We start from the raw sequence: 48,190 nt of genomic DNA, 5'->3' as shown, positions 1-48,190 counted from the left end.
CCGAGCGAACCGTTGCGGCCCTCTGGGACGCCATCGGACGGCTCGTCGATCTCATCACCCCCGGGGAGAGCGCCAACTTCTTCACCGCAGCAGCCTATGAACCACAATGATCGGGAAACGCTCTACTACGACGGCGCACCGCTGCCGCGCATCCTGTCGCTGGCCGGCGGGGGCGCCGCTGTCTATGGCGGGCCGGTGGTCTACATCGGCACGCTATCCAAGGAATTGGCTCCCGGGCTGCGCATCGGCTGGGTGATCGCCGCGCCCAGACTGATTGCGGCGCTGACCACGGCCAAGCAGGGCTCCGACATGTGCACCTCGGGCCTGTCGCAGCAGATCGCGCTGCTTGCGCTGCAATCGGGCCTGGCCGACGCGATTCTGCCCGAAATCCTCTCGCTGTACCGCGCCCGGCGCGATGCGCTGCTCGCGGCGATGGACCGCCGCCTGTCGCACCGCCTGACCTGGGAGGTGCCGTCGGGCGGCATGTTCGTCTGGGCCACGGCGCGGGACGATGCGCTGAACACCGACCGGCTGTTGCAAACTGCGCTGGATCACAGGGTCTGCATCACGCCCGGCTCGGTCTTCGACCCCGCAGGCCAGGACCGGCACTCGATCCGCATCAACTTCACCCGCAACCCGCCGGACCGGCTGGAAGAAGGAACAAGGAGCCCTGCGCGCGCCATCGAGGCCACGCTGCAATCGCCGGATGCTGGCTGAGGTGGTACCGCCTCCCCGGCTCGAACGGGGGACCCCCAGATCCACAATCTGGTGCTCTAACCAACTGAGCTAAGGCGGCACTGGCGGCGGTTTAGCGCCGCCCAATTCCGATTGCAAGCAGGTTTGGCGGCTAAAGTTCGCGTACCCAGATCTGCGACACGACCTGCTGCCCGAAGGATCGGCACGCCTGCGCCGAGTCAAGCCGAAAACCGTTGCGCGCATAAAGCCGCCCCGCCGCCCGGTGGCTTTCATGCGTCCAAAGCCGCATCCGCCGGTATCCGGCCGCGCTCGCGCTCGGCATCGTGCCCGGCCAGCCCCCCCCCACGATCTCGCGCACCAGCACCGGAAAGCTGTCGTCGCCCCCCTCGTCGCGCGCATAACGCACACCGTGCCGCTCGACCAGCCAGTCGGCATCTTCCGGGATGAACAGGCGGAACTCGGGCCACATGCCCGGCATCCAGCCATGCCGCCCGCCGCTTGTCCAGCCGCACTTGCACAGCACCCGCAGGAAGGCTAACCCGGACCCGGTTGCAGGAGGATCCCATGGGCATCGACACACCAAGCGACATCGCCGCCAATCTTCAGATCGGCCCGACCACCGAAGGCATGGTCCGCATCTATGTCGAGGCCGAAGGCATCGACCTGCCGCTCGATTTCGACCCCGAAGAGGCCGAGGAAATCGCCGAGGAACTGCGCGCCGCCGCCGAGGCCGCGCGCCGCATCGCCGACAGCGCACCCCCCCGCGGCAAGGGCGGCAAAGGCGGCAAGCGCGGCTGACCGCCCCTTTCACCTTGACCGAAATATCCTCGGGGGGTGAATGGCCCGGCACGGGCCAGAGGGGGGCAGACAGCCCCCCTGCCCCGCCAGCCGCTACCCTTCGATCAAGGCAAAGCGGTCCACATCCACCATGCCGCGATCGGTGATCTTCAGGTGCGGAATCACCGGCAGCGCCAGAAAGGCCAGCTGCAGGAACGGCTCCTCCAGCACCACCCCCAGCGACCGTGCGGCCGCGCGCAAGGCGACCAGGCTCTGGTGCACCCGCTCGAAGGGTTCCAGGCTCATCAACCCCGCCACCGGCAGCGCCAGTTCCGCAAGCACCGCCCCGTCCTTCACCACCACGAACCCGCCTTCGATCTGGCCCAGCCGGTTCGCCGCCAGCGCCATGTCGGCGTAATCCGCCCCCACCACCGCGATGTTGTGATGGTCGTGGCACACGGTCGAGGCAATCGCCCCGGCCTGCATCCCGAAGCCGCGCACGAAACCGTTGGCGATGTTGCCGTTGACCCCGTGCCGCTCGATCACCGCGATCCGCATCAGGTCGCGCGCGGGGTCCGGGCGGCGGTCGCCATCGACGGCCGGCACCCGCTCGCGCAGATGTTCGGTCAGGATCTTGCCGGGCCAGATGCCGATCACCGGCACCTCGTCGCGGTTGCCGGTGTGGCGGAAATCCTGCGCCGTCACCGCGCGCGCCTTCACCGACTGGCGCGCCACCGGGGCCACGCTGCCGCGCGCGGCAAAGGCCGCATCCGCCACCACCACGCCGCCGCACAGCACCAGATCGGCGCGGCAATCCTCCAGCCGGTCCATCGCCACGATGTCGGCCCGCTTGCCGGGGGCGATCTGGCCGCGGTCCTTCAACCCGAAGGCCTCGGCCGCCGACAGGCTGGCCGCGCGATACACCGCCAGCACCGGGCGCCCCAGCGCGATCAGCGACCGGATCATGTGGTCCAGATGCCCGTGTTCGGCAATGTCCAACGGGTTGCGGTCATCGGTGCACAGGCACATGTAGGGGCTGGTCGCCACATCCAGCACCGGCGCCAGCGCCACCATGTCCTTGCTGACCGAGCCTTCGCGGATCAGCACCCGCAGGCCCCGCTGCAACTTTTCCGTCGCCTCGGCAGCACCCGTCGCCTCGTGCTCGGTGCGGATGCCGGCGGAGACATAGGCGTTCAGATCGCGCCCCGACAGCAAGGGCGCGTGCCCGTCGATATGCCGGCCGCGGAACGCCTCCAGCTTGGCCATGCAGCCGGGGTCTTCGTGGATCACGCCGGGGTAATTCATGAACTCGGCCAGCCCGATCACCTTCGGGTGGTCCATCAGCGGCACAAGGTCCGCCGCCTCGATCCGCGCACCGGCGGTTTCCATCGGGCTGGACGGCACGCAGGACGACAGGTTGACCCGGATGTCCATCACCGTATGGCCTGCGGCATCGAGGAAATAGCGGATGCCCGGCACGCCGGCGACGTTGGCGATCTCGTGCGGGTCGCAGATGGCGGTGGTCACCCCGCGCGGCGCCACGCAGCGGTCGAACTCGAACGGGGTGACCAGCGAGGATTCGATGTGCAGATGCGTGTCGATGAAACCCGGCACCAGCACCTTGCCCGCCACGTCGATCTCGCGCAGGCCCTGATAGGTATGCCCTATACCCACGATGGTATCGCCGCAAATCGCCACATCGCCCGGGATCAGGGCACCGGTCACCACGCAGAACACCGTGCCGCCCTTCAGCACCAGATCGGCCGGTTCGGTGCCCCGCCCTTGCCGGATGCGGCGGTTCAGATCGCTCATGTCAACCTCCAGCCAGGGCCGCGCGCAACCGCGCGAGCCGTTCCGCGTTGACCCCCCAGTCGCCTTGCCCGAACCGGGCGCGCGAGAAGACGGCCACCGTTTCCTGCCCCGCGCCATCCGGCAGGATGCGCAACGAGACATAGTCGGGGTATCCCATCAGCCGCGAGCGTTGCACCCAGGTCACCCAGCCTTCGGCCGGCGCACCGGCCAGCACCCGCACCCGCGGCTCGGCGGCCAGAAAGGCCGCGACCTTCGGCGCAAGGCTGCCTGCCGGGGCCACGATCTCGCCCGGGGCGATGCGGGCCCAGTTGGGCGTAACAGGGTCGGGCGCCGTCACCGGGTCCACGTGCCAGACCGCCGGGTCCGATGGCGCCACCCGCACCCAGACCAGGATCCCCGCCAGCAATATCGCCAGCGCCACCAGCAGGTTCAGCACCTTCTTCACCCTTTTCTCCGCGTCCAGCCGTAAAGGCAGATCAGTTCGGTGGCGACATGCGCCGCGGCGACGGCGGTGATGTTGCCGTGGTCGAAGGGCGGCGAAACCTCGACCACGTCGGCACCCGCAAGGTCGATTCCCGCCAGATCGCGCAGGATCGCCGCCGCCTGCCAGCTGGCCAGCCCGCCCCAGACCGGCGTGCCCGTGCCCGGGGCAAAGGCCGGGTCCAGCGCGTCGATGTCGAAGCTGATGTAGCAGCGCGCGTCGCCCACCCGCGCCTTGATCTGCGCGGCCACCCAGGCGGCGCCCCGCTCATGCGCCGTCCGCGCATCGATGAAGGCCACACCGCAATAGTCGTCGCATTCGGTGCGGATTCCCACCTGAATGCTGCGGCCGGGGTCGATCAACCCTTCCTTCACCGCCTTGTAGGTCCAGGTGCCATGATCGATCCGCCCGGGGTCGTCGTCGCGCCACAGGTCGGAATGCGCGTCGAACTGCACCAGGGCCAGGGGCCCGAACCGTTCGGCATAGGCGCGCAGGATCGGCAGGCTTACGAAATGGTCCCCCCCCAGCGCGATGGTGCCCGCACCTTGCCCGAGGATCCCGCGGACATGCGCGGTCAGCGCCGCCGGAAACTCCGCCACCCTTGCATAGTCAAAGGCCAGGTCGCCGCAATCGGCGATCGCCAGCTCCTCGAGCGGCGAATAGCCCCAGCCATAAGGTGGATCGAAGGCTTGCAGCGCACTGGCCTCGCGGATCGCGCGCGGGCCGAAGCGCGGGCCGGTGCGGTGCGTCACCGCCTGGTCGAAGGGCACGCCGGTGATCGCCAGGTCCACACCGCGCAAGTCCTTGGTGTAGCGGCGGCGCAGAAAGCTCGGGGCACCGCCGAAGGCATTCTCGAAGGCCAGACCGCGCAGATCGTCGCGGGTGAACGCCAGATCGACCTGCGATTTCGCATCTTCCAGTGCCAAGGCGCCCTCCGGCTTCGTCCGCTCTGCCCGTGGTTATCGCCCGCGACCGGCGCCCTGTAAATGCCTTGCCGGCCGGCAAATGCGTGCCCGCAGCGTCGGCGCCGGGGGTTTTTCAAGGGGGCCTTGCCGCCCCCTTGAAGCGGGGGTGCGGGGGCGGCAGCCCCCGCGCGCCGCTCAGCGCTGCACGGTCACCTTGACCATGCGGTCGGGGTTGCGCACCGCCCCCGACTGGCCGGCACCGCGCTTGATGCGGTCCACCACATCCATGCCCGAAACGACCTGCCCCACCACGGTATAGTCGCCGTTCAGGAAATGCCCCGGCGCGAACATGATGAAGAACTGGCTGTTGGCGCTGTCGGGGTTTTGCGCCCGCGCCATGCCGACCACGCCCCGGTCGAAGGGCGCGGCGGAAAACTCGGCCTTGAGGTCGGGCAAGGCCGACCCTCCCATGCCGGCACGCGACAGGTCGCTGCCCTTGCCGAACTCCACATCGCCGGTCTGGGCCATGAAGCCTTCGATCACGCGGTGGAACACCACGCCGTCATAGGCACCCTGCTCGGCCAGGGTCACGATGCGCTCGACGTGACGGGGGGCCAGATCGTCGCGCAGCTCGATCACCACGGTGCCGTTGGCCTCGCCCGCCACCTCGATGGCGATCCTCGGGCCCGCCACCGCCGCCCCGGCACCGAGTGCCAGGATGGCCAGGGTTGCCAGCAGCTTACGCATCGGCCGCCACCCGCACCTTCAGCATCCGGTCCGGGTTCGCCGGCGGCTCGCCGCGCACGATCCGGTCCACATGCTCCATGCCGGAAATCACCCGCCCGTAAACGGTATACTGCCCGTTCAGGAAATGGTTGTCCTTGAAGTTGATGAAGAACTGGCTGTTCGCGCTGTTGGGGTTCGACGACCGCGCCGCCCCCAGCGTGCCGCGGTCGTGCGGCAGCTTGGAAAACTCGGCCGGCAGGTCGGGCAGGTCGCTGCCGCCGGTGCCCGCGCGGCGGATGTTGAAGGCCGGGCTGTTCGCGTTGCCGTTTTCCACATCGCCGGTCTGGGCCATGAAGCCTTCGATCACGCGGTGGAACACCACCCCGTCATAGGCCCCGGCGCGCGCCAGCGCCTTCATCCGCTCGGAATGCCTGGGCGCCACGTCGGGCAGCAGCGCAATCACCACGTCGCCATCCTTGAGCGTGACGATGATGGTGTTTTCGGGATCGGTGATTTCGGCCATGACTGCCTCCTTGTCTGACGTCGCGCGAACTTAGGGGCAAGCCGGCCGCAAGAAAAGGCCAAAGCGGTTGACGCCGCCGTGATCCCTTGGGAAACCGAAGGCGCAAGCGACGGAGGATTCCCGATGGCGTGGAAGACGCTCGACGACATGGACCTGAAAGGCAAGGTGGTGCTGATCCGGGTCGACATCAACGTTCCGGTGGAAAATGGCCGCGTCACCGATGCCACGCGGATCGAAAAGATCGTGCCGACCGTGGCCGATGTGGTCAGCCGCGGCGGCAAGCCGGTGTTGCTGGCGCATTTAGACCGGCCCAAGGGCAAGGTCGTGCCGGAAATGTCGCTGCGCCAGGTGCTGCCGGCGCTGAAATCGGCGCTGGCCGGCCGCCGTGTGCTGTTCGCCGACGACTGCATCGGTGCCCCGGCCAAGCAGGCGGTGGCGGCGATGGAACGGGGCGATGTGCTGCTGCTGGAGAACACCCGCTTTCACCCGGGCGAGGAAAAGAACGACCCGATGATGGCGGCCAGCCTTGCAGCCCTGGGCGACATCTATGTGAACGATGCCTTTTCGGCCGCGCACCGCGCGCATGCCAGCACCGAAGGCATCGCGCGGCTGCTGCCCGCCTGCGCCGGCCGCCTGATGCAGGCCGAGCTGAAGGCGCTGGAGGCCGCCCTGGGCAAGCCGGTGCGCCCGGTGGTGGCGGTGGTCGGCGGGGCCAAGGTCTCGACCAAGCTCGACCTGCTGGGCAATCTCGTGGGCAAGGTCGAACATCTGGTGATCGGTGGCGGCATGGCCAACACCTTCCTCGTGGCCCAGGGGCTGGAGGTCGGGCGCAGCCTGGCCGAACGCGACATGGCCGAAACCGCGCGCGGCATCCTGGCCAAGGCCCGGGCGGCGGGCTGCACCATCCACCTGCCGGCCGATGTGGTGATCGCGCGCGAATTCAAGGCCCAGGCCGCGAACGAGGTGGTGGCCGCCACGGCCTGCCCGCCCGATGCCATGATCCTCGACGCCGGGCCGCAGGCCGTGGCCAACATCGCCCGCGTGTTCGAAACCTGCCGCACGCTGATCTGGAACGGCCCCCTGGGCGCCTTCGAGCTGGAGCCCTTCGATGCCGCCACCAACGCCGCCGCGCGCAAGGCGGCGGAGCTGACGGCCGCGGGCAAGCTCGTGTCGGTGGCCGGCGGCGGCGACACGGTGGCGGCGCTGAACAAGGCCGGGGCGGCCTCCGGGTTCAGCTACATTTCCACCGCCGGGGGCGCCTTCCTGGAATGGATGGAAGGCAAGGCCCTGCCGGGGGTCGAGGCGCTGAACCAGTGAGCGCCAAGGAGCTGATCGCGCGGTTGGGGCTGGCCCCCCACCCCGAAGGCGGCTGGTACCGCGAAACCTGGGCCGGCCCCGGCGACGACCGGCCCAGCGGCACCGCCATCCTGTTCCTGTTGCAGGCCGGCGAGGTCAGCCACTGGCACAGGGTCGATGCCGCCGAAATCTGGCTGTTCCACGCCGGGGTGCCGCTGATCCTGTCCACCGCCGAAACCGCGGCGGGGCCGGCGCAGGATCGCACCCTGGGCCCCGACGTGCTGGCCGGCCAGCACCCGCAGCTGATCGTGCCGCCCGATCACTGGCAGGCGGCGCGCAGCACCGGCGAATGGACGCTGGTGTCCTGCACCGTCTCGCCGGGGTTCCGCTTTGCCGGGTTCACCCTGGCCCCGCCCGGCTTCGACATTCCCCGCGCCTGAAAGGCCCGACCATGCGAACGATCCTGCTGCTGAACGGCCCGAACCTGAACCTGCTGGGCCAGCGCCAGCCCGAAATCTACGGCCGCGAGACGCTGGCCGACGTCGAGGCCGCCTGCCGTGCGCTGGCGGCCTCGCTGGGGTTCGGGCTGGAGGCGCTGCAATCCAACCGGGAATACGAGTTGATCGAGGCGATCCACGCCGCGCGCGGCCGGGTGGCGGGCATCCTCATCAACCCCGGGGCCTTCACCCATACCTCGGTCGCCATCCTCGATGCGCTGAACGCCTTCGAAGGCCCGGTGATCGAGGTGCATATCTCGAACATCCACAAGCGGGAACCGTTCCGCCACCATTCCTATGTGTCGCTGCGCGCCGAAGGCGTGATCGCGGGATGCGGCGTGCAGGGGTACGAACTGGCGGTGCAGCGGCTGGCGCGGTTGCTGGCCTAGAACCTCCGGGCCGCACCCACCCTGTCCGCCACCCGCGCCACCCGCACCTCGCCCCCCCCGGGTTTGACCGCGGCCATCCCGCGGCACTGCGCAGGACACAATCCGGTTGCATGTCGATCCGCCGAATGACGGTGCCATTGGCCCCTGTTTCGCTGTGCGCAGTATGTTCCACGCCGCGGCTTGCGTCCCGCCGCCCTTGCCGCCTGCTCGCGCGCCCTGTATTCCGGCCGAGGGCATCCGCCCGCGACGTCAAGGAGCATCCCATGCACGACATCCGCTTCATCCGCGAGGCGCCCGACGCCTTCGACCGCGCCCTGTCCCGCCGCGGGCTGGCGCCGATGTCGTCGCAGATCCTCGCGCTCGATGCCGACCGCCGGGCGCGTATCCTCGCGGCAGAAACGGCCCAGGCCGACCAGAACAAGGCCAGCAAGGATGTGGGCGCCGCCAAGGCCCGCGGCGACGAGGCCGAGTTCGAGCGTCTGCGCGCCCTTGTGGCCGAAAAGAAGGCCGAGATCGCCCGCTTGCAGGCCGAGGCCGCGACGTTGGACGACCAGCTGCGCGATGCCCTCATGCGCATTCCCAACCTGCCGCTGGACGAGGTGCCCGACGGCGCCGACGAGGACGGCAACGTCGAAATCCGCCGCTGGGGCAGCCCGCGCGCTTTCGACTTTGCGCCGCGCGAACATTTCGACATTCCGGCCATGTCCGGCCTGCTGGACTTTGCCACCGCGGCGAAACTGTCGGGCAGCCGCTTTGTGGTGCTGAAGGGTGCCGCGATCCGCCTGCACCGGGCGCTGGCCCAGTTCATGCTGGACACCCACATTTCCGAGCATGGCTTGCAAGAGGTCTGGACGCCCGTCCTGGTCAAGCCCGAGGCGATGTATGGTACCAACCAGTTGCCCAAGTTCGCCGAAGACAGCTATCAGACCACCAATGGCTGGTGGCTGATTCCCACCTCGGAAGTCACGCTGACCAACATGGCGGCCGGCGAAATCCTGGACGAAGCCGCCTTGCCGGTGCGGATGACCGCGCATACCCAGTGCTTCCGCTCCGAAGCCGGGTCGGCCGGCAAGGACACCACCGGCATGTTGCGCCAGCACCAGTTCGAAAAGGTCGAGATGGTCACGCTGTGCGCCCCCGATCAGGCGCTGGCCGAACACGAACGCATGACCGCCTGCGCCGAGGCCATCCTGCAAAAGCTGGGCCTGCCTTACCGCACCATCGTGCTGTGCACCGGCGACATGGGCTTTGGCGCGCAAAAGACCCATGACCTGGAGGTCTGGTTGCCCGGCCAGAACCGTTATCGCGAAATCTCCAGCGTCTCGACCTGCGGCCAGTTCCAGGCGCGGCGCATGAACGCCCGCTATCGCCCGGCCGGGGGCAAGCCCGAGTTCATCGCCACGCTGAACGGATCGGGGCTGGCGGTCGGGCGCTGCCTGATTGCGGTGCTGGAAAACGGCCAGCAGGCGGATGGGTCGGTGGACCTGCCGGCGGTGCTGGCACCCTATATGGGCGGCGCCACGCGCATCGCCGCCGACGGCCGGCTGGAATGACGGCGGCGCGGGTCCGGGCCGGGCTGGTGGCGCTGGCCGGGGCGGGGTTCGTCGCCTCGGCCTTTCTGACGCCGCCGTTTCGCGGCTATGATCCTGCGCTGATGCCGGTGCCGGTGGCGAACCCGCTGGTCCAGCCGGCCGGCTTTGCCTTTGCGATCTGGGGGCCGATCTACCTGTGGTTCGTGGCCCACGCCGGCTACGGCCTGTGGAAGCGGGCCGAGGCCGAGGACTGGGACGCGACGCGGGGGCCGCTGATCGCCTCGCTGGTCATGGGGGCGGGCTGGCTGCCGCTGGCGCATGTGGCGCCCGTCGCGGCCACGGTGCTGATCTGGGCCATGCTGGGCACGGCGTTGCTGGCGCTGGCCCGGGCCCCGCAGCGCGATGCCTGGTTGGCGCGGGTGCCGCTGGGGCTTTATGCCGGGTGGCTGACGGCGGCCTCGGCGGTGTCGCTGGGCGTGGTGGCCGAAGGCTGGGGCCTGCTGCCCGGCCCGGCGGCGGCGCTGGCGATGCTGGCGCTTGCCTCGGCGGTGGCGGCGCTGGGGCTGGTGCGGCTGCGCACCGGGCCGGCCTATGCGGTGGCGGCCGGCTGGGGGTTCTTCGGCATCGCGGTCAAGGCGGCCGGGGCGGCGCCAACCGTGGCCATCGCCGCCGCCTGCGGCATGGCCTTGCTGGCCGTTCTGGTCTGGGTCACCCGGCGCTTGTAGCTGCCGCGCCGCCGTGCCACCCTGCCCGGCAGAGGGGAGCCACGCCATGACCGCATCCGTTCTGGACAGCCGCCGTTCCTGGGCGCGGCTGGCGCTGACGCTGGCCATCGCCACGACCGGCAATGCCGGCATGTGGACGGTGATCGTGGCCTTGCCTTCGATCCAGGCCGAATTCGGGCTGGACCGCGGCACCTCCAGCCTGACCTATGCCGCCACCATGCTGGGCTTTGCCGCCGGCAACGTGCTGGCCGGGCGGCTGGTGGACCGGCACGGCATCGCGCCCACGCTGGCGGTTTCGGTCGCGGCGGTGGGCCTTGGACATGTGCTGGTGGCGCTGGCGCCGTCGATCTGGCCGATCGCGCTGGCGCAACTGATGATCGGCCTTGGCACTGCGGCCAGCTTCGGGCCGCTGATGGCCGATGTCTCGCACTGGTTCCTCAAGCGGCGCGGCATCGCGGTGTCGATCGCGGCCAGCGGCAATTACCTGTCGGGCGTGGTCTGGCCGCTGGCGCTGACCGCGGGGATCGACGGCTGGGGCTGGCGCCCGGCCTATGCCGCCACCGGCATCGCGCTGGCGCTGATCGTTCTGCCGTTGACGCTGACGCTGCGCACCCCCGTTCCGGCCGAGGCGCGCGCCCGCGCCGATGCCGCCGCCCGCGCCCGCGCCCATGCCACCCGGCTTTCGCCGCGGGCGCTGCAAGGGCTGCTGGTGCTGGCCGGGGTTGCCTGCTGCGTTGCCATGTCGATGCCGCAGGTTCACATCGTGGCCTATTGCATCGACCTGGGCTTCGGGCCGGCGGTGGGGGCGGAAATGCTGTCGCTGATGCTGCTGGGGGGCGTGGCCTCGCGGCTGATCTCGGGGTTGCTGGCCGACCGTCTGGGGGGCATGGCCACGCTGCTGATCGGATCGACCCTGCAGATGCTGGCGCTGTTCCTGTATCTGCCGTTCGACGGGCTGGTTCCGCTTTACATCGTCAGCCTGATCTTCGGCCTGAGCCAAGGCGGCATCGTGCCGGCCTATGCGGTGATCGTGCGCGACTACATGCCCGCGGCCGAGGCCGGCGCCCGCGTCGGGCTGGTGATGATGGCCACCATCGTGGGCATGGCGCTGGGGGGCTGGCTTTCGGGGGTGATCTACGACATGACCGGCAGCTACACGCTGGCCTTCGTGCATGGCATCGGCTGGAACCTGCTGAACCTGGTCATCGCCTGGACCATCCTGCTGCGCGGGCGCCCGTTGCGCCCCGCGGGTTTTGGCCCTAAAGCCGCGGCAACCTGAAGGAGTGCGCGCATGATCCCGTCCAGCTTTCCCGCCCCCGAGGAAATCGCCCGCCTGACCGCCGGCATGCTGCTGGACATCGGCGCGGTGCATTTCAACGCCGATACGCCTTATGTCTATGCCTCGGGGCTGAAGGGGCCGACCTACATCGACTGCCGCAAGCTGATCTCCTATCCGCGGATCCGCTCGGTGCTGATGGATTTTCTGACCCTCACGGTGATGCGCAACGCCGGACCGGAGGCCTTCGACAACATCGCCGGCGGCGAAACCGCCGGTATCCCCTTTGCCGCGCTGGTGGCCGAGCGCATGGCGCTACCCATGACCTATGTGCGCAAGAAACCCAAGGGCTATGGCCGCAACGCCCGTATCGAAGGCGCCATGACCCCCGGCCAGCGCGTGCTGCTGGTCGAGGATCTGACGACCGACGGCGGCAGCAAGCTTTCCTTCGTGGATGCCATCCGCGAAACCGGGGCAAGCTGCGGGCATGCGGCGGTGATCTTCTACTACGGCATCTTTGCCGACACCGTGCCGCGCCTGCGCGCACACGGGGTCGAGCTGCACTGGCTGGCCACATGGTGGGATGTGCTGGCCGAAGCGCGCCGGCGCCAGGCCTTCGACGATCGCACCTTGGCCAATGTCGAGGCGTTCCTGACCGATCCGGCGGCCTGGCGCGCGGCCAACCCCTGAAAAACCCGGGGATAAACCTGTGGGCAAGGCGCGGGTCACCGCGCCCGCCCGGTGCCGGGAATCGGATATCTTGTGGATAGGCCAGGCACCGCCACAGAAGCTGGTGGCACCGAATCGCGGCCGGGGTTATCCTGCCGGTTATACACGACTTGTCCCCAGACCCGGCTTATGGACAGCCCCGGCCCAGGTGCGCTAGGGCACAGGCTTCATCAAGAACCGGCAGGCAGGCATGACCGAAATCACCCGCTTCGCGCCCGCAGTTCCCGCGGCGGCAGACCCCGAACCGCTGCCTCACAACATCGAGGCCGAGCAGCAGTTGCTGGGCGCGATCCTGACCAACAACGACATCTACGACCGCATCGCCGCACTGGTGAAGGCCGAGCATTTCTACGACCCGGTGCACCAGCGCATCTTCGAAATCGCCACCGCCCGCATCACCCGCAACCAGCTGGCCAGCCCGGTGACACTGAAGGCGTTTCTGGAAGACGACCCCGGCCTGAAGGAACTGGGCGGGCCGGCCTATCTGGTGCGGCTGGCGGGGGCGGCGATCTCGGCCTTTGCGGCGCGCGATTATGCGCAGATGGTCTACGACCTTGCCGTGCGGCGCGAGTTGATCGCGCTGGGGCGCGACATCGCCGACCGGGCCGCAAAGTTCGAGATCGGGGCCGAACCGCGCGAGCAGATCACCGAGGCCGAACAGCGGCTTTACAAGCTGGGCGAACAGGGTGTTGCCGAACGCGGCTTCCAGAGCTTTCTGCGCGCGGTCACCTCGGCGGTGGATGTGGCGAACGCCGCCTACCAGCGCGGGGGCGGGTTGTCGGGGATTCCGACCGGGCTGATCGACCTGGACAAGAAGCTGGGCGGCCTGCACCCTTCGGACCTGCTGATCCTGGCCGGGCGTCCTTCGATGGGCAAGACCTCGCTGGCCACCAACATCGCCTTCAACATCGCCAAGGCCTACAAGCGCGGCCGCAAGCCCGACGGCACCGAAGGCGCGGTCGAAGGCGGGGTGGTCGGGTTCTTCAGCCTGGAAATGAGCGCCGAGCAGCTGGCGGCCCGCATCCTTTCGGAAGCGGCCGAGGTGCCCAGCGAACAGATCCGCCGCGGCGACATGACGGAACAGGAGTTCCGCCGCTTTGTCGAGGCGGCCAAGGCGCTGGAATCCTGCCCGCTCTACATCGACGATACGCCGGCGCTGCCGATCAGCCAGGTGGCGGCCCGCGCGCGGCGGCTGAAGCGCACGCACGGGCTGGACGTGCTGATGGTGGACTACCTGCAACTGCTGAAAGGCTCGTCCAAGGACAACCGGGTGCAGGAAGTGTCCGAGATCACCCAGGGGCTCAAGGCCATCGCCAAGGAGCTGAACATCCCGGTGATCGCCCTGTCGCAGCTGAGCCGCGCGGTGGAATCGCGCGACGACAAGCGGCCGCAACTGTCCGACCTGCGGGAATCGGGCTCGATCGAGCAGGATGCCGACGTGGTGATGTTCGTGTTCCGCGAGGAATACTACCGCGAACGCGAAAAGCCCGGCGATCACGATCTGGAAGCGATGGCCAAGTGGCAGCAGATCATGGAACAGGTGCACGGCAAAGCCGAAGTCATCATCGGCAAGCAGCGTCACGGGCCGATCGGCACGGTGGAGCTGAGCTTCGAAGGCCGCTTTACCCGCTTTGGCAACCTGGCGCGCGACTGGCAAGGCGGCGGCGGGTTCTAGGCGCCTGGCGGCGCCGGCCGGGCCGGGGGCGCTGCCCCCGGACCCCCGCCCTCCGGGGGGGATATTTGGGCAAGGTGAAAGCGGGCAGCGTCGTGTGGCACCCGGTAGCCACCATGCCGGACGCCGGATGCAAGAAGGGCGCCCCTCGGGGCGCCCTTTGCGCACAAGTTGCGCCGCTGCGGCGGATCAGGCCTGAGCCTCGGTGATGAACTTCACCGCGTCGCCGAAGGTCTGGATGGTTTCGGCCGCATCGTCGGGGATCTCGATCCCGAATTCTTCTTCGAAGGCCATGACCAGCTCGACCGTGTCGAGGCTGTCGGCGCCGAGATCGTCGATGAACGAGGCGTTCTCGGTCACCTTGTCCTCCTCGACGCCCAGATGCTCGACGACGATCTTCTTCACGCGGTCCGCGATGTCGCTCATGGTAGTTCCTCTTGTCATGCGGGCCGCGCCCGCGGTCTGTCCCCGGTCTTCCACAGGGTGCCGGGCCGTCGCGGACCGGTGCACCTTGCGTCGGGCGGGGCTATAGCATGTTCCCCGGGCGTGGCAAATGCTTTTGCCCGCGGCCCCGTTCTCAGATCATGGCCATGCCGCCGTTGACGTGCAAGGTGGCGCCGGTGACATAGGCGGCTTCGTCGCTGGAAAGATACAGCACAGCTGCGGCGATTTCGGCCGGCGTTCCCATGCGGCCGGCGGGGATCTGGGCGTTGATCCGGGTCTTCTGATCGTCGGTCAGCTTGTCGGTCATCGGTGTGGCTATGAAGCCGGGGGCCACGCAGTTCACGGTGATGCCGCGGCTGGCGACCTCTTGTGCCAGCGACTTCGACATGCCCACCAGCCCGGCCTTGGACGCGGCATAGTTGCCTTGCCCGGGGTTGCCCGTGGCCCCCACGATCGAGGTGACCGAAACGATGCGGCCCCAGCGCGCCTTCATCATGCCGCGCAGGACGCCGCGCATCAGGCGGAAGCTGGCGGTCAGGTTCACGTCCAGCACCGACTGGAACTCCTCGTCGGACATGCGCATGAACAGGTTGTCGCGGGTGATGCCGGCGTTGTTGACGAGGATGTCCACCCGCCCCATCGCTTCGGCGGCCTGTTTGGGCAAGGCCTCGACCGCGGCGGCATCGGACAGGTTGCAGGGCAGCACATGGGCGCGGGCGCCGAGGCTGGCGGCCAGATCGTCGAGCGGGGCCTGACGGGTGCCCGACAGCGCCACGGTGGCGCCGGCGGCGTGCAGCGCGCGGGCCACGGCCGCACCGATGCCGCCCGAGGCGCCGGTAATCAGCGCGGTCCTGCCGGTCAGATCGAACATGGGGTCCTCCCTTGGGGTTTCCTGCCCTTTAGCCTGTCGGGCGCGCAGGCTCAACCGCCGGGCGCGGGAAAAGAAAACCCCCGCGCCGGGCTGCGGCGCGGGGGCAAGGCGGCGCGCCGGTGGCGCCGTCGCTCATTCTTCGGCAGCGGCGCCGCCCAGATCGTCGAACAGGTTGGCGATATCCATGTCGGCCGCAGCCTCGGCCTCGGCCGCAAGCTGCTGGATCGACTTGCCGGTGGCCTGCAGTTCGGCTTCCTCGACCGAACGCGCGACGTTCAGCGAGATCTTGGCGCTGACTTCGGGGTGCAGCACCACGGTCACGCCGTGCATGCCCAGATCCTTGATCGGCTTGTCCAGCACGATCTGGCCCCGGTTGACGGTGAAGCCGGCCGCGGCCGCAGCCTCGGCCGCATCGCGCGCCGTGACCGACCCGTAGAGCGCGCCCGAATCGGCGGCCGAACGGATCACCACAAAGACCTGACCGTCGAGCTTTTCGGCCACGGCCTGGGCTTCCTTGCGGGTTTCAAGGTTCTGCGCCTCGAGCTGCGCCTTGCGCTGCTCGAAGCTCTTGATGTTGGCGTCGTTCGCGCGCAGCGCCTTGCCTTGCGGCAGCAGGTAGTTGCGGGCGTAGCCGTCCTTCACCTTCACGACATCGCCCATCTGGCCAAGCTTGGCCACGCGCTGAAGCAGGATGACTTGCATCGGTCTTTCTCCTTACTTCACGGCATAGGGCAGCAGGGCGAGGAAGCGGGCGCGCTTGATGGCGCGGGCCAGCTCACGCTGCTTCTTGGCCGAGACGGCGGTGATGCGGGCAGGAACGATCTTGCCGCGCTCGGAAATGTAGCGCTGTAGCAGCTTCACGTCCTTGTAGTCGATGGCGGGGGCATTGTCGCCCGAGAAGGGGCAGACCTTGCGGCGGCGGAAAAACGGTTTGCTGGCCATGAGGCGTCTCCTTCAGCTCAGCGGCGTTCGCGGCGGTCGAACCCGCCACGGTCGGCACGGTCCGGGCGGTCGCCACGCGGTTCGCGGGGGGCGCCGTCGCGGGTGTCGCGCGGGCCGTCGCGGCCATCGCGTTCGTCGCGCTTCTGCATCTGCACCGAGGGGCCGTCTTCGTGCTTGTCGACCTTGACCGACAGCACGCGCATCACGTCGTCATGCAGGCGGGCCAGACGCTCCATCTCCAGCACGGCGGCCGAGGGCGCGTCGGTGCGGAAGAAGGCGTAATGCCCCTTGCGGTTCTTGTTGATCTTGTAGGCCATCGTCTTGACGCCCCAGTATTCCGTGCCGACGACCTTGCCGCCGTTGTCGGAAAGCACTGCGGAGAAATGTTCGATCAGGCCTTCGGCCTGCGCGCTGGACAGATCCTGGCGCGCAATCAGGACATGCTCGTAAAGCGGCATGTGCGAGTCCTTTTGCGTGGCGGCTTCATAGGACGGGCCGTTCCCCTTTCCGCACCCCGTCCACGAGAGGCAGCGCCGGTTCCTGAGACCAGCGGAAAGGATGGCGGTGCATACAAGCCGCGCCCTGCGCTGGCAAGAGGCAACAATGGCCGTCCGGCGCGATTGTTGATCTGCTCACAGGGCGTGTTCGACAATCCCGGATTGGCGCAAGAGCCGTGCCGGGGCACATCGCAGGCATCCAGCCCCTGACGAGATCCCGACGATCCGTCGTTCCGCCCTTGCCCTTGCAGTGCTGGCCGCTACCCCGGCGCTGGCCGCCCTCGAAGCCTATGTGCTGGATGCCGGCCACAGCCAGATCGTGTTCAGCTGCAATCACCGTTGCAACCTGCGCACCGCCGGGTTGGCCCCGGCGGCGTCTTGCTGTGCGGCCCGCGGTTGGACCTGCGCAACGACATGGGCCGCCGGCAGCGTCCGGCGGCCCATGTCTTGCCGTTGGACGCCTTGTCAGGGCTGGCGCCGCGCCGTCAGCGCGACTTCGACCGAAACGGCAAAGACTGCCTGCAGATGCGCGGCTGCGTTCAGGAAATCGGGCCGCTGCGCCCGGGCGGAAACCGACCCGAGCGACATGCTGGCCAGATCGACGGTCACGGTCACGCGGTTGCCGGCGTCCTGCGCAGGGTCGAAGGCGATATCGGCGGCCCAGCCGGCAAAGCGGCGGTCACGGTGCGGCCCATCTGCCGCACGCCGATGGCTAGCGTGGGCTGCTCGACTGTCCATGCGCCCGGCCGGGCGGCCACCACCGTCCCCGGCGCCTCTGCCATCGTCGGGGCAACGGCCGGCGCCTGCAACGCGACCGCAGCCACCGCGCCCCCCAGGCGACCAGTGCGGCCCCCCTGCCCCGGCGGCGCGCTGGCCGGTGACGCCGGCAGCCACGCCGCGCAGCATCCGCGCCTCATAAAGCACTCGTGCATCAGGCCGGCCATCCAGACTTCGGCCTTGCGATGCGCCACCGGCGCGGGGTGCGGCTGCGTTAGCGCCCACAGGATGCGCGCCCCCCGACGAAGAGCGCGGCGACGCCGAAGGTCTTGTGCAGCGAACACACCTGCGCCTACCACGCCAGTTCGGCCGAGGTGCCGTAGGGAAGCCCTTCGGCATAAAGTCCCAGCGGCAGCGACTGCAGGATCAACCCCGCGGTCAGCCAGTGCAGGCCACCGTCGATGCGCCCGAAACCTTTGGGGGTATTGGTCCGGTGCATCGACGTGTCTCCTGCGATTTCGCTGGAAAATAGCGCAGGCCCCACGCCGGGCGAACGCGGCGGGCCGCATAGCCGATGTGCGAAAGTTATGGTCTCCGCCTTGGCTGATCGGAAGGGTTCGGCCGCTCAGGCCGGTTGCGCCACGGCTGCCGCAGCGCAGGTCAGTTCCACGCCGTCGGCATAGATCACTTCGGGCGCATCAAACACCAGCCGGAACAGCCGCAGTTCCGCCCGGCTTTCGGCCCGCAGGAATTCGCCATCGACCAGCCGGGCCGCAGGCACCGCGGCCGCGCGGCAACCATAAAGCGCCTGTGCCCGCCAGTCGCGCAGCATCACCGGCTGACCGGCCGGCAGGCACAAGGGCGCCTCGGGCCGGTCGTGCCCCAGTGCGCCCGCAGCCACCGTGACCACGGCGGCATCGTGCAGCACGACAGCCTCCACCGCGCGCAAGGCCCGCGCGCCCGAGCGGGTGATGACCCGGTCGCCGGGTTCCAGATACTCGACCGCCAGTGCGCCTTGCAGCGTCAGCACCCGGGTGCCCATTGCCACGCCGGTGGCGACGTCCGTGTGCGGTGCGGCAGCAAGCATCGGGTCGGTCATCGGGTTCTCCGGTGGCGAGGCGTTTCGTCCTTGTCCAGATTGCGCCCGATTGTGGCAAGATTGGGTTCACGCCGGGGTATTTCCGCGAACCGGACAAGGCGCTTTTTCCTCTCGCATCCGCGCAGGGCCTTTGCTAGAACGGCGCGGAACGCGGGGCGGCCTTTCCGGCGACGGGGGCTGCCCCGCCTTTATGCAATAACGCGGGCGTGGCGGAACTGGCAGACGCACCGGATTTAGGTTCCGGCGCCGCAAGGCGTGGGGGTTCAAGTCCCTTCGCCCGCACCATGTAAGGAAGAAGGAACCACCATGCAGGTCACCCAGACCCTGAACGAAGGCCTGAAGCGCGGCTACACCATCACGGTCACCGCCGCCGAACTGGACGCCAAGGTCGAGGCGAAGCTCGTCGAGGCGCAGCCGGAAATCGAGATCAAGGGCTTCCGCAAGGGCAAGGTGCCGATGGCGATCCTGCGCAAGCAGTATGGCCAGCGCCTGCTGGGCGACGCCATGCAGGATGCGATCGACAGCGCGATGGACGATCACTTCAGGTCCAGCGGCGACCGCCCGGCCCTGCAGCCGAAAATCGCCATGAAGAACGGCGAAGGCTGGAAGGAAGGCGACGATCTGGTCGTGGAAATGACCTACGAGGCGCTGCCCGAGATCCCCGAGGTCGACCTGTCGGGCATCGTGCTGGAACGCCTGGTCGTCAAGGCCGACGAAGCGGCCGTGGCCGAGGCGCTGGAAAACCTGGCCAAGGCCGGCCAGACCTTCGAAGATCGCAAGAAAGGCTCCAAGGCCAAGGAAGGCGACCAGGTCGTGATCGACTTCAAGGGGTCGGTCGACGGCGTGGAGTTCGAAGGCGGCGCCGGCGAGGATTATCCGCTGGTGCTGGGTTCGGGCAGCTTCATCCCCGGGTTCGAGGAACAGCTGGTCGGCGCCAAGGCCGGCGACGAAGTGTCGGTCAACGTGACCTTCCCGGAAAATTACGGCGCCGCGCATCTGGCCGGCAAGGCCGCGGTCTTCGCCTGCACCGTCAAGGAAGTGAAGGCCCCGAAGGCGGCCGAGCTGGATGACGAGCTGGCCAAGAAGTTCGGCGCCGAATCGCTCGACGCGCTGAAGGGCCAGATCAGCGAGCGGCTGGAGGCCGAATACAAGGGCGCCGCCCGCGCGGTGCTCAAGCGCGCGCTGCTGGATCAGCTGGACGCGCTGGTCAAGTTCGACCTGCCGCCGAGCCTGGTCGAGGCCGAGGCCGCCCAGATCGCCCACCAGCTGTGGCACGAGGAAAACCCCCACGTCCACGACCACAACCACGGCGCCGTGGAACCGACCGAAGAACACAAGACCCTGGCCGAGCGCCGCGTGCGTCTGGGCCTGCTGCTGGCCGAAATCGGCCGCAAGGCCGAAGTGCAGGTCACCGATGCCGAGCTGACCCAGGCCGTGCTGGCCCAGGCGCGGCAGTATCCGGGCCAGGAACGCCAGTTCTTCGAATACATCCAGAAGAACGCCCAGGCGCAGCAGCAGCTGCGCGCGCCGATCTTCGAGGACAAGGTCGTGGATCACATCGTGGCCGGTGCCACCGTGACCGAAAAGGAAGTCGGCAAGGACGAGCTGACCAAGGCCGTCGAGGCGCTGGACAACCTCTGACCTGCGGCCCCAGGGCTTGCACAGGGGCCGCCCCGCAAGGGGGCGGCCCTTTCGCTTTCAGACGATGACGATGTCTTCGGCCACCAGTCCAGGCGCGCCGAGCAGCACCGCAAACAGCACCGCCTTGCCGCTGCCCGCCCCGTCGGCATCCCAGAACAGCCGCGCCGGGCCATCGGGGCCTGTCGATTGCACCACGAACTGCGGCCGGGAATCGCCCGGGCTGCCATGGGTCAGATCGCCGGTTTCCAGCACGCCGGGGCCGATCAGGCCCCCCACAAGCGCGCTGGCAACGGCGATCCGGTCCTGACCCGAAACGAAATCGACAATCCGGTCGGGCCCGTCATCGAACGTATCGAACAGGAAGGTATCGGCCCCTGCGCCACCGACCAGCGTATCGCGCCCGACGCCACCGGATAAAACGTCGTCGCTTGCACCGCCACCAAGCCAGTCACGCCCATCGCCGCCGTAAAGCGAATCATTGCCGAACCCGCCGAACAGCCGGTCGTCCCCCGCCTGCCCGATCAGCGTATCCGACCCGGCATAACCCTTGGCGGTATCGTTGCCCGCGCCCAAGGAGATGATGTCGTTGCTGCGACCTTGACCAAAGACGAAATACCGCTCGAACCCCTCGATCACCGACAGGTTGCCGTCATCCACCGAGCCATCGGCCCCGACGACGAAATAGACCGATTGCCGCCAGATCCCTTCGACCTCCAGCAGGTCGTTGCCTGCCCCGCCATACAGCGTGTGCGCCCCGGATGCCCGCATCTGCACGAGATCGTCGCCGGCACCGGCCTCGACGCTGTCGGCTCCGACCCCGACATGGATCACATCGTCCAGATCGCCGCCGATCACGGTGTGGTCGCCAAAATCGGCAAAGAACTCCAGCCGCTCCAGGCTGTCGAAGATCATGGTCTGGCCGTGGCCGCTGGTCATGCCGGCCCCCGGCCCGTTCAGCTGCACGCGCATCCAGCTGTGGTTGGTCGAATAATGGATCAGCCGCGCGGTATCCACGCCGAACCCGCCGTAAAGGTCGGCGTTGTGATGCCCGGTCGTCTGCAGAAAATCGTTGCCGCTGCCGCCGACGCCGACCCGGTGCTGCGGCGGGTCGTAACTGCTCCAGTAACTGTCGTCGAAACCGAGCAGGATCCAGTCATCCCCCGCGCCCCCGTAAAGCGTGTGGTTCCCGGTGCCGCCGCGCAGCGTGTCGTTGCCGGCATCCCCCCAGGCGCGGTCGCGGCCATTGCCGGTCAGGATCAGGTCATTGCCGTTGCCGCCATAGATCCGGTCGGCGCCGGCCAGCCCCGACAGCGTGTCATCGCCGTCGAAGCCGTAAATCGTATCGTTGAATTCGGTCCCGACAAGGTCGTCGGCGTCGGGGGTGCCTTCTCTCAGAGCCATCTGGAAATCTCCGTATGCCGGTCAATCAAAGCGTCAAAAACGCTGCGAGCCTAGCATGGAAATCCCTTTCTGGCGACGATTCAGTCCAGCAGGCTCAGGCGGTCAGCGCCGCCAGATCCTCGGGCGTGCCGAAGGCGCGGGTGGCGGCATCGCGGGCGATGCGCTTGACCATGCCCGACAGCGCCTTTCCGGCCCCGATCTCCCAGAACTCGGTCACGCCTCGCGCCGCCATCCAGCCGACCGATTCCCGCCAGCGGACCGAGCCGGTCACCTGTTCCACCAGCAGCGCGCGAATGGTCTCGGGGTCGGTCACCGCTTCGGCGCGGACATTGGCCACCAGCGGCACGCGGGGCGCATGCAGGGCCACACCGGCCAGCGCCTCGGCCATCGCATCGGCGGCCGGCTGCATCAGCGCGCAATGGAACGGCGCCGAAACCGGCAGCAGCAGCGCCCGCTTGGCGCCGCGCGCCTTGGCAATCTCCACCGCCCGTTCGACCGCGGCCTTGTGGCCGGAAACCACCACCTGCGCGGGGTCGTTGTCGTTGGCGGCCTGGCACACCTCGCCTTGTGCGGCTTCTGCCGCCACTTCCGAGGCAGCGGCGAAATCCAGCCCCAGCAGGGCCGCCATCGCCCCCACGCCCACCGGCACCGCGGCCTGCATCGCCTGCCCGCGAATGCGCAGCAGCCGCGCGGTATCGCCGATGCTCAGGCTGCCGGCCGCGGCCAGCGCGGAATATTCGCCCAGCGAATGCCCGGCCACGAAGGCCGCATCGCCGACCTGCACGCCCGCGCTTTCCAGCGCGCGGAGTGCGGCCAGCGAAGTGGCCATGATTGCCGGCTGGGCGTTGGCTGTCAGCGTCAAGGCCTCGATCGGGCCGTTCCAGATCAGGTCGCTCAACCGCTCGCCAAGCGCCTCGTCCACCTCGTCGAACACCGCGCGGGCGGTCGGATAGGCCTCGGCCAGCGCGCGGCCCATGCCGACGGCTTGCGACCCTTGCCCGGGAAAGATGAAGGCCTTCATGCTGTTACTCCGCCTCCTCGACCACGACCAGATCGCGGACCGAGGCGCCGCGCGCATGGTCCAGCGCCGCCTGATATTCGGGCGAGCGATAGCAGGCCACCGCCGCCTCGAGGCTGGGGAACCGTGCGACCACGTTGCGGGCGCGGTCGTTGCCTTCCAGCTGATGATAGCGGCCGCCCCGGGCCAGGAACTTGCCGCCGTGGGCCGCAATCGCCGGGCCGGCGAGCTGGGCGTATTTGCCATAGGCCTCGGCGTCGATCACCTGCACATGGGCAATCCAGAGTGCGGTCGGCATGTCAGTTCCCCCCGATGATGGCGCGGGCCGCCGCGATGGCGTCCGCCGCATTGTCCACGCTGGCGCCGCCGGCCTGCGCCAGATCGGGCCGGCCGCCGCCGCCCTTGCCCCCCAGCACCTCGGCCGCGGCCTTGACCAGCGCCACCGCCGACAGCCGGTCCGTCAGGTCGGGCGTGACCCCGGCCGCCACCGCCGCCTTGCCGCCGGCATCGGCAATGAACAGCACCGCGCCCGAGCCGATGCGGCCCTTCGCCTCGTCGATCAGGGCGGGCAGATCCTTGCCGGAAACCCCTTGCAGAACCTGCGCCAGAAACTTGATTCCATTCACGGTTTCCGCCTCGGGGCCAGCGGCCTTGCCCCCCATCGCCAGCTCGCGCCGCAGGGTCGCCACCTCGTTGGCCAGGGCCTTGCGTTCCTCGGCCAGGGCGCGGACACGGTCCACAACATCGGCGGCGGGGGCCTTGAGCAGCGCCGCCACCTCCAGCAGCCGGGCTTCCTGCGCCCGCAGATGCGCCAGCGCGGCAGCCCCCGTCAGCGCCTCGATCCGGCGCACCCCGGCCGAGGAGGCACTGTCGCCCAGCAGCACGAAGGCACCGATGTCGCCAGTGCGCGCCACATGTGTGCCGCCGCACAGCTCCAGGCTGTAGGTCGCGCCGTCGGCCCCCTTGCCCGACCCGGCCAGGTGACCCATCGAGACCACGCGCACCTCATCGCCATACTTTTCCCCGAACAGCGCCTGCGCCCCCAGGGCGCGCGCATCGTCGGGCGTCATGATGCGGGTTTCCACCGGGGCGTTCTGGCGGATGAAGGCATTGACCTCGGCCTCGACCCCGGCAAGCTCCGCGGCACTCAGCGCCTTGGCGTGGGAAAAGTCGAAGCGCAGCCGGTCCTCGGCGTTCAGGCTGCCCTTTTGCGCCACATGGTCGCCAAGTGCGCGGCGCAGCGCCTCGTGCAGCAGGTGGGTGGCCGAATGGTTGGCCCGGATCGCGGCGCGGCGTGCATGCGCGACCTCCAGCTTGGCCGGCTGGCCGCGCTCCAGGTGGCCTTCGGTCACCTCGGCGATGTGAATGAACACGCCCGCGGCCTTCTTCGTGTCGCGCACCTCGGCCAGGCCGGTTTCGGTGCGGATGAAGCCCTGATCGCCGACCTGCCCGCCGCTTTCGGCATAGAACGGCGTCTGGTTCACCACGATCTGCACCGTGCCGGTCGCCCGGTCTGTTGCGGCGCCGTCCTGCACCAGGGCGAGGATCTGGCCTTCGGCGGATTCGGTCTCGTAGCCGAGGAATTCGGTGGTGCCGCGGGTTTCGGCCAGCTCGAACCAGATCGCGGCGTCCTTGGCCTCGCCCGAACCGGCCCAGCTTGCCCGGGCCTTGGCCTTCTGTTCGGCCATCGCGGCATCGAACCCGGCGGTTTCCACCTCGCGCCCCTTTTCGCGCAGCGCATCCTGCGTCAGGTCCAGCGGAAAGCCGTAGGTATCGTAAAGCTTGAAGGCCGCAGCCCCGGGCAAGGGCGCGCCTTCGGGCAGGCCTTCGATTTCGGCGTCCAGCAGCTTCAACCCGCGGTCCAGCGTCTGGCGGAAGCGGGTTTCCTCCAGCTTCAGCGTCTCCTCGATCAAGGCCTGGGCGCGGGTCAGTTCCGGGTAGGCCGCGCCCATCTGGCGCACCAGCGCCGGCACCAGACGATGCATCAGCGGGTCTTGCGCGCCCAGCATGTGCGCGTGGCGCATGGCCCGGCGCATGATGCGGCGCAGCACATAGCCGCGGCCTTCGTTGCTGGGGGTCACGCCATCGGCAATCAGAAAGCTGGTGGACCGCAGGTGGTCGGCGATCACGCGGTGGTGGATCTTGCCCTTGCCGTCGGGGTCGGTGCTGGTGGCATGGGCGCTTGCCTCGATCAGGCTGCGCATCAGGTCGGTGTCGTAGTTGTCGTGCTTGCCTTGCAGCAGCGCGCCGATGCGTTCCAGCCCCATGCCGGTATCGATGCTTTGCATTTCCAGCGGCACCAGGCGGCCGTCCTCGAACTGCTCGTTCTGCATGAAGACGTTGTTCCAGATCTCGATGAACCGGTCGCCATCGGCCTCGGCGCTGCCGGGCGGGCCGCCCCAGATATGGTCGCCGTGGTCATAGAAGATCTCGGTGCAAGGCCCGCAGGGCCCGGTCGGCCCCATGCGCCAGAAGTTGTCGTCGCTGGCGATGCGGATGATCTTGTGGTCGGGAAAGCCGGTGACCTTTTTCCAGATTCCCGCCGCCTCGTCGTCGGTATGATAGACAGTGACGCAAAGCTTTTCCGGGTTCAGCGCGAAATCGCGGGTCAAGAGTTCCCAGGCATAGGCGATGGCCTGTTCCTTGAAATAGTCGCCAAAGCTGAAATTGCCCAGCATTTCAAAGAACGTATGGTGCCGCGCCGTATACCCCACGTTGTCGAGGTCGTTGTGCTTGCCGCCCGCGCGCACGCATTTCTGCGCCGTGGTCGCCCGCACGTAATCGCGCCGCTCGGCCCCGGTAAAGCAGTTCTTGAACTGCACCATGCCCGAGTTGGTGAACATCAGCGTCGGGTCGTTGCGCGGCACCAGCGGGCTGGAGGGCACAACCCGGTGCCCGTTGCGGGCAAAGAAATCGAGGAAGGTCGAGCGGATATCGTTCAGCGAGGGCATTGCGGGCGGGCCTCCGGGCGTTCTGTTGCCCCCCCGTTTAGCGGGCGGCGCGGGGGCTGTCCACCGGGCCCCGCGCCGCGCACCCTCATTCCATCAGGTCTTCGGCCGTCGGCGGCACCGAAAAATCCAGCCCGTTGGCGTTGCGGATCCTGCCTTCGATCTCGGCGGCGACGGTCGGATTGGCCTTGAGGAAGGCCTTGGCGTTTTCGCGCCCCTGGCCGATGCGTTCGTCGCCCCAGGAATACCAGCTGCCCGACTTCTCGATCACGCCGGCCTTGACGCCGAGGTCGATCAGCTCGCCGGTCTTGGAGATGCCTTCGCCATACATGATGTCGAATTCCACCTCGCGGAAGGGGGGGGCTACCTTGTTCTTCACCACCTTCACGCGGGTGGAGTTGCCCACCACCTCGTCGCGGTCCTTGATCGCGCCGGTGCGGCGGATGTCGAGCCGCACGCTGGCATAGAACTTCAGCGCGTTGCCCCCGGTGGTGGTTTCGGGGCTGCCGAACATGACGCCGATCTTCATGCGGATCTGGTTGATGAAGATCACCATGCAGTTGCTGCGGCCGATGCTGGCGGTCAGCTTGCGCATGGCCTGGCTCATCAGGCGGGCCTGGCTGCCCATCTGCATGTCGCCCATGTCGCCTTCGATTTCCGATTTCGGCACCAGAGCCGCCACCGAATCGACGACCACGAGGCTCACCGCGCCCGAACGCACCAGCGTGTCCACGATTTCCAGCGCTTGTTCGCCGGTGTCGGGCTGGCTTATCAGCAGCTCGTCCAGGTTGACGCCCAGCTTCCTGGCATAGCCGGGGTCCAGGGCATGTTCGGCATCGACAAAGGCGCAGACGCCGCCCTTTTTCTGTTCTTCGGCCACCACATGCAGCGTCAGCGTCGTCTTGCCCGAGGATTCCGGCCCGTAGATCTCGATGATGCGGCCCTTGGGCAGGCCGCCGATTCCCAGCGCGATGTCGAGGCCGAGCGAGCCGGTCGAGGTCGCCTCGATTTCCGCGATCGGGTTGTTGGCCCCGAGCCGCATGATCGAGCCCTTGCCGAATTGCCGTTCGATCTGTGCCAGCGCGCTTTCCAGCGCCTTGTTCTTGTCCATGTCCCGCTTTCCGCCGAAGTCCAGTAGGGTTGACCCTGCCATCTTGCCTCTCCTTATTCCACAGCCGCAGGGGCGCGGCAATCGCGGGTTTGTTCACGTATCGTTCATGACTTTATGCGATCAAAGCAAGAACATTTCAACCGCTTTCTCGCTGGTTCCGAGCTTGGCAAAAATTGCTTAACCGAAGGTTTACGGCGCCCGGACAGGTTGCTAAACCGGCGCCATTGACAAGGGGGTCGTCATGCTCGTGTTCTGGGATCAGCGTCTGGTGTTTCTGGCCACCCCCAAGACCGGCTCCACCGCCATTGCCACCGCGCTGGAATCCCTTGCCTCGGTCTCGATCCAGCGGCCGCCGGTGCTGAAACACACCACGATCCAACGGTACCACCGCTTTCTCGGTCCCTATCTGCGGGTCGCCTCGGGGCACGAATTCACCACCGTGGCGCTGATGCGCGAACCTTTCGACTGGCTGGGCAGCTGGTACCGCTTTCGCCAGCGCGAGGATGTATTGGACGAACGCGCCTCGACGCGTAGCATGAGCTTTGACGAATTCGCCAACGCCTATTGCGACGATCCGAAACCGACCTTTGCCGAAGTCGGCTCTCAGGCGCGGTTTCTGGCCCCCGAAGGGCGGCCGCCGGTGGACCGGATCTTCTGCTACGAACGGATCGAAGGCTTCGTGGAGTTTCTGGAGGACCGGTTGGGCTGCGAGATCCATCTGCCGAGGGTCAACGTCTCGCCTCTGGCCGACCTCGCCTTGTCCCAGGCCACGAAAAAGCGCTTGCGCAAGGCGATGGCCCGGGATCTGGAACTTTACGCCTCGCTGGCCTGACCCCAGGGGTCAGTGCAGCTGATCCTGCACCGTCCGGGTCAGATCGTCGAGCGAGAAGGGCTTGGGCAGGAACACCGAGTTCGGGATGGCGGCCTGAACATCGGCAAAGCTGTCTTCGGCATAGCCCGAAACGAAAACGACACGCACGCCCGGTCGCCCCTTCAACGCCTCGCGCACCCAGGTCGGCCCGTCGAGCCCCGGCATGATGACATCCGTCACGAAGACATCCACCGCCACCCCGGGATCGGCCAGAAGGTCGAGCGCGGCCTCGGCGCTGTCGGCCTCGATCACGGTATAGCCACGCAGGCGCAAGGCGCGGGCGGCAAAGGCACGCACCGGAGCCTCGTCCTCCACCAGCAGCACGACGCCATGCCCGGCCCGCGTGGCGGGTCGCGGCGGGCGGCGCGCAGGCGGCGGCGCCTCGTCGCCCTGATGCACCGGGAAGTAGAGCAGGAACTCGGTGCCCTGCCCCGGCACGCTGTCGACAAAGATGAACCCGCCCGACTGCTTGACGATGCCATAGGCGGTAGACAGCCCAAGGCCGGTGCCTTCGCCCGGCCGCTTGGTGGTGAAGAAGGGCTCGAACACCTTGTCCAGCACTTCGGGCGCAATCCCGGTGCCGTCGTCGGCCACGCGAATCAAGACGTAATCGCCGGCCGGCACGGTGGCGCGGTTGCGGCTGAGGGGCTGATCCAGCCGGCAGGGCACCGCCTCGATGCGGATGGTGCCGCCGCCGGGCATGGCATCGCGGGCGTTCACCACAAGGTTCATCAGCACCTGTTCCAGTTGCCGCTTGTCGGCCCGGATCGGGCCGATCCCGTCGGCGGCGTGCATCGCAAGGCGGATCCGTTCGCCGACCAGACGCTTGAGCAGATGTGTGACGTCGGCCAGCACCTCGGCCACCTGCACCTGCTCGGGTTTCAGCGTCTGCTTGCGCGAGAAGGCCAGCAATTGCCCGACCAGTGCGGCGGCGCGGTTGGCGTTCTGATGGATCTGCGCAAGGTCGCCGTAATCGGGGTCGGTGGTATCGTGGCGCAGCAGCAGCAGGTCGCAATGGCCCGAAATCGCGGTGAGCAGGTTGTTGAAATCATGGGCGACGCCACCGGCAAGCTGACCGATCGCGTGCATCTTCTGGCTTTGCACGAACTGGGCTTCCAGCGTCTTCATCGCTGTCGCGTCCGAGATCACCGCAATCAACCCGTCCTGCGGCGAGGGGCCGAGGCTGCGCAGGCTGATCTGGACGAAGGCTTCCTCCTCGGCGCGGCTCAGCCGCAACACCTCGGGCTTGCCGGGAAGGCGCCCCGCCGCCACATCGCCGATCCAGTCGCGGACCGAGCGGCCCAGGCCCTCGACCAGATCGGAAGCATTGACCGTTTCATCGGGGGCGAGGCGCAGCAGCTCGCGCGCGGCACGGTTCGCGCCCAGCACCGCGCCTTGCGGCGAAAGCCGTGCCAGCGCGACCGGCAGATCCTCCACCCCGTCGAGGGACGAGGCCCCCGGCAAGGCGCTGCCCGGGTGTTGATCTGCTCACCCACCTCGACCAGTCCGGTCTGCACGATCATGTCGATCAGGCACATGCCCACGTGCAGCATGTCCTGCTCGGGCCAGCTCTGCCAGTCTTCACCGAAGCGGCGCTGGTAGCCAGACATGGTGGCCTTCTTGCGGTGGTAGGTGGTCCCCTTCTTCGCCTTGTCCAGCGCACGGTTGTACATGCGGGCATCGGTGTCCTTGAATTCAGCGAACCGGGCCTCGTCCTCGAGACGCTTGCCGATCACCACAGCCACGGACTGCATCATCAGCTTCTTCCCGGTCAGGCTGTCAACCACCATACGCAGGGCGATGAACGCCGCCACGTCAGGGTCAACCTGCTCGAGGTACTTGACTGCGATGTGACGCCGCCCTGCCCCACCGTTCTTGGCCTTGTCGATGAACCGGATGATGGCCTGCGACAGCTCGTCGATAGACCGGGCGACCAGTGCCTTGCCGTAGCTGGTGCCGCTCTCGTTGCCCAGCTCACGGGCGCGGGCGATCTGGCGGCGGATTTGATCCCGGCCAAGGGTGACCATGCGGTCTTCCATCTCCAGCTCCAGAGCCAGCAGCTCCTCGCCATAGGTTGCGACCAGCTCCTCACGGTCACGACGAAGGGTGATTTCCATAGCGCATATCCTCTCGATTTTGTTGCGGCAGTTGCCGCGTCAGTGATGGTGGAACCTTTTTCCCCAGCCCCTCCCGCAACAGCTCCCGCAACAACTGTTGCGGCGCAGCAGTATCTGATGCCAGTTGGCATAGGTGTGGGGAAAAGAAAAAGCCAACGCAGAAACGCCAGCTTTTTCAGTGTCGGTGTGTATCTATGCGGGGAGGCAAGGGTTTCGCGGTGGAACCTAAATCTGACCGCCCGTTTCTAACCCTTTGTTTTCATTGAGGTTGTCTGCTTCTGTTGCCGCAACATCGGCACCTTCCGCAACAACTCCCGCAACAAAAATCCCCTATCTTCCTCAGGTAGAACCTGATCTGGTGCGGGTGGAGGGACTTGAACCCCCACGCCTTGCGGCGCTTGGACCTAAACCAAGTGCGTCTGCCAATTCCGCCACACCCGCGTACCTTGCGGACCTACTAAGGCAACTCTCAGCCCCACGCAAGCAGGTAGCAGGTCAGAAAGAACGCGGCCACACCGATGTAAACCAGTGCTGCGTTGCGTTTCTCAGCTGCTTCCTTACAGCGCATCTCGTAGGCTTCCAGCTCCTTCCGTACCCCTTCCCAAAGCTCGTCGTTCATCGGTTACCTCCTCGGGATCAGGAAGGCGATGGTCAGTAAGACCACCGCGTTGAGCAGAAACCACCAGCCGATTGGCAGGTCGATGTACCAATTCCATAGCTCACGGACTGTCATTCACTTACCCTTGTTCCTTATGTACTCTTCGATCCAGAGAGACGCGGCCATAACGATCAACAGGATGCCGACAATCTCGTACCCCTCTCGGTCAAAAGATAGATTTCGCGCCGCTCGGCGGCGCTGTCGATCTCGACCACCACGGCCTGCACCGGGCCGTCGGCCCCTGCCAGCGTGACGGTGGCCCCCGAGCGCAACGGCAGGTCGGTAAACACCCGGTCCAGTGCGCGCGGGCGGTGGCCCAGCAGGCGGCGCATCGCCTCGTTGGCGAACAGCACCGCCCCCGTCCGCCCGGCCACCAGCATCGGCAGGCTCACCCCGTCGGCGCCGCGCCCCTGGCTGCCACGCTCGGCGAACTCCTCGAGCCGCCACAGGAAATGCCCCGGCGCGCTGCGATGCACCGACAGGCGCACCTGCCCGCGCCGGGTCGCCACATCCTCGCGCGCGAAGCCCAGATTGGCGGCGCGGCTTTGCAGCCGGTAAAGAACCGCCGAGGGATGTGCGAACATGTCGCCCAACGTGGCGGCCAGCGTTTGCCCCGGCCCGCGGCCGAAACGCTGGTCGGCCGCCTTGTTGCGGTAAAGCACCTGACCTGCTTCGTCCGAGGCAAAGCAGGGTGCCGCATCCTCGGCCACCACAAGGTGCAGGCGCGCGGCGGCGTGGCGGCGGCGCAGATCCTGCAGGCGCGCCGTCAGGGCCAGGAAAACCAGCGAAAAGGCCAACGTAGCGGCCACCGACCACACGAGCAGCCGCGCCCAACCTGCCGGCACAAGCACCCCCGCCCCCGCCAGGAGCACCGCCAACCCCAAAACCGGAAGGCGCCGGGCCTGCACACGGGCAAGGCCGGCACCGAAAGAGCCGGACAAGGGCGCAACCAGGGACACGCAACCTCCATTCCACGGAATCGCCTGCCCCTATTGGCAGCACAAACCCTTAACCGCGGATTAAGGGCATGGTGCCTTCAGCCTTCGATTGCATCAAGGCCAGAAAAAACCCGTCGCCCCCGTCCAGGGGCGTCAGCCGAAGCTGCCGCACCAGACGGAACCCGTCGTTTCGGGCCAGAAAGGCCGCGACGCGGTCGGCGTTTTCCGCCGGCAACAGCGAACAGGTCGCATAGGCCAGCCAGCCGCCCGGGGCCACGCGGCCGGCCGCGGCATCCAGCACCGCGTCCTGCAACGCCGTCAGGTCGGCCAGCCGCGCCGCATCCAGACGCCAGCGCGCTTCGGGCTGGCGGCGCCAGGCCCCCGAACCGGAACAGGGCGCGTCCGCCAGCACCAGATCGAAATGCCCGGTCGCGCCGGCCCCCGCCAGCCGGACCCGCACCCCCGCACGCGCCGCCCGCGCAGGCAGGTCGGCCATCCGTCGCGGGTCGGCATCGGCGGCCGTCAGGGTCACCCTGGCACGCGCCGCCATCGCCAGCGTCTTGCCGCCGCCGCCGGCGCAGGCATCCAGCACCTGCATGCCATCGGTCAGCGGCAAGGCCTCGACCACCGCCTGCGAAGCGGCATCCTGCAACTCCACCCGGCCGTCACGGTAAGGCGCGCTGCTGGCAACCTTGCGTGCCCCGTCGGTCACCTCCAGCGCGGTCGTGGCCAGAGGATGCGGCCGGGCGACGATGCCTTCGGCGGCCAGCGCCGCCTGCGCCGCCGCCACATCACTGCGCAGCAGATTGACGCGCAGGAACACCGGGGCACGGGTCTGCATCGACTGCATCACCTGCGCGAAATCGGGGCCCAGCGCCGCACGCAAGGGCGCCTCCAGCCAGTCGGGGCAATCCAGCGCCTCGGCGGGCGTCATCGGGCGCGGGGTCTCCTCCGGCCCGACAGGGGGCGGCGCGTGCCCTGCCCCGGAAAACAGCGCCGCAACATCGCCGCCTTGCGCGCGGATCAGGCCCAGCATCAGCCCGCGCCCCGTCATGCCCCCGCCCAGCGCTGCGCAAGACCGCAACCGCCGCAAGGCATCGAACACATGGTCGCGCACCGCGGCCCGGTCGCCCGACCCGGCATAGCGGTTGCCCCGCGCCCAGTTGACCAGCGCCTTTTCTGCCGCCTCGCCGGCCAGCACCCGGTCGAGCACCCCGATCGCCGCCGCCACCCGTGCCCCCGGTGTCACCTTGCGCCTCCGCCTGTTGCCGGTCGTGACGGTGACGCCGGGGGTCCGGGGGGCGTCCCCCGGCCCTTGCCGCCGTCACCACGCCGGGGGCATAGCCGATCCGGCCGCGTCCTGCCAGCCCGGCCGCAGGATCGCCACCAGCGCATCCAGCCCTTCGGTCAGCGCCGCAGGACCGGGGGCCAGAATCAGCGGCGACTTCACCTCGTGAATCCGCCCTGCGCGCACCGCCGGCATGTCCTCCCATCCGGGGCGCGCGGCAATGCGCGCAGGCACCACCTTCTTGCCGCACCAGGAGGCCACGATCACCTCGGGCGCCCGCGCCAGCACCGCCTCGGGCGCGACGATCCGGTCGCGCGCGGCCGGGGCGGCGGCAAGATCGGCAAACACATCCTGCCCGCCGGCGATGCCCACCAGTTCCGACACCCAGCCGATGCCGGAAATCAGCGGATCGTCCCATTCCTCGATCCAGACCCGGGGGCGGTGCGCGGGGGCGCTGGCGCGCAAGGCGGCGATGCGCGCCTCATAGCCCGCCGCCAGCGCCTCTGCACGCGGCAGGGCGCCGGTCAGCGCGCCAAGGGTGCGGATCATGCGCAATATCCCGGCCACATCGCGCTGGTTGAAGGCATGCACGGCCACGCCGGCGCGGATCAGCTCGGCCGCGATGTCGGCCTGCAGGTCGCTGAAGGTCAGCACCAGATCGGGCGAGAGGCTCAGGATCTTCGGCACATCGGCACTGGTAAAGGCGCCGACCCGCGGCTTTTCGCGCCGCACCCGCGCCGGGCGCACGGCATAGCCGGTCACACCGACGATTCGCGCCTGCTGCCCCAGCAGATACAGGGTTTCGACCGTTTCCTCGGTCAGGCAGACGATGCGGTCAGCCATCGGGCGCCGCCCTTCGCGCGCGCTCGGCCGCGGCCCAGGCCTGCCAGTCGGCGACACCGGCGGCCACGGCGGCGCGTGCGGCAGCACCCACGGCCTCGCCCAGGGCGGTGTGCAGGCCGGCATGGCGCAAGGGGCCGGCATCGCAGGCCAGCACCACGCAATCGGTGCCGGTGCCGGTGGCGGTGCCGGTGGCCAGCGCCATCCCGGCGGCCATCACCGCGGCAGTGCGCGCCTGCACGGCGATGGTCATCGCCTCCAGCTGTGCGGCCTCGGTCAAGCCGGCGTCCACGACGACCAGCAGGTTGATGGTGCCGTAATCGGCCGGATGCCAGGGCAGCCGGCGGCCGACCGTCTCGGCATTGCTCAGGCCCACGGTCGCCACCGCCTCGGCCCGCAGGCCCTCGACCTCGGCCGCGGCATGGCGCCAGCCGCGCACATCGCGCGAGGTCAAGAGCCCCACCCCGCCCGGCGCCCGCTGCGCCATTTCGGCGGCAAACCAGGCGTCCACGTCGAAATCGAGGCTCAGGTCGGCGTTGCGCACCTCGCGCCACAGCACGCGGTCGGTCATGGTCAGCCCGGCGCCATAGGGCGCCCAGCCGAGCGCGCGCATCGGCCGCGGCAGGCGCACGTCCAGCCAGGGGTGATCCAGCGTCACGGCAATCATCGCGTTACCGCCAGCGGCACCACCACGGGGCCGCCTTCCGCTTCGGCGACATGGGCCCGGATGCCGAAAACCTCGCGCAGGTTCGCCGGCGTCAGCACCGCCATCGGCGGACCGTCGGCCACCACCCGGCCACCCGCCATCAGCACAAGGCGCGTGCAGGACCGGGCCGCAAGGCCCAGATCGTGCACCGAGGCCACCACCCCCCGCCCCGCGCGCGCCAGATCGGCAAAGAGCTGCATCGTGCGGATCTGGCTTTCGGGGTCGAGGCCGGCCACCGGCTCGTCGGCCAGCACCAGCGGGGTCTCCTGCGCCAGAACCCGCGCGATCAGCACCCGCGCGAGTTCGCCCCCCGACAGGCCCAGGGCATCGCGCGCCCGGTGCGCCTGCAGGCCCATGTGCGCCAACGCCCGGTCCACCGCGGCCCGGTCGCCGTCGCGCAGGCGGGCGCCATGCGGCACCCGGCCCAGCGCCACCAGCGTTTCCACCGAAACCGGCCAGGCCACCTCGCGCGATTGCGGCAGAAAGGCCGCCGCCCGCGCCCGCTGCGCCGCCGGCAAGGCCGACAGGCTGGAGCGCCCCTCGTGCGGCAACAGGCCCAGCGCCGCGCGCATGAGCGTGGTCTTGCCTGCCCCGTTCGGGCCGATCAGCCCCACGAACTCGCCCGCCGCGACCGATAGCGACACGCCATCGACCACCGGGCAGGCCCCGCGGCGCACCGTCAGCGCATCGAGCGCAAGCAGCGTCATTCCAGCCCCCGCCGCATCGACCAGATCAGCCGGAAAAAGAACGGCGCCCCGACGATGGCGGTCAGAACGCCCAGCTTCAGGTCGCGGTCGGGCGCAATGACCCGGGTGGCGATATCGGCCGCCAGCACCACCGCCGCCCCGCCCAGCGCCGCCGCCGGCAACAGCGCCGAAGGCCGCGCCCCCACCAGCGGACGCAACAGATGCGGCACCACCAACCCGACAAAGCCCACGGCACCCGCCACCGCGGTGGACGCCCCGACCAGCGCCGCCACCCCCAGCACCACCTGCGCGCGCAGCCGCGGCAACGACACCCCCAGCGCCGCGGCCGCATCCTCGCCCAGCGTCAGCGCATCGAGCCCGCGGCCCGCCCCCGACAGCGCCAGCGCCCCGGCCACGAGGAACGGCGCGGCCAGCGCCACATGCTGCATCGAACGGTCGGCCAGCGACCCCATCATCCAGAACACGATCTCCATCGCGGCAAAGGGGTTGGGCGACAGGTTCAGCACCAGCGACACCAGCGCCCCCGCCAGCGCCGACAACGCCACCCCGGCCAGGATCAGCGCCAGCGCCCCGCCCCGCGGGCCGGCCAGCAGGAACAGCAGCGCCACCGCCAGCCCCGCCCCGGCCAGGGCCGCCAGCGGCAGCGCCAGCGCAAAGGCCGCCGCCGCCCCGGTCTGCAAGGCCAGCACCGCCCCCAGCGCCGCAGCCGGCGACACGCCGATCAACCCCGGCTCGGCCAGCGGGTTGCGCAAATAGCCTTGCAGCGCCGCCCCGGCCAGGCCCAGCGCCGCCCCCACCATCAGCCCCAGCAGCGCGCGGGGCAGACGGATTTCGCGCATCACCAGCACCACGGCATCGCCTTGCCCGGTCACCAGCGCCCGCAGCGATTCGCCCAAGCCCAGCGCGGCCGGCCCGACCAGCAGCGAGGCCGCGAACAGCACCGCCACCAGCACCGCCAGCGCGACCAGCAGCCTCATGGGCCCGCCCCGCGCGTCACGTCCACGGCCGCCCGGATCGCCTGTTGCGCCTCGGCCATGCCGGCCACCGCGCGCAGCACCTGCGGCAGGCCGCACACCCACTCGGCATCCGACACCCGCGCCACCGCCGCCGCCCCCCGCACGGCCGCCAGCGCCGGATGCACCAGCAGCTCCTCCGACCGCGAGGCCCCCGGATAGGGCGCCGAGGTGACCACCAGATCCGGCGCTGCCATCACCAGCCGCTCCAGCGGCAGGATGCCCCCGCCGGTGACCCCCGCCGCAGCGCCGACATTGACAAAGCCCGTGGCCGACAGGATGTCGTCGGCCAGCGTGCCCGCGCCGGTGGTATAGCCGTTGGGGTAATACAGCGCGGCGCTGACCGGCACATCGCTTTCGATCCGCAAGGCGGCCAAAGCGGCCTCGAACCCGGTCGCCATCGCCTCGGCCTGCGCGTCCCGGCCCAGGGCGGCGCCGACGATGCGCAGCTGCGCGCCCACATCGGCGAGACGACTGGCCGGCGGCAGCTCGACCACCGGCACACCCAGCCGCCGCAACAGGTCCACCGTGGCGCGCGCGGTGTAGGTGCCGGCCAGCACCAGATCGGGGCGCATCAGGAACACCTCCTCGGCGCCGCCGCGGTTGGCCGGGTAGGCGCCCGCCTGATCGACCATCACCGAAGACCGCGGGTCCGTGGCCAGATGCGACACCGAAACCAGCTGCCCAGGCGCTGCCAGCAGCATCGCCAGCTGATCGGTGCACAGGTTCACGCTGACCACCCGCGCCGGGGCGGCCGGCGCCGCAGTCCAGGTGCCCAGCGCCAGGCAGGCCGCCAGCGCCGCCCCCCGGACTTGTGCCCTGCCGCGCCGGCCCCGCATGTCAGAAGCTCTTGCGCAGGCCGACCATCACCGACCTGCCCGGCGCGGCATAGCCATCGGAAAGCTGATAGCGACGGTCGAAGATGTTGTTCACCTTCACCCAGGCTTCGGTCCCCGACCCCAGATCCTGCGTCAGGCCGGCATTCACCACCGTATAATCGGGCATGGCTGCAAAGGCAAAGTCGTTCAGCCGGCCCGCAGCATGCTTGAGCCCGACCGAAAGCCGCGTCGCCTCGCCCAGCCGGGCATCCAGCGTCAGGCCCAGGTCATGCCGCGGCACCAGCCCCAGCCGGGCGCCGTTCGGGCGGCGCGCCTCGGTATAGGTATAGGCGGCCGCCAGGGTCAGCCGGTCCGACAGCGGCACCTGCGCCTCCAGCTCCACCCCGCGGCGCTTCGAGGCGCCGGGCAGGTTGGTCATGGTGTTGACCGTGCCGGCCGGACACGGCCAGCCCGGGCACGGCAGATAGGTGATGAGGTTGTCGATATCCAGCGCAAACAGCGTCACGCCCACCATGGCGCCGCCGTCGAAGCGCCGCTCGAGCCCCAGTTCCAGACTGCGGCTTTTCTCGGGCGTCAGCGCCGGGTTGCCCACGAAGAACGACCCGGGGTAGTTCCCGAACCGCTCGTCGATCGAAGGCGCGCGGAACCCGGTCGCCGCCGCCGCGCGCAAGGTGGTCGAGCCGTCCAGCTGGAAGGCCACCGCCAGCCGCCCGGTGGTAAAGCCGCCGAACTGCGAATTTCGGTCGCGCCGCAGGGTGCCCGACACATCCAGCCGGTCAGAGGGGCGCCACAGACCTTGCGCGAAGACGCCGGAGATGCGCGTTTTCTCCTGCCCGGTCGGCAAGGCGGTGTAGCGCGCGGTTTCCAGCATGGTATCGGCGCCGTAAACCAGGGTGAAGCGTTCGGACACCTCGGTCGTGGCCTGCCAGCCGAAGGTGCTGCGCAGCCCGGTAAAGCGGCTCAGCGTGCCGGCTTCGTCCATCAACCGGTTCACGCGATAACGCGTTGCATCGAAGACATGCGTGGTGCGCCCCGCCTGCCATTCGGCAAACAGGCGGGCGCCGGTTTCGGTCCGTCGCTGGGTGTTGGCCGCATCGCCCACCGCCCAGCCGACGAAACCGTCGTAATCCTGCCGCGTCTTCTGATGAAAGGCCGAGGCGCCGATGGCCAGCGTGTCGGTCACCTGATGGCGGGTGGAAAAGCTCAGCCGGCTGATTTCGGCCCCGTCGCGTTCGGTGCCGGCGGCGGCGGCGGAAAACCCGTCGGTCTTCAGATGCGCAAAGCTCAGCGCGGTTTCGCTGCGCGCGGTGCGATGCGTCAGGGTATAGCGCCCCTTGACGGTGCCCCAGGTTCCGGCCTCCAGCTCCACCTCCTGGGCGAAACCGTCGCGCATCGCGGCGCGGGTGGTGATGTTGACCACCCCGCCCACCGCCGAGCCGCCCCACAGCGCCGATTGCGACCCGCGCAGGATTTCAACCCGCCCGATATCGGCTGTCAGCAAGGCGCCGAAATCGAAGGCGGTTTCGGTCTGCGTGGGGTCGGTCACGCGGATGCCGTCCACGAACACGGCGATATAGCGCCGGTCGGCGCCGCGGATGCGTAGGTTGGCGCCGTTGCCCACCGGCCCCTGCTGGCTGAAGCTGACGCCCGGCAGGCGGTCCAGCGCCTCGACCAGGGTGGTCGCGCCGGTCGCGGCCAGATCCTCGGCCGTCACCACCGAGACCGAGGCGCCGGTGCGCCGGGCCTCGGTTTCCAGCCGGTTGGCCGAAACCACGATGTCTTCGAGGTCGATGACCTCGGCACGTGCAGGAAGCGCTGCAAGCGCAAGTGCAAGAAGCGAAATACCAGAAAGCCGCATGGGCCCCATCCTGAAGCGGCCGCGCAGGGCGAGGCGCCCCGGCAGCAGTTGACGACATGTCACGGGAGAAGCCATGGCCCCCCGCCGACGGTGCTTTGCGTCACCATGAGCGGAAAGTCCGCCGCCCTCCGCGCCCCTCGCGCGGTGGACAGGTGATCACCTCGGCAGGTCTCCTGGCTTGCGGGTCGTTGCTCAGGCCGGCCTTCCCGGTGCCGGGGCACCAGTGGCGTCTTGTGGCCGTCGCTCGCCGCACACAGTTGCGGGGGCAGCCGCGGATTTCAACCGCGTTCCCTTTTCATCCGGCCGGGGTTTCCCCCTGCGCGGAACCGAAGTGCCTTCTGCATAGGGCAGTCGGCGCGCGTGTCAAGAGCCGACAGCGCCGGATCAGACCGGCAGCTCCTCCAGCAGCGCGGCCCATTGCGCGCCGTGCATGTCGCGGTCTTCGCGGCTGCCTTGCACCACCGGGCGCGGCAGGCTGAACTTGATGACGCAAAGGTCCGGGATATCGAACCTTTTCACGACCTGAACCGGCGTGTCGTAAAGCTGCGCCACCCGGCCGGTGTCCAGCGCCTGCGCAACGCGGGCAAAGGTTTGCGCATCGCCGCAGAAGATGTCGATGGTCACCCAGAACGGCCCGGCATTCTTGGACCGCACCTTGACCACCTGTTCGCCCAAGGGTCTCATGCGCCCACCTCCGTCACCTCGATGCGAAAGGCCGACATCGGGTCGTCCAACTCCATCACGTGGTTCAGCGCGAATTCGTAAAGCGCGCCGCGGTCGGTGGTGGCCGGCGAATAGGGGAAGGCAAAGGTCGGCAGCTCCTCGCCCTCGGTCAGAGGATAGTGCAGCACGAAGGGGTTGATGAGCTTGCCGATTTCCGCCGCCGTCGCCTGATCGGCCGCGGTCACGATGCCCAGGACGCCGACCTCTGCGGGGTGGCCCGACTTGTTTTCCAGCGGGCCCAGCGCCGCATCCACCCCGATCAGGCGGAAATCGAGGCTGTAGGCCGCCTCGTCCAGCCCCATGCGCCGCGCGATCTCGGACTTGAGAAAACGGGTCAACTTCTGAACCCAAGCCCTTGCGTTTTGGACATAATGCGCGTTTCGCAGCACCGCGAGGATCGTGGTCTGATATCCCGCCACCGCCGCGCCTTCCAGCTTGACCGTGTAGCGCCCGGGCACCCAGACCGAGCCTTCGACCCGCACGCGCCGGGCATCCAGCGCGGTATAGCGCGCGCCGCGCACGTCCAGGTATCCGCCGGGTTCATAAAGCTGGAACGGATCGGAGTTTTCGTAAAGCATGTGCGCCGACACCGAATGGGGCGTGCACAGCGCGGTTTCGGCCATCGCCTCGACCGTAAAGCCGGTGGAGTCGAAATCCACGACGATCACGCCCGAGGTGGGGTTGGTCGAACACAGGGCCCCGCATTCGGCAATCTTGGCGCCATGCCAGGCCGCGCCGGCGTGGTCGCCGCGCGCCAGCGGCAAGGCCGCGATGGTGGCGGTATCGGTGGTGCGCCCGGCAATGACGATATCGGCGCCGGTGGCCAGCGCGGCCTGCATCTGTTCTGCCCCGGCCAGTGCCACGATGTTGGACAGGCCGCGCAGCCGGTCGGCCGAGATTTCGGGCGCCGGCACCAGCGGATGCACCCGGCCTGCCGCCAGCGCCGCCGCCACCCGTTCGGCCGGCTGGCTGGAATAAAGCCGTGCCACGCGCAGGCGCTGCCCCAGTTCGGCGGCAAGCTCGGCGGTGATCTGGAACATCCAGTCCACGGTGGAATCGGTGCCGCAGGTGCCGGCGGTGCCGATCACCAGCGGCACGCCGGCCTCGGCCCGCGCCAGCATCAGGGCGCGCCATTCCGATCTGGTCGCGGCGCGGGAATATTTCGACACCCCCGCCCCCAGGCTGAAGGGCCCACTGTCGGTGGACCCTCCGTCGATGGCAATGATGTCGGGGCGCAGCGCCACCCCGCGCGCCAGGGCCGCCCGGTCGAAGCCAAGGCCCAGAACGCCCGAGGGCACCAGAACGCGGGTCGGCATGTCAGTCCCTTTCGGCAATCGGGTCGGCGGCAGGCAGCGGCGGCTTTTTCAGGAACCGGCGCAGGAACAGCGGTGCAACGAAGCCCGCCACCGCAAAGATCCACAGCCCCACCGAGATCGGCGACGAAAACAGGAAGGTCCAGTCGCCGTCCGAAATCACCATCGCGCGGCGCAGGTTGTCTTCCATCGCGTTGCCCAGCAGGATGCCCAGGATCACCGGCACCGTCGGGATGTCGAGCTTGCGGAAGACATAGCCCATCACCCCGAAGCCCACCATCATCAGCATGTCGAAGCTGGACCCGGTGAGAGAGAAGATGCCGACGAAGGCCACCATCGTTACCCCCGGCAACAGCACCCAGGACGGCACCGACAGGATGCGCACGAACACCTTGACCAGCGGCACGTTCATCACCAGCAGCACGATGTTGGCGATCAGCAGCGATGCGATCAGCCCCCAGACGATATCGGGCTTTTCGGCAAACAGCAGCGGCCCCGGCGTGATGTTCAGCGTCAGCAGCAGCGCCAGCAGAACGGCCGTGGTCCCCGAACCGGGCACGCCCAGCGTCAGCATCGGGATCAGCGCCCCCCCGGCGGCGGCGTTGTTGCCCGCCTCGGGTGCGGCCACGCCGCGCGGATTGCCCTTGCCGAAGGTGTCCTTGTCGCGCGAACCGGCCTTTTCGGCCATGTAGGCCAGGAAGCTGCCCAGCGATGCCCCCGCCCCCGGCAGGATCCCGGCCACAAAGCCGATGCCCGTGCCGCGCGCCATCGCCCAGCGGGTGGACCACAGCATTTTCCAGTTCACCGCGATCCGGCCCAGCCTCACGCCGATGGCGCTGTCCTTGCCGTGCGATTCGAGGAACAGGAAGATTTCCGACACCGCGAACAGCCCGACGATGGCCACCAGGAAATCGACCCCGTCCATCAGGTGCAATTCGCCAAAGGTAAAGCGCGGCATGCCGGTGGTCTTGTCCAGCCCGACCATGGCAATCGCCAGCCCGATGGCCGCGGCCAGCGCCGCCTTGGCCTGGTTCTTGCTGCCGACACCGCCCAGGGTGCAGAAAGCCAGCATGTACAGCGCAAAGTATTCGGCCGGGCCGAAGTGGAACGCCACCCGCGCCAGCAGCGGCGCCAGGAACATCAGCCCGATGGTGGCCAGCAGCGCGCCACAGAACGACGCAAAGCCCGAAATCACCAGCGCATCCACCGCCTTGCCTTGCCGCGCCATCGGGTAGCCGTCCAGCGTGGTCATCATGGCCGGCTCGTCGCCCGGGATGTTGAGCAGGATCGAGCTGATCCGCCCGCCATACATGGCGCCGTAGTAAACCGATGTCAGCAGCACCAGCGCCGACATGGCATCGAGCCCCATCGAAAACGAAATCGGAATCAGCAGCGCCACCCCGTTCGACGGGCCCAGGCCCGGCAGCGCGCCGATGATGGTGCCGACAAAGCAGCCGACGACCGCAAGGAACAGGGTCCAGGGCGACAGCGCCACCGAAAAACCCAGCGCCAGGTTGGAAAGCACGTCCATCACCGTCTCCTCAACCGCCGAAGGCGTTCGGCCAGGGATGCAGCCCCAGCCCCAGCACCAGCTTGAACAGGCCATAAAGCCCCAGGCCCAGCCCCAGCCCGGCCAGCGCCGCCGGCACCGCCCGGGGCGAGATGAGGTAGCTCAGCACACCCGAGGCGACGATCGTGGGCAGGATGAAGCCCAGCGGGCGGACCGTCTGGGCATAGGCCACCAGCACCACCAGCGCGAGCAGCATCTTCAGCGCCATACCCGGCCCGGGCCATTCGACCTCGGGATCGGGCTTCACCACCAGAAACAGCGCACACAGCAGCACCACGGACCCGATGATGTAGGGAAAGATCCTCGGCCCCACGGGGTCGGAAATGAAGCTGGTCTGGATGGTCGCGGCGCTGAGGAGATACCCCAGCGCCAGCACCATCAGGACCGCGCCCAGAATGCGGTCCCCCCGGATCATTGGATGATGCCGATCTCTTTGGAGATCGCCTGGATTTCGGCGATGTTGGCCGCCACCCAGGCCTCGAACTCGGCGCCGATCAGGGTATAGGGGGCAAGGCCGTTGTCGGCCATAACCTGTTTCCACTGGTCGGATTCGGCCACCTTCTTCAGCGCCTCGGCCCAGCGGTCGAAGGCCGCGTCGGAAATGCCCTTGGGCACGTAAAGCCCGCGCCAGTTCATCGCCACCAGGTCGACGCCCTGTTCCTTCGCGGTCGGGATGTCGTCGAAGCCGGCGACCCGGTTTTCCGACAGCACCGCCAGCGCGCGCACATCGCCCGACCGCAGGAAGCCCTGGATTTCGGAAATGTCGCCGGTCATCGCCTGGGCAAAGCCGCCCACCGTCTGGGTGATCGCATCGGCGCCGCCGTCGAGGCCGATATACTTGACCTTGCGCGCATCGTTAAAGCCCGCGCGCGACAGCAGCATCAGCACCTTCAGGTGGTCGAAGCCGCCCACCGCCGAGCCGCCGGCGAACACCACCTTGCCCGGGTCGGCCTTCACGGCGTCGATCAGGTCGTTGATGGTCTTGAACGGGCTGTCCTTGGCCACCACGATCACGCCCGGATCGCCGCCGATGGTGCCCAGCCAGCGCACCTGATCCGCCGTCATGCCAGCATAGGCGTTTTGCGCAAGCCGGGTGGTGGTCGCCGACGAGGCGGCAACGATCAGGTTTTCATCCTTGCCGCGTTCGCTGACGACATGGGTAAAGGCCACGCCGCCGCCGGCGCCGGCCATGTTGGTCACCTGCACCAGGTCTTTCTCGACCCCGATTTCCTGCAGGATGCGGCCGATCTGGCGGCAGGTGAAATCCCAGCCGCCGCCGGGGTTGGCGGGGGCGATGCATTCGGCGGCCATCACCGAACCGGACATCAGGAACGTCGCAACCAGCGACAGGGCAAGCTTTTTCATGGGTTTCCTCCCGTTTCCATTCGCCGGGGCCGCGATTCGACCTGCGTTCCCCTTGCAAGCGGCAGGATTCGGGGGGAAACCTGACACAAACCTGTCACAGCCCGGAAAAGCGGCACGTGCGCATCCTGCTGATCGAAGACAATGCGGATCTGGCCCGGTCGGTGCTCGACCGGCTGGCGCTCGATGGCCATGCAGTCGATCATGCCGCCAGCCTTGCCAGCGCGGCCGATTGCCTGGCAGGGGCGGCCTACGACCTCATCCTGCTCGACATCACCCTGCCCGATGGCGACGGGCGCGCGTTCCTGGCGCGCCAGCGCGCGCTTGGCGCCGATACCCCGGTGATCGTGATGACGGCGCGTTCGGCGGTGTCGGACCGAGTCGGCACGCTGGACATGGGCGCGGACGACTATGTGACCAAGCCTTTCGATTTTGCCGAACTCGAGGCCCGGGTGCGTGCGGTGCTGCGCCGCCGCGGCGGGGCGGCGGCCAACCTGCGCCGCTATGCCGACCTTGTGTTCGACCCCCAGGCCGCCGCGGTGACCGTGGCCGGCGAGCTGCGCGAGTTGCGCAGCCGCGAGTTGCGCCTGTTCGAGGTGTTCCTGTCCGCGCCCGGACGGGTGCTTAGCAAGGATCAGTTGAACGACCGGCTGTTTTCCTATGCCGAGCCGGTCAGCGATAACGCGATCGAGGTCTATGTGGCGCGGCTGCGCAAGAAGCTGGCCGGGTCGGCGGCGCGGATCGAAACCGTGCATGGCCTCGGCTACCGGCTGACCGGCGGATGAAAAGGCCGCGCCGCCCTGCCCCTTCGCTGCGCCGCCGGCTGGTGATGCAGCTGCTGGCGCTGGCGGCCGTGGCGGCGCTGGCGCTGTATGTGGCGGTGCGCACCAGTTCCGAACGCGCCTCCGAGGCCACGCTGGACGCCATCCTCGGGGCCGCCACGCTGGCCATGGCCGAGGGCCTGCGCCCCGTCGAAGGCGGGGCCGAGGCCAATATCGACCCGGGCACCTTTTCCATGCTGGCGGCCACGGGGGACGAACGGCTGTTCTACCGCGTGCTGATCGGGGGCCAGACGGTCACGGGATACGACGATCTGCCCTTGCCGCCGGCGTTGCGGTCGGAACCGACCCCGGCCTTTTACGCGGCACCTTACCGCGATGCGCGCCTGCGCCTGGCCGCCGTGGGGCGCAGCCTGATGATCGAAGGCCGCGCCACGCCGGTTCTGGTCGTGCTGGGCCAGACGCGCGACGGGCAGGCGGCCATCGCCTCGGCGCTTGCCAACCGGGCCGCGGCGGTGGGGCTTGCGATCTTTCTGGTGGCGGTGCCCTTGTCGCTGCTGGCGGCCGGCCGGGTGCTGCGCCCGATCGAGGCATTGGCCGGCGCCGTCGCCGCGCGGGGCCCGCGCGACCTGCGCCCGGTACGCCACCCCGCCCCGCAAGAGCTTGCGCCGCTGATGGAGGCGCTGAACGGCCTGATCGCCCGGCTCAAGTTCACGCTGGACCAGACCGAGACCTTTCTGGCCGAAGCCGCGCATCACATCCGCACCCCGCTGGCCACCTTGCGGTCAGAGGCCGACGTGGCCATGCGCCTTGCGCCGGACGATGCCTTGCGCGGCCGGCTGCACGGCATGATCCGCGCCGTAGACGAAAGCGCGCGTTCGGCCGGGCAGCTGCTGGACCATGCCACGGTGCTCTACCGCGCCGATCAGCAGGCGGCCACGCCGGTGGACCTGCGCGCGCTGGTGCAGGCGCAGGTCGAGCGGTTTCGCCCCACGGCCGACCTGCGCGACATCGCGCTTGCGCTCGAGGACCGGGCGCCCGCGCCCTTTGCCACCCGCGGCGATGCCGTGCTGATCGAGGCGGCGCTGCGCAACCTGCTGGACAACGCGCTGAAGTATTCGCCCGGCGACAGCCGCGTGACGGTGCGGCTGTCGGCCGCCGGCCCGATGGCCAGCATCGCCGTGCTGGACCGCGGCCCGGGGCTGCAAGGCGCCGATCCCGCCGCGCTGATCGCCCGGTTCCAGCGCGGGCCGGGGGTGGCCGGTATCGTCGGCTCGGGCCTCGGGCTGACCATCGTGGCCGAGGTCGCAGCGGCCACCGGCGGCGCCTTTCACCTGACCGACCGCGAAGGAGGCGGCGCATGCGCCACGCTCTTGTTGCCCTGGGGATGATGCTGCTGGCGGCGTTGCCCGCCGCCGCCTTCGACATCGAGGAGGACCACCGCTTCGGCCCCGCGGGCACGGCCCGGGTCGTATCGGTGCTGTCCACCACCGACACAGCCGTGTTCCGCCCGCTGATCGAAGGGTTCCTGGCCCGCAGCCCCGGTCTGGCGCTGCGCTATACCGTGACGTCCAGCAACGAGGTCTACCGTGCCGTGGCCGAGGAAGCCGCGCCTTACGACCTCGTGATCTCCTCGGCGATGGATCTGCAGATGAAGCTGGCCAACGACGGGCTGGCCCGGGCCGTGCCCGGCGCGGGTGCGGCGGCCGGCCTGCCGCCCTGGGCCTTCTGGCGCGATCAGGTGTTCGCGGTGGCGCAGGAACCCGTGGTGCTGGTGCTGCACCGCGATGCGCTGGCCGGCGGCCTGCCCTTGCCGCGCACCCGGCGCGATCTGGTGACATTGCTGCGCGAACATCCCGACCGTTTCCGCGGCCGGATCGGCACCTACGATCCGAAAACCTCGGGCGCGGGGTTCCTGTTCGCCACGCAGGAGGCGCGGCAGTCCGATGCCTTCTGGCGCCTGGCCGAGGTGATGGGCCGGCTGGATGCGCGGCTTTATTGCTGCACTTCGGACATGCTGGCCGATCTGGTCGCCGGGAGGCTGCTGGTTGCGCACAACGTGCTGGGCAGCTACGCCGCCGGCGGTCTGGCCGGCAGCGAAGCCTTGCTGACGGTGGAGCCCGAGGATTTCACGCTGATGCTGCTGCGCAGCGCGCTGGTGCCGGTGCAGGCGCCCGCCCCGGCACTGGGGGCCGAGTTCCTGCGCTTTCTGCTGTCGGCCGAGGGGCGGCAGCTGTTTGCCCAGGCCGCCCGCCTGCCGCCGGTGGACCCGTCGGCCTTTGCCCGCGCCACGCACCTGCGCCCGATCCGGCTGGACCCGGGCCTGCTGGCACCGCAGGACCGCATGATGCGCCGCCAGTTCCTGGAGGAGTGGAACGCCGCCCTCGTGCAGCCGTGACGGCCGCCCCGGGCTCGGCCCTGCGCCCCGGGCCGCGATGCGCCGGCCGCTCAGGTGGCCGCGTTCAGGCACCAGGCCAGGGCCGCCTCGGTTTGCGATGGCACGGGTTCGGCCAGACCTTCGGCAAACCGCGCAAAGGCATCGGACTGTTCCGGGGCAACCGAGGTCAGCACCGGGATGCCCGCCGCCAGCGCCTCGGCGATCAGGGTGCGAAAGCCGCGGCCTTCGGCCTCCTGCTTGCCGAACTTGTTGACGATCACCACATCGGCGCCCTCGGCCGCCAGCCGCGCCAGCCCGGCGGCCACGGCCCTTTCGAGCCCGTCGGGGTCCAGCCGGCACCTGCTGGCCCCTGCCCCCAGCCGCTGACTGATCCCCACCACCTCGCCCGCCGGCAAAAGCCGCAGCCGCATCTCGCCCGAAGGATCGGCGGGTTCCTGCAGCGCCCCCACCACGCGCAAGCCGCGCGCCTGCAAGGCCCGGGTCACCTCCGACAGGATCGGCTCGCCCGCCCCGCGGGCCGTCGCCGCCAATACGCCCAGCATCCCGCCCTCCCTCGCAGCACCTGCCGGGTATAGACCGCCGCCTTGCGCGCCGGAAGGGGGACAGAGGGGTTGCGGCAAGCCCGCCCCTGCGCAAGAACACAAGTCGAGGGTGCAATACGCGGCACGGCCGCAAGGAGGCCGGATGATCGTCGGGCTGGTGCTGAACGGCGGCCGCGCGACCCGCATGGGCGGCGGCGACAAGGGATTGCGGCGGCTGGCCGGGCAACCGCTGATCGCCCATGCCATCGGCCGGCTGGCACCGCAGGTGGCGGCGCTGGCGGTGAACGGGGGCGCGGAGCTGGCCAGCCTCGGGCTGCCGGTGCTGGCCGACAACGTGCCGGGGCAACCCGGGCCTCTGGCGGGGGTGCTGGCCGGCATGGACTGGGCGGCGACGCTCGGGGCGGACCGGCTGGTCACGGTGGCAGCCGACACGCCGTTCCTGCCGGCCGATCTGGTCGCGCGCCTGGCCAAGGCGGGCGGGCTGGCGATGGCGGCCTCGGGCGACCCGTTGCAGGTGCACCCGGTCTGCGCGCTCTGGCCGGTGGCCTTTCGCAACGACCTGCGCGCGCACCTGGGCGCCGGGTTGCGCCGGGTGCAGGCCTGGGCGGCAGGCCACGGCGCGGCGGTGGTGGCGTTCCCGCGCGATGCAGCCGGGGTGGACCCGTTCTTCAACATCAACACCCCCGAAGACCTCGCCCGCGCCGAGGCGCTGCTGGCCGCGGCCCGCCCATGAAGGTCGATCGCGTCGCCATGCTCGACTGGTCTTCGGCCCGCGGCCCGAAACGCGGCAAGGATTCCATCTGGCTGGGGCTGGCCGGCGATGGCGCGCGCCCGCCGGTCAACCTGCCGACCCGCGCTGCGGCGCAGGGCGCGCTGCAGGCGCTGCTGGCCTTGCCCGGTCGCACGCTGCTGGGCATCGACATCGGGTTCGCCTGGCCGGCGG

50 protein-coding genes, 3 tRNA genes, 3 pseudogenes and 1 riboswitch are annotated in these 48,190 nt (G+C 69.0%); of the genes and pseudogenes, 18 read left to right on the top strand and 38 right to left on the bottom strand.

Annotation, left to right across the window (positions count from 1 at the left end):
* Nucleotides 1-96: 96 nt before the first annotated feature.
* The gene (locus ACK4S2_RS07810; protein WP_409622523.1) at nt 97-717 is read left to right on the top strand and encodes an aminotransferase class I/II-fold pyridoxal phosphate-dependent enzyme; all 621 of its coding nucleotides are present in this window, start codon (nt 97-99) and stop codon (nt 715-717) included.
* A gap of 2 nt (nt 718-719) precedes the next feature.
* On the opposite strand, the gene ACK4S2_RS07805 is transcribed toward ACK4S2_RS07810, so the two are convergent.
* Nucleotides 720-796, bottom strand: a tRNA-His gene (locus tag ACK4S2_RS07805).
* A gap of 51 nt (nt 797-847) precedes the next feature.
* Nucleotides 848-1,165, bottom strand: coding sequence for a hypothetical protein (locus tag ACK4S2_RS07800; RefSeq protein WP_409622521.1), 318 nt, complete (start codon nt 1,163-1,165; stop codon nt 848-850).
* A 95-nt stretch (nt 1,166-1,260) separates the two neighbouring features.
* Between ACK4S2_RS07800 and ACK4S2_RS07795 the strand changes: the two genes are divergently transcribed.
* Nucleotides 1,261-1,494, top strand: coding sequence for a DUF6324 family protein (locus tag ACK4S2_RS07795; protein ID WP_409622518.1), 234 nt, complete (start codon nt 1,261-1,263; stop codon nt 1,492-1,494).
* A 93-nt stretch (nt 1,495-1,587) separates the two neighbouring features.
* On the opposite strand, the gene ade is transcribed toward ACK4S2_RS07795, so the two are convergent.
* From ade to ACK4S2_RS07770, 5 genes are all read right to left on the bottom strand, one after another.
* Entirely contained in the window at nt 1,588-3,285 is a 1,698-nt protein-coding gene (gene ade / locus ACK4S2_RS07790) for an adenine deaminase (protein WP_409622515.1), read from the bottom strand.
* Nucleotide 3,286: 1 nt separating this feature from the next.
* On the bottom strand, nt 3,287-3,730 hold the full coding sequence (locus tag ACK4S2_RS07785; RefSeq protein ID WP_409622512.1) for a DUF1499 domain-containing protein: 444 nt from the start codon (nt 3,728-3,730) through the stop codon (nt 3,287-3,289).
* Nucleotides 3,727-4,692: an agmatinase gene (gene speB, locus ACK4S2_RS07780; RefSeq protein ID WP_409622509.1), complete on the bottom strand. Its 966-nt coding sequence runs from the start codon at nt 4,690-4,692 to the stop codon at nt 3,727-3,729. Before speB ends, ACK4S2_RS07785 begins: the two co-directional genes overlap by 4 nt.
* 174 nt (nt 4,693-4,866) lie before the next feature.
* Nucleotides 4,867-5,418, bottom strand: coding sequence for a peptidylprolyl isomerase (locus ACK4S2_RS07775; protein ID WP_409622507.1), 552 nt, complete (start codon nt 5,416-5,418; stop codon nt 4,867-4,869).
* Complete coding sequence (locus tag ACK4S2_RS07770; RefSeq protein ID WP_409622504.1) at nt 5,411-5,920, bottom strand: peptidylprolyl isomerase; 510 nt, start codon at nt 5,918-5,920, stop codon at nt 5,411-5,413. The genes ACK4S2_RS07775 and ACK4S2_RS07770 overlap by 8 nt, the downstream gene beginning before the upstream one ends.
* 123 nt (nt 5,921-6,043) lie before the next feature.
* Between ACK4S2_RS07770 and ACK4S2_RS07765 the strand changes: the two genes are divergently transcribed.
* The 8 genes from ACK4S2_RS07765 to ACK4S2_RS07730 all read left to right on the top strand — a co-directional run bounded on the left by ACK4S2_RS07765 (nt 6,044) and on the right by ACK4S2_RS07730 (nt 14,039).
* Nucleotides 6,044-7,237, top strand: coding sequence for a phosphoglycerate kinase (locus ACK4S2_RS07765; RefSeq protein WP_409622501.1), 1,194 nt, complete (start codon nt 6,044-6,046; stop codon nt 7,235-7,237).
* Entirely contained in the window at nt 7,234-7,656 is a 423-nt protein-coding gene (locus ACK4S2_RS07760) for a cupin domain-containing protein (RefSeq protein WP_409622498.1), read from the top strand. Before ACK4S2_RS07765 ends, ACK4S2_RS07760 begins: the two co-directional genes overlap by 4 nt.
* 11 nt (nt 7,657-7,667) lie before the next feature.
* Entirely contained in the window at nt 7,668-8,102 is a 435-nt protein-coding gene (gene aroQ / locus ACK4S2_RS07755) for a type II 3-dehydroquinate dehydratase (RefSeq protein WP_409622495.1), read from the top strand.
* A 263-nt stretch (nt 8,103-8,365) separates the two neighbouring features.
* Nucleotides 8,366-9,655, top strand: a complete 1,290-nt coding sequence (gene serS / locus ACK4S2_RS07750; RefSeq protein ID WP_409622492.1) for a serine--tRNA ligase — start codon at nt 8,366-8,368, stop codon at nt 9,653-9,655.
* Nucleotides 9,652-10,359 carry a hypothetical protein gene (locus ACK4S2_RS07745; protein WP_409622489.1) on the top strand — a complete coding sequence of 236 codons (708 nt, stop codon included), beginning with the start codon at nt 9,652-9,654 and terminating at the stop codon, nt 10,357-10,359. Before serS ends, ACK4S2_RS07745 begins: the two co-directional genes overlap by 4 nt.
* Before the next feature lie 46 nt (nt 10,360-10,405).
* Complete coding sequence (locus ACK4S2_RS07740) at nt 10,406-11,638, top strand: MFS transporter (protein ID WP_409622486.1); 1,233 nt, start codon at nt 10,406-10,408, stop codon at nt 11,636-11,638.
* 12 nt (nt 11,639-11,650) lie between these two features.
* Nucleotides 11,651-12,325, top strand: coding sequence for an orotate phosphoribosyltransferase (locus ACK4S2_RS07735; RefSeq protein ID WP_409622483.1), 675 nt, complete (start codon nt 11,651-11,653; stop codon nt 12,323-12,325).
* Between the two features lie 229 nt (nt 12,326-12,554).
* Nucleotides 12,555-14,039 (top strand): replicative DNA helicase, encoded by a 1,485-nt coding sequence (locus ACK4S2_RS07730; RefSeq protein WP_409622481.1) that lies wholly within the window; start codon nt 12,555-12,557, stop codon nt 14,037-14,039.
* A 186-nt stretch (nt 14,040-14,225) separates the two neighbouring features.
* Here ACK4S2_RS07730 and ACK4S2_RS07725 read toward each other — a convergent pair whose 3' ends face one another.
* From ACK4S2_RS07725 to ACK4S2_RS07690, 8 genes are all read right to left on the bottom strand, one after another.
* Nucleotides 14,226-14,462 (bottom strand): acyl carrier protein, encoded by a 237-nt coding sequence (locus tag ACK4S2_RS07725; RefSeq protein ID WP_409622478.1) that lies wholly within the window; start codon nt 14,460-14,462, stop codon nt 14,226-14,228.
* A 151-nt stretch (nt 14,463-14,613) separates the two neighbouring features.
* A complete protein-coding gene (fabG, locus tag ACK4S2_RS07720) occupies nt 14,614-15,351 on the bottom strand; it encodes a 3-oxoacyl-[acyl-carrier-protein] reductase (protein ID WP_409622475.1) in 738 nt (245 codons plus the stop codon).
* A 132-nt stretch (nt 15,352-15,483) separates the two neighbouring features.
* Nucleotides 15,484-16,053 (bottom strand): 50S ribosomal protein L9, encoded by a 570-nt coding sequence (gene rplI / locus ACK4S2_RS07715; RefSeq protein WP_409622472.1) that lies wholly within the window; start codon nt 16,051-16,053, stop codon nt 15,484-15,486.
* A 12-nt stretch (nt 16,054-16,065) separates the two neighbouring features.
* Nucleotides 16,066-16,293 carry a 30S ribosomal protein S18 gene (gene rpsR / locus ACK4S2_RS07710; RefSeq protein WP_409622468.1) on the bottom strand — a complete coding sequence of 76 codons (228 nt, stop codon included), beginning with the start codon at nt 16,291-16,293 and terminating at the stop codon, nt 16,066-16,068.
* 17 nt (nt 16,294-16,310) lie between these two features.
* Nucleotides 16,311-16,751: a 30S ribosomal protein S6 gene (gene rpsF / locus ACK4S2_RS07705; RefSeq protein ID WP_409622466.1), complete on the bottom strand. Its 441-nt coding sequence runs from the start codon at nt 16,749-16,751 to the stop codon at nt 16,311-16,313.
* A 504-nt stretch (nt 16,752-17,255) separates the two neighbouring features.
* Nucleotides 17,256-17,528 (bottom strand): YceI family protein, encoded by a 273-nt coding sequence (locus ACK4S2_RS07700; RefSeq protein WP_409622463.1) that lies wholly within the window; start codon nt 17,526-17,528, stop codon nt 17,256-17,258.
* 331 nt (nt 17,529-17,859) lie between these two features.
* On the bottom strand, nt 17,860-18,006 hold the full coding sequence (locus ACK4S2_RS07695) for a hypothetical protein (RefSeq protein WP_409622460.1): 147 nt from the start codon (nt 18,004-18,006) through the stop codon (nt 17,860-17,862).
* 126 nt (nt 18,007-18,132) lie between these two features.
* On the bottom strand, nt 18,133-18,606 hold the full coding sequence (locus tag ACK4S2_RS07690; protein WP_409622457.1) for a Hint domain-containing protein: 474 nt from the start codon (nt 18,604-18,606) through the stop codon (nt 18,133-18,135).
* Between the two features lie 200 nt (nt 18,607-18,806).
* On the opposite strand from ACK4S2_RS07690, the gene ACK4S2_RS07685 reads away from it, so the two are divergent.
* Together ACK4S2_RS07685 and tig are read left to right on the top strand one after the other, a co-directional pair.
* Nucleotides 18,807-18,891, top strand: a tRNA-Leu gene (locus ACK4S2_RS07685).
* A 21-nt stretch (nt 18,892-18,912) separates the two neighbouring features.
* The gene (gene tig / locus ACK4S2_RS07680) at nt 18,913-20,247 is read left to right on the top strand and encodes a trigger factor (protein ID WP_409622455.1); all 1,335 of its coding nucleotides are present in this window, start codon (nt 18,913-18,915) and stop codon (nt 20,245-20,247) included.
* Nucleotides 20,248-20,304: 57 nt separating this feature from the next.
* On the opposite strand, the gene ACK4S2_RS07675 is transcribed toward tig, so the two are convergent.
* From ACK4S2_RS07675 to recA, 5 genes are all read right to left on the bottom strand, one after another.
* Entirely contained in the window at nt 20,305-21,648 is a 1,344-nt protein-coding gene (locus tag ACK4S2_RS07675; protein WP_409622452.1) for a calcium-binding protein, read from the bottom strand.
* 94 nt (nt 21,649-21,742) lie between these two features.
* The gene (fabD, locus tag ACK4S2_RS07670) at nt 21,743-22,669 is read right to left on the bottom strand and encodes an ACP S-malonyltransferase (protein ID WP_409622449.1); all 927 of its coding nucleotides are present in this window, start codon (nt 22,667-22,669) and stop codon (nt 21,743-21,745) included.
* A 4-nt stretch (nt 22,670-22,673) separates the two neighbouring features.
* Nucleotides 22,674-22,964, bottom strand: coding sequence for a DUF1330 domain-containing protein (locus ACK4S2_RS07665; RefSeq protein WP_409622446.1), 291 nt, complete (start codon nt 22,962-22,964; stop codon nt 22,674-22,676).
* A 1-nt stretch (nt 22,965) separates the two neighbouring features.
* The gene (gene alaS / locus ACK4S2_RS07660; protein WP_409622443.1) at nt 22,966-25,617 is read right to left on the bottom strand and encodes an alanine--tRNA ligase; all 2,652 of its coding nucleotides are present in this window, start codon (nt 25,615-25,617) and stop codon (nt 22,966-22,968) included.
* Nucleotides 25,618-25,702: 85 nt separating this feature from the next.
* Nucleotides 25,703-26,767, bottom strand: coding sequence for a recombinase RecA (gene recA, locus ACK4S2_RS07655; RefSeq protein WP_409622440.1), 1,065 nt, complete (start codon nt 26,765-26,767; stop codon nt 25,703-25,705).
* Nucleotides 26,768-26,966: 199 nt separating this feature from the next.
* Between recA and ACK4S2_RS07650 the strand changes: the two genes are divergently transcribed.
* On the top strand, nt 26,967-27,557 hold the full coding sequence (locus ACK4S2_RS07650; RefSeq protein ID WP_409622438.1) for a hypothetical protein: 591 nt from the start codon (nt 26,967-26,969) through the stop codon (nt 27,555-27,557).
* A 9-nt stretch (nt 27,558-27,566) separates the two neighbouring features.
* Here the strand turns inward: ACK4S2_RS07650 and ACK4S2_RS07645 are convergent.
* The 17 genes and pseudogenes from ACK4S2_RS07645 to ACK4S2_RS07565 form a co-directional block, all read right to left on the bottom strand.
* A pseudogene (locus ACK4S2_RS07645) lies at nt 27,567-29,072 on the bottom strand (ATP-binding protein); the annotation flags it as partial.
* Between the two features lie 20 nt (nt 29,073-29,092).
* Nucleotides 29,093-29,635: pseudogene (locus ACK4S2_RS07640) on the bottom strand (hypothetical protein); the annotation flags it as partial.
* A gap of 434 nt (nt 29,636-30,069) precedes the next feature.
* Nucleotides 30,070-30,154, bottom strand: a tRNA-Leu gene (locus tag ACK4S2_RS07635).
* A 28-nt stretch (nt 30,155-30,182) separates the two neighbouring features.
* Nucleotides 30,183-30,332, bottom strand: a complete 150-nt coding sequence (locus ACK4S2_RS07630) for a hypothetical protein (protein WP_409622435.1) — start codon at nt 30,330-30,332, stop codon at nt 30,183-30,185.
* 170 nt (nt 30,333-30,502) lie between these two features.
* Nucleotides 30,503-31,243, bottom strand: a complete 741-nt coding sequence (locus tag ACK4S2_RS07625; protein WP_409622526.1) for a PAS domain-containing protein — start codon at nt 31,241-31,243, stop codon at nt 30,503-30,505.
* 136 nt (nt 31,244-31,379) lie between these two features.
* Nucleotides 31,380-32,558: an RsmB/NOP family class I SAM-dependent RNA methyltransferase gene (locus ACK4S2_RS07620; protein WP_409622432.1), complete on the bottom strand. Its 1,179-nt coding sequence runs from the start codon at nt 32,556-32,558 to the stop codon at nt 31,380-31,382.
* A 75-nt stretch (nt 32,559-32,633) separates the two neighbouring features.
* The gene (locus ACK4S2_RS07615) at nt 32,634-33,440 is read right to left on the bottom strand and encodes a cobalamin-binding protein (protein WP_409622429.1); all 807 of its coding nucleotides are present in this window, start codon (nt 33,438-33,440) and stop codon (nt 32,634-32,636) included.
* Nucleotides 33,433-34,104, bottom strand: a complete 672-nt coding sequence (locus ACK4S2_RS07610) for an adenosylcobinamide amidohydrolase (protein ID WP_409622426.1) — start codon at nt 34,102-34,104, stop codon at nt 33,433-33,435. The genes ACK4S2_RS07615 and ACK4S2_RS07610 overlap by 8 nt, the downstream gene beginning before the upstream one ends.
* Nucleotides 34,101-34,850 (bottom strand): ABC transporter ATP-binding protein, encoded by a 750-nt coding sequence (locus tag ACK4S2_RS07605; RefSeq protein WP_409622423.1) that lies wholly within the window; start codon nt 34,848-34,850, stop codon nt 34,101-34,103. The genes ACK4S2_RS07610 and ACK4S2_RS07605 overlap by 4 nt, the downstream gene beginning before the upstream one ends.
* Nucleotides 34,847-35,827, bottom strand: a complete 981-nt coding sequence (locus ACK4S2_RS07600; protein ID WP_409622420.1) for a FecCD family ABC transporter permease — start codon at nt 35,825-35,827, stop codon at nt 34,847-34,849. The genes ACK4S2_RS07605 and ACK4S2_RS07600 overlap by 4 nt, the downstream gene beginning before the upstream one ends.
* Nucleotides 35,824-36,702 carry an ABC transporter substrate-binding protein gene (locus tag ACK4S2_RS07595; RefSeq protein ID WP_409622417.1) on the bottom strand — a complete coding sequence of 293 codons (879 nt, stop codon included), beginning with the start codon at nt 36,700-36,702 and terminating at the stop codon, nt 35,824-35,826. Before ACK4S2_RS07595 ends, ACK4S2_RS07600 begins: the two co-directional genes overlap by 4 nt.
* Before the next feature lies 1 nt (nt 36,703).
* Nucleotides 36,704-38,560, bottom strand: coding sequence for a TonB-dependent receptor plug domain-containing protein (locus tag ACK4S2_RS07590; RefSeq protein ID WP_409622414.1), 1,857 nt, complete (start codon nt 38,558-38,560; stop codon nt 36,704-36,706).
* Between the two features lie 145 nt (nt 38,561-38,705).
* A riboswitch (cobalamin riboswitch) is annotated at nt 38,706-38,906 on the bottom strand.
* A gap of 38 nt (nt 38,907-38,944) precedes the next feature.
* Nucleotides 38,945-39,244 (bottom strand): DUF4387 family protein, encoded by a 300-nt coding sequence (locus ACK4S2_RS07585; protein ID WP_409622411.1) that lies wholly within the window; start codon nt 39,242-39,244, stop codon nt 38,945-38,947.
* Nucleotides 39,241-40,599: an acyclic terpene utilization AtuA family protein gene (locus ACK4S2_RS07580; protein WP_409622408.1), complete on the bottom strand. Its 1,359-nt coding sequence runs from the start codon at nt 40,597-40,599 to the stop codon at nt 39,241-39,243. Before ACK4S2_RS07580 ends, ACK4S2_RS07585 begins: the two co-directional genes overlap by 4 nt.
* Nucleotide 40,600: 1 nt before the next feature.
* Nucleotides 40,601-42,127 (bottom strand): tripartite tricarboxylate transporter permease, encoded by a 1,527-nt coding sequence (locus ACK4S2_RS07575; RefSeq protein ID WP_409622405.1) that lies wholly within the window; start codon nt 42,125-42,127, stop codon nt 40,601-40,603.
* 10 nt (nt 42,128-42,137) lie between these two features.
* Entirely contained in the window at nt 42,138-42,581 is a 444-nt protein-coding gene (locus ACK4S2_RS07570) for a tripartite tricarboxylate transporter TctB family protein (RefSeq protein WP_409622402.1), read from the bottom strand.
* Complete coding sequence (locus ACK4S2_RS07565) at nt 42,578-43,531, bottom strand: Bug family tripartite tricarboxylate transporter substrate binding protein (protein ID WP_409622399.1); 954 nt, start codon at nt 43,529-43,531, stop codon at nt 42,578-42,580. The genes ACK4S2_RS07570 and ACK4S2_RS07565 overlap by 4 nt, the downstream gene beginning before the upstream one ends.
* A gap of 116 nt (nt 43,532-43,647) precedes the next feature.
* Between ACK4S2_RS07565 and ACK4S2_RS07560 the strand changes: the two genes are divergently transcribed.
* Genes ACK4S2_RS07560 through ACK4S2_RS07550 form a run of 3 tightly spaced genes read left to right on the top strand, consistent with a single transcriptional unit; the run spans nt 43,648 to nt 46,705 of the window.
* Nucleotides 43,648-44,313 carry a response regulator transcription factor gene (locus ACK4S2_RS07560; RefSeq protein WP_409622396.1) on the top strand — a complete coding sequence of 222 codons (666 nt, stop codon included), beginning with the start codon at nt 43,648-43,650 and terminating at the stop codon, nt 44,311-44,313.
* The gene (locus ACK4S2_RS07555) at nt 44,310-45,698 is read left to right on the top strand and encodes a sensor histidine kinase N-terminal domain-containing protein (protein ID WP_409622393.1); all 1,389 of its coding nucleotides are present in this window, start codon (nt 44,310-44,312) and stop codon (nt 45,696-45,698) included. Before ACK4S2_RS07560 ends, ACK4S2_RS07555 begins: the two co-directional genes overlap by 4 nt.
* On the top strand, nt 45,668-46,705 hold the full coding sequence (locus ACK4S2_RS07550; protein WP_409622390.1) for an ABC transporter substrate-binding protein: 1,038 nt from the start codon (nt 45,668-45,670) through the stop codon (nt 46,703-46,705). Before ACK4S2_RS07555 ends, ACK4S2_RS07550 begins: the two co-directional genes overlap by 31 nt.
* A 50-nt stretch (nt 46,706-46,755) precedes the next feature.
* Here the strand turns inward: ACK4S2_RS07550 and ACK4S2_RS07545 are convergent, their stop codons facing one another.
* Nucleotides 46,756-47,247 (bottom strand): DUF2478 domain-containing protein, encoded by a 492-nt coding sequence (locus ACK4S2_RS07545; RefSeq protein ID WP_409622387.1) that lies wholly within the window; start codon nt 47,245-47,247, stop codon nt 46,756-46,758.
* Between the two features lie 142 nt (nt 47,248-47,389).
* Here ACK4S2_RS07545 and mobA point away from each other — a divergent pair, with 142 nt between their 5' ends.
* Entirely contained in the window at nt 47,390-47,980 is a 591-nt protein-coding gene (mobA, locus tag ACK4S2_RS07540) for a molybdenum cofactor guanylyltransferase MobA (protein WP_409622384.1), read from the top strand.
* Nucleotides 47,977-48,190, top strand: a pseudogene (locus tag ACK4S2_RS07535) (molybdopterin molybdenumtransferase MoeA); the annotation flags it as partial. The gene mobA and the pseudogene ACK4S2_RS07535, both read left to right, overlap by 4 nt.

The sequence above is a fragment of the Gemmobacter sp. genome (genome assembly GCF_046292685.1).
In the GTDB taxonomy this organism is placed as follows: Bacteria; Pseudomonadota; Alphaproteobacteria; order Rhodobacterales; family Rhodobacteraceae; genus Wagnerdoeblera.
Note: the sequence above shows the minus strand (reverse complement) of the source record. Positions and strands in the feature narration are given on the sequence as shown.

Excerpts from the sequence above, each read along its gene's own strand:
- ACK4S2_RS07810 (WP_409622523.1), top strand. The coding sequence starts at position 97 with ATGAACCACAATGATCGGGAAACGCTCTACTACGACGGCGCACCGCTG.
- ACK4S2_RS07800 (WP_409622521.1), bottom strand. The coding sequence starts at position 1,165 with ATGTGGCCCGAGTTCCGCCTGTTCATCCCGGAAGATGCCGACTGGCTG.
- ACK4S2_RS07795 (WP_409622518.1), top strand. The coding sequence starts at position 1,261 with ATGGGCATCGACACACCAAGCGACATCGCCGCCAATCTTCAGATCGGC.
- ade (WP_409622515.1), bottom strand. The coding sequence starts at position 3,285 with ATGAGCGATCTGAACCGCCGCATCCGGCAAGGGCGGGGCACCGAACCG.
- ACK4S2_RS07775 (WP_409622507.1), bottom strand. The coding sequence starts at position 5,418 with ATGCGTAAGCTGCTGGCAACCCTGGCCATCCTGGCACTCGGTGCCGGG.
- ACK4S2_RS07770 (WP_409622504.1), bottom strand. The coding sequence starts at position 5,920 with ATGGCCGAAATCACCGATCCCGAAAACACCATCATCGTCACGCTCAAG.
- ACK4S2_RS07765 (WP_409622501.1), top strand. The coding sequence starts at position 6,044 with ATGGCGTGGAAGACGCTCGACGACATGGACCTGAAAGGCAAGGTGGTG.
- aroQ (WP_409622495.1), top strand. The coding sequence starts at position 7,668 with ATGCGAACGATCCTGCTGCTGAACGGCCCGAACCTGAACCTGCTGGGC.
- serS (WP_409622492.1), top strand. The coding sequence starts at position 8,366 with ATGCACGACATCCGCTTCATCCGCGAGGCGCCCGACGCCTTCGACCGC.
- ACK4S2_RS07745 (WP_409622489.1), top strand. The coding sequence starts at position 9,652 with ATGACGGCGGCGCGGGTCCGGGCCGGGCTGGTGGCGCTGGCCGGGGCG.
- ACK4S2_RS07740 (WP_409622486.1), top strand. The coding sequence starts at position 10,406 with ATGACCGCATCCGTTCTGGACAGCCGCCGTTCCTGGGCGCGGCTGGCG.
- ACK4S2_RS07735 (WP_409622483.1), top strand. The coding sequence starts at position 11,651 with ATGATCCCGTCCAGCTTTCCCGCCCCCGAGGAAATCGCCCGCCTGACC.
- ACK4S2_RS07730 (WP_409622481.1), top strand. The coding sequence starts at position 12,555 with ATGACCGAAATCACCCGCTTCGCGCCCGCAGTTCCCGCGGCGGCAGAC.
- ACK4S2_RS07725 (WP_409622478.1), bottom strand. The coding sequence starts at position 14,462 with ATGAGCGACATCGCGGACCGCGTGAAGAAGATCGTCGTCGAGCATCTG.
- fabG (WP_409622475.1), bottom strand. The coding sequence starts at position 15,351 with ATGTTCGATCTGACCGGCAGGACCGCGCTGATTACCGGCGCCTCGGGC.
- rplI (WP_409622472.1), bottom strand. The coding sequence starts at position 16,053 with ATGCAAGTCATCCTGCTTCAGCGCGTGGCCAAGCTTGGCCAGATGGGC.
- rpsR (WP_409622468.1), bottom strand. The coding sequence starts at position 16,293 with ATGGCCAGCAAACCGTTTTTCCGCCGCCGCAAGGTCTGCCCCTTCTCG.
- rpsF (WP_409622466.1), bottom strand. The coding sequence starts at position 16,751 with ATGCCGCTTTACGAGCATGTCCTGATTGCGCGCCAGGATCTGTCCAGC.
- ACK4S2_RS07700 (WP_409622463.1), bottom strand. The coding sequence starts at position 17,528 with ATGGACAGTCGAGCAGCCCACGCTAGCCATCGGCGTGCGGCAGATGGG.
- ACK4S2_RS07695 (WP_409622460.1), bottom strand. The coding sequence starts at position 18,006 with ATGCACCGGACCAATACCCCCAAAGGTTTCGGGCGCATCGACGGTGGC.
- ACK4S2_RS07690 (WP_409622457.1), bottom strand. The coding sequence starts at position 18,606 with ATGACCGACCCGATGCTTGCTGCCGCACCGCACACGGACGTCGCCACC.
- tig (WP_409622455.1), top strand. The coding sequence starts at position 18,913 with ATGCAGGTCACCCAGACCCTGAACGAAGGCCTGAAGCGCGGCTACACC.
- ACK4S2_RS07675 (WP_409622452.1), bottom strand. The coding sequence starts at position 21,648 with ATGGCTCTGAGAGAAGGCACCCCCGACGCCGACGACCTTGTCGGGACC.
- fabD (WP_409622449.1), bottom strand. The coding sequence starts at position 22,669 with ATGAAGGCCTTCATCTTTCCCGGGCAAGGGTCGCAAGCCGTCGGCATG.
- ACK4S2_RS07665 (WP_409622446.1), bottom strand. The coding sequence starts at position 22,964 with ATGCCGACCGCACTCTGGATTGCCCATGTGCAGGTGATCGACGCCGAG.
- alaS (WP_409622443.1), bottom strand. The coding sequence starts at position 25,617 with ATGCCCTCGCTGAACGATATCCGCTCGACCTTCCTCGATTTCTTTGCC.
- recA (WP_409622440.1), bottom strand. The coding sequence starts at position 26,767 with ATGGCAGGGTCAACCCTACTGGACTTCGGCGGAAAGCGGGACATGGAC.
- ACK4S2_RS07650 (WP_409622438.1), top strand. The coding sequence starts at position 26,967 with ATGCTCGTGTTCTGGGATCAGCGTCTGGTGTTTCTGGCCACCCCCAAG.
- ACK4S2_RS07630 (WP_409622435.1), bottom strand. The coding sequence starts at position 30,332 with ATGAACGACGAGCTTTGGGAAGGGGTACGGAAGGAGCTGGAAGCCTAC.
- ACK4S2_RS07615 (WP_409622429.1), bottom strand. The coding sequence starts at position 33,440 with ATGGCTGACCGCATCGTCTGCCTGACCGAGGAAACGGTCGAAACCCTG.
- ACK4S2_RS07610 (WP_409622426.1), bottom strand. The coding sequence starts at position 34,104 with ATGATTGCCGTGACGCTGGATCACCCCTGGCTGGACGTGCGCCTGCCG.
- ACK4S2_RS07605 (WP_409622423.1), bottom strand. The coding sequence starts at position 34,850 with ATGACGCTGCTTGCGCTCGATGCGCTGACGGTGCGCCGCGGGGCCTGC.
- ACK4S2_RS07600 (WP_409622420.1), bottom strand. The coding sequence starts at position 35,827 with ATGAGGCTGCTGGTCGCGCTGGCGGTGCTGGTGGCGGTGCTGTTCGCG.
- ACK4S2_RS07595 (WP_409622417.1), bottom strand. The coding sequence starts at position 36,702 with ATGCGGGGCCGGCGCGGCAGGGCACAAGTCCGGGGGGCGGCGCTGGCG.
- ACK4S2_RS07590 (WP_409622414.1), bottom strand. The coding sequence starts at position 38,560 with ATGCGGCTTTCTGGTATTTCGCTTCTTGCACTTGCGCTTGCAGCGCTT.
- ACK4S2_RS07585 (WP_409622411.1), bottom strand. The coding sequence starts at position 39,244 with ATGAGACCCTTGGGCGAACAGGTGGTCAAGGTGCGGTCCAAGAATGCC.
- ACK4S2_RS07580 (WP_409622408.1), bottom strand. The coding sequence starts at position 40,599 with ATGCCGACCCGCGTTCTGGTGCCCTCGGGCGTTCTGGGCCTTGGCTTC.
- ACK4S2_RS07575 (WP_409622405.1), bottom strand. The coding sequence starts at position 42,127 with ATGGACGTGCTTTCCAACCTGGCGCTGGGTTTTTCGGTGGCGCTGTCG.
- ACK4S2_RS07570 (WP_409622402.1), bottom strand. The coding sequence starts at position 42,581 with ATGATCCGGGGGGACCGCATTCTGGGCGCGGTCCTGATGGTGCTGGCG.
- ACK4S2_RS07565 (WP_409622399.1), bottom strand. The coding sequence starts at position 43,531 with ATGAAAAAGCTTGCCCTGTCGCTGGTTGCGACGTTCCTGATGTCCGGT.
- ACK4S2_RS07555 (WP_409622393.1), top strand. The coding sequence starts at position 44,310 with ATGAAAAGGCCGCGCCGCCCTGCCCCTTCGCTGCGCCGCCGGCTGGTG.
- ACK4S2_RS07550 (WP_409622390.1), top strand. The coding sequence starts at position 45,668 with ATGCGCCACGCTCTTGTTGCCCTGGGGATGATGCTGCTGGCGGCGTTG.
- ACK4S2_RS07545 (WP_409622387.1), bottom strand. The coding sequence starts at position 47,247 with ATGCTGGGCGTATTGGCGGCGACGGCCCGCGGGGCGGGCGAGCCGATC.
- mobA (WP_409622384.1), top strand. The coding sequence starts at position 47,390 with ATGATCGTCGGGCTGGTGCTGAACGGCGGCCGCGCGACCCGCATGGGC.